Raw genomic sequence first — 57,671 nt, 5'->3', positions numbered from 1 at the left:
TAGCCCATTATTTATAATTTAAATCGATTTATTTTACATGCTTTTGAGCTCGTATAAATTCCGGATTATCTTTTAACTTACGATTCCTTTTGAATTTAGATATTCCCACAAGCAAAGTAAATATGCCAGCAATAATATATACACTATATGAGAGTTTTCCTTCATAAGCGACAAAGGCAAGACCAATAAACAATAAAACTATCGCAGCCACAAACCACGAAATCCACGAACAACCATAAGCAATCTCTGCCTTGCAATCACCACAAACAATCGCACCAAATTTTATGTCATCTTTGCCACAAAATGGACATGTTAAAAATTCTTGTTCTTCCATGTTATCCTTTCAGATTAAAATTTGCAATATCATACCCACCCCCCCCCCTTAAAAATTGCTTAAATTTGCAAATTTTAGCTGGTTTGGCTACCGTTTTTTCATAATACCAATCAGTTTATCAAATTTAGGAATTTGTAATAAATACAGAATTTATTGAAGCAATATTTTTATATCTCTTTTGTTTCAAAATTTTAACGCTTTCAAAAACTCGCTTTTAAAATCAGCCTTTGTTTGAATATCATAAATTTTCCCGTTAAATTCGAAGTGCAAATTCGCTGCATGTAGGCAAAGCCTAGAAGCTCCTGTTAAATTTATCCGCTCACACACGCTTAATTTCTCGTCCAAAATCGCTTCGAAAGTCGCCGTGTCAGTCCCGTAAAGCGGGTCGCCTAAAATTTTGTGTTTCACATGAAACAAATGCAACCGAATTTGATGTTGCCTACCGGTCAGTGGCACAGCCCTAACCAAAGTGGCATTTAAATTTTCAAAAATTTCCACAGGATAAATTTTGGTTATCGCCTTTTTGCCGTTTTCGCAAATTCGCATTTTTATAGCCACTTCGTCAGTTTCTAAACTCTCGCCTATTGGCTCATCGATTACAAATTCTCGCTCCACTCTCCCGCTCACCAAAGCAAAATATGATTTTTTCACCGCCCTATTTTCAAAAAGCGTTTTTAGCGCATTTAAACTAGCCAAATTTTTTGCGACCAGTATCACGCCGCTTGTCTCTTTATCTAGCCTATGCACGACCGCCGCAGAGCGACCATAAAGCGACCAAATTTCATCATAAAGCGAGTATTTGCAATGCCTGCCGTTTGGGTGAGAAAGCACTCCGCTAGGTTTGTCAAAAACAGCGAATTCTTCGCATTCAAAAATCGCGCGCGCTCCCTTCGGCTCACATTTATAATCTATCAAAAAAATCTCCCCATTTGCCACGCTGTTTTTTGCCATTACCGCACCAGAGCTATCTAGCACCCTGCCCTTATCACACAGCCTTTGAGCGCCTTTCATATCATAACCCAAACCCAGCAAAATCTCAAAAATCCGCCGACCTGCAAATTTGCCTAAACTAAATTTCTCATACGCCATATTAACTAACTTTTCAGCCCTTTTTTAATATAATTTCGGATTATATCAAATTTCAAATAAAGGCACAAAAATGGTAGAGCGATACGCACGAAAAATTATGAAAGACAAATGGACGCAGTTTGCCAAATACGACGCTTGGCTAAAAGTGGAATTAGCAGCAGTTAAGGCGTGGAACAAGCTTAGCTTTATCCCAGATAGCGACTGCGAAAAAATCTGCAAAAACGCTAAATTTAGCGTCGAACGCATAGATGAAATCGAAAAAACGACAAAGCACGATGTGATTGCGTTTTTAACCAGCGTGAGCGAGAGCTTGGGCGAAGAGAGCAGATTTGTGCATTATGGTATGACAAGTAGCGATTGTATCGATACGGCTGTGGCGTTGCAGATAAAAGATAGCTTGGATTTGATTATCGCTGACATCGAAGCCCTAAAAACAGCAATCAAAAATCAAGCGATGAAGCACAAAAATACGCTTATGGTAGGCAGAAGCCACGGAATTCACGGCGAACCGATAACTTTTGGCTTAGTTTTGGCGATTTGGCACGATGAGATAAATCGCGCATTGGAGCTGATAAAACACGCTTATGGCGTCATAAGTGTCGGTCAAATCAGCGGTGCAATGGGAAATTTCGCTCACGCTCCATTAGAGCTTGAAGAGCTAGTTTGCGAAAATTTGGGCTTAAAACCAGCCCCGGCATCAAACCAAGTCATACAAAGAGATCGCTACGCACAAGTGATGAACGCACTAGCGATTTTAGCTTCAAGCTGCGAGAAAATCGCCGTTGCGATCCGCCACTACCAAAGAACCGAAGTTTATGAGTGTGAAGAGTATTTCGCTCCCGGACAAAAAGGAAGCTCGGCAATGCCACACAAACGAAATCCGGTGCTTAGCGAAAATGTAACCGGGCTTTGCAGAGTTTTGCGAAGCTATGCGATCCCAGCAATGGAAAATGTGGCACTCTGGCACGAAAGAGACATTAGCCACAGCTCTGTTGAGAGATTTATACTGCCAGATGGCTTTGTAACGGCTGATTTTATGCTAAATCGCCTTGCAAATTTGATCGAAAACCTAGTCGTTTATCCTGAAAATATGATGAAAAATCTAAATTTAACAGGCGGACTAGTATTTTCACAAAGAGTTTTGCTAGAACTTCCTAAAAAGGGGCTATCACGCGAAGAAGCCTACAAAATCGTGCAAAGAAATGCGATGAAAGTTTGGGCGGATCTGCAAGAAGGCAAAAAAGCTATCGATGAAAATGGGCAAAGCCTGTATCTGCAAAATTTACTAGCCGACGACGACCTAAGAAAAGCTTTGAGCGAAGACGAAATAAAAGCGTGTTTTGATTACAGCTATTACACAAAAAATGTGGATAAAATTTTCGCTAGGGTGTTTGGGTAAGCTACAAGAGTAAAATTTAAAGGAGCCAGTATGAACGAGAGCAAACAAAGGGGTTTTTTTAGCGCACTTATAGAAGATGTTTTTTCTTTGATTTATTTGTTTATCATTGCTGCTATCTGCTTTCCGTTGTGGGAGGCGATTGCTATGAAGCATTTTCACGCCCCAAAACTCACTCTTTTGGAGTTTTTTGGGCTCTGCATTTTAGCTCGTTGTATTTTTGGATTAAAATTTTAAAAATTTAGCCCATTTTGGGCTAAATTTTCTGTCATAAAATCAAAAAATACCCAAATTTTCCCATAATAATTTAACTTAAAATTTAGCAAAACTCCAAAGCAAAATTTGGATAAATTTTCTTAAATCATAAGCTTTAAAAAGATACAATCGCACAATTATTTTTTCTTAGAAACGGACGCAAAAATGAAAGTAATTAAACGCAACGGTAGAACCGAAGAACTCGATATTTCAAAAATCAAAAAATTCACTGGGGACGCGGTAGCGGGGCTTGAAAATGTCAGCCTTAGCGAGCTAGAAGTCGATGCAAAAATTCAGTTTCGCGATATGATTACCACGGAGGAAATCCAGCAAACCCTTATCAAAACCGCCGTCGATAAAATCGACATAGACCGCCCAAACTGGACATTTGTGGCAGCGCGACTTTTCCTTTATGATTTGTATCACAAAGTATCGGGCTTCACCGGCTATCAATCGCTTCAAACCTACTTTGAGCGCGGTGAAAGCGAGGGGCGCATCATGCTAGGGCTAAAAGAAAAATACGACCTAGACGACTTAGACGCCTACATTAAGCCAGAGCGCGATTTGCAATTTACCTATCTTGGCATTAAAACGCTTTATGATCGCTATCTTATAAAAGACAGACAAGCAAAGCCGATTGAGCTTCCACAGCACATGTTTATGGCGATTGCTATGTTTTTGGCGCAAAATGAGCTAGACAGCCAAGGCTGGGCGAAAAAATTCTACGATTTAATAAGCAAATTTGAAGTCATGCTTGCCACTCCGACACTCTCAAACGCACGCACTACTCGCCACCAGCTTTCAAGCTGTTATGTAGGAAGCACGCCTGATAATATCGAAGGAATTTTTGATAGCTACAAAGAAATGGCGCTTTTATCAAAATTTGGTGGCGGTATCGGCTGGGACTGGTGCAAAGTCCGCGCAATGGGCGGCAGTATCGACGGACACAAAAACGCCGCAGGTGGCATAATACCTTTCCTAAAAATCACAAACGACATAGCCGTGGCTGTGGATCAACTAGGCACTAGAAAAGGCGCAATCGCCGTGTATATCGAGCCGTGGCACATGGATATAAACGACTTTTTGGATTTGCGTAAAAACTCAGGCGAAGAACGCCGCAGAGCGCATGAAATTTTCCCTGCTTTGTGGATAAACGATTTGTTTATGAAACGCCTAGCAAACAACGAAAAATGGACGCTTTTCGACCCTGTCGATGTGGCTGATTTGTGCGATGTGTGGGGCGAAGAATTTGAGCAAAAATATATCGCTTACGAAAACGACCCAAATATCAGCAAATCAACCGTTCTAGCAAAAGAGCTTTGGAAAAAAATCCTAACTAGCTATTTTGAGACAGGAATGCCGTTTTTGTGCTTCAAAGATAACGCAAACAGGGTTAATCCAAATTCGCACAAAGGCATTATTAGAAGCTCAAATTTATGCACCGAAATTTTCCAAAATACACAGCCAAATCACTACAAAACAAAAGTGATTTACGCTGACGGCACGGAAGAGCTATATGATGAAAATGAAGAAGTGGTCGTAAATGGCAAAATCACCAAAAAAGCCAAAAAGATCACGGCACTTGATACGATAAACGGCAAAGACATTTTCATCGTCGAAAAGGGCGTAGATGAGGGTGCAACGGCAGTTTGCAATCTCGCAAGCGTAAATTTAAGCAAAATTCACACCCAAGAAGACATAAAACGCGTCGTGCCAATCGCCGTGCGAATGCTAGATAATGTAATCGAGCTAAATTTTTACCCACACGCAAAGGTAAAACGCACGAATTTACGCTCTCGCGCCATAGGCTTAGGCGTAATGGGCGAAGCACAAATGCTTGCCGAAAAAGGCATTATTTGGGGAAGTTACGAGCATTTTGAGACAATCGATAAAATCATGGAAAACATAAGCTACAACGCCATTTACGCTTCATCAAATTTAGCCCTTGAAAAGGGCAAATACCCTGAATTTGAGGGCTCAAAATGGTCGCAAGGAATTTTCCCAATCGATTTAGCAAACGAAAATGCTAAAAAATTAGTCGGTCGCGGGGGACTTTTTGAAGATAATTCTTGCGACTGGGACGCACTTAGAGCAAAAGTCAAAAAAGACGGCATGAGAAACGGCTATTTAATGGCGATTGCGCCGACTTCATCGATTTCGATTTTAGTAGGCACAACGCAGACTATCGAGCCTGTGTATAAGCGAAAATGGTTTGAACACAACCTAAGCGGTATGATTCCTGTGGTCGTGCCAAATCTAAGCCCAGATACTTGGCAAGCCTATGTTCCGGCTTATGAGCTAGATCAAAGACTACTTATAAAAGCAGGTGCAATCCGCCAAAAATGGATAGATCAAGGGCAGAGCCTAAATATTTTTATCACGCTTGATAAGGCTAGCGGTAAGGTGCTAAATGACATTTACACCCTTGCGTGGGAGCTTGGCATTAAATCGACATATTATCTAAGAAGCGAAAGCCCATCGACTGATGATTTCAACTCCGATGTCGCAGACAGAAGTATCGAGTGCGAAGGTTGCCAATAACGCACAATTAAATTTATCTTTTGGCGAAATTTTAAAATTTCGCCAAATTTAGCCTAAATTTGCCATTTTTCCTTGAATTTATCTTTGTAAGACTGTCTTTTATCCTTGATTTTATCGTTCGTGTGCTTGGCGAGATTTTCAAGGTAAGCAGAGACGATTTGCAAAAGCATATTTGCTATCATTTTTTTGTCATCTTTTGCAACCGTTTTGTATTTTTGCAAAATTTGAGGCACCGCGAGTGGCAGGTTATGCGGGATTTGCGCGAAGGTATCGAGGCTGGTGGCATTAAATAGTTCAAAAACCGCCTCGATTGCGATTTTGCGCTGAGTGGCGGTAGTATTTTGCATAAAATCACTCAAAGTCTTATCAATAATCTTGCTCGAATTGCTAAGCCTCTCAGCGTAAATAAAATCCTCCCTGCCCACCTCCCAGCTAAAAATATCGTGCGCAAAGACAAGCTTGGCGTTAGATTGCACGATTTTTATGCTCTCTTTGTGGCTTAGCAGATTTCCGATAATGCTCTCATTTGGGATATATGTTTGGATTTTTGATAAAATTTCGCCACTCAAATTTTGCTCGTAAAATTCCGGCAAAAACCCCGGTCCGTCGTAGTTATAGACCTTTATTATGCGACCATGCACGCCGGGATTTGCCCTAAGCGCCGAGTAAATCGCCACATTTCCGCCCTTTGAGTGTCCACCGATTTTAAGGCGCGCATGCGGATATTTTTGCGCGATTTTTTCTAGATATTTAAGCCCTGAGATTTGGCAAGGAAGCTCTTTTAAAAACGCCATGTTAAAGTCCTCTTGCCAGCCCAAAATCGAATTATCCGTGCCGATAAACGATACGAAAATTTCTTCCTCGCCCAAATGAATACACAGCGCGCCAAACTGCCTGATTGCCTCTTTGTCGTTATCTCGCTCTATATCGCTTACGCGCAAATCCCCAAAACGCGCGCTTTGGGCTAAATTTAGCGCGAGTGTTTTATCACCCTCCCACAAAAACTCATCATCGCTTAAATTCGCCAAATTTTCGCAAATTTCACCCAAATTTCCGCCATTAAAAAGCGAAATTTTATGAAATGGCAAATACGAAAATCGCGCCAAAACAAGCGCGTCTAGCTCGTTAAATTTATGCTCGCTAAATTTCAAATCCCCGCGCCAAAAAAGATAGTCGTTGATATTTGCCATTTTACGCCCTAAATTCAGCTTGCAAGGCTAGTTTTGGGTCATAGCCTATGTTTTTCTCAAACTCGCTAAGCCTCATATGGATCGAGCGAAGTTCGGTTATCGTCGTCCAGTTCTCCGTAAATACGCTAAAACTTTGGCGCACTTTGTTAAAGGCATTTGCCGTTTGGATTAGCACGCCAAGCGTGATTACCTTGGTAAAAAGCCCTGGTCCCATGATGAGATATGGCACGATGACAAGGATTTGCGAGTAAGTGTGAAGCCAAGTATCAAAATACAAATAGTGCAAAAAGAGCTTATGGTAGTTAAATTTAAGCTTGTCAAAAAGCAAAATGAGCTTCTCCTCGCTTCCGTAATTCGCCTTGTCCTCCTCGGCAAAAACTAGCTCTTTTCGGAAGGCTGCTTCGACTTTTTGGTTGTTGTATTCTAGGCGTGGCAGGTAGCGTCCCACGAACCACGACACGCCAAGCCCGCCCACGCTCACAGCTAGCGCAATCCAAACAAGAGAGCCCGGAATATCCTTGATAAAGGGCAAATTTATCCCGCTACTTAGCCCCCATAAAATCGGAATAAACGCAAATAGCGTCATAAAGGCATAGACAATTCGCATGCCGACATCTTCGAGCGTTTTGGTGAAACGATAAATATCCTCTTGGATACGCTGCGAGCTACCCTCGATATCGCGCTCTACCCTACGCCAAAAGCCAATGTATGAAAATGTCATCGCCTCGCGCCATTTTAGCACCCATACGCGCGTGATATAGCGCTCAGAAACTGCCGCTGCTATAAACCACATCGCAAGCCACAAAAACAAAAGCATAGCCTCATAAAACTCGTCAATCGTGTGCTTGTCGATCTCGCCACCCATATCGTAAAACGCCCTATACCACTCGTTAAATTTGACATTTAAAATGGTTTGAAAAAGATTAATGCCGAGTATAAAAATTAGTCCGCCCCAAGCCAAAATTCGCCATTTTTTGCTTTTAAAAAACGATGAAAACATTACCTGCCTTTGTGAAATTTAATCCGTGATTTTACTGAAATTTATTAAATTTTGGAATTTTTGTAAAATTTAAATTAAATTTGTAATCTACATTATTAAATTTTAATTAAATTTTCGCTACTCTTTGCGATAAAATATCAAAAAGGAGTAAATCCCCTCCCCGCAAAAGTTGCAAATTTCAATTTGCCAGGCGCAGATTTGCGCAAAACTACAAAAAGGAAATACCATGAAAAAGTTTCTTTTGGCTTTGGCTGTCCTTGCGACAAGCGCATTTTCGTATTCGCTCGATGAGATTAGAGCGCGAGGTGAAATCCGTATCGGCGTGTATGACGCTGAACCGCCATTTGGCGAGCTTGTCAATGGTAAATTCGAGGGGTTCGAGGTCGAGCTTGCCGAAATTTTGGCAAAAAGGATTTTTGGCGAGAAACAAGGTCACATAAGCCTCATGGGCGTTACCAACGATGTGCGTTTTCCGCTTTTGCAAGAAAATAAAGCCGATATGATAGTTGCTGCTGTGTCTGTAACACCAGAGCGCGCCCATTTAGCTGACTTCACGGCTCCGTATTTTACTGTAAATTTGGGTCTTCTCACCAGAAAAGGTAGCGACATCAAATCCGTCTTGGATTTAAAAGGCAAAAAAATCGGCGCATTGCTTAAAACCACAGGCGAAGCATTTTTGAATAAAGAGGGGATTCCTATCACTCACTGCAACGACAGCGTCGATTGCTATAAAAAAGTCAAAAATGGCGAACTTGACGGCTATGTCAATAACAACCTTTTTGTCTATGCTTATCCGATTTTTGACCCCACAATGGAGGTCAAACTCTCAAACCTTGGCAACACCGTTTTTCTATCAATCGCAATCCAAAAAGGAAACACAAGTTTGCTTGAATTTTTAAACGAACAAATCATTGCTCTAAGCAAAGAGGGATTTTTCACAAAAGCCTATAACGAGACTTTCGAGCCGTTTTACAAGGGCACGATTGATAAAAAATACTTCCTACTCGACAATGTTTATAAATCGTTTTTCTAAAATTTTGGGCAAAATTTGCCCAAAATTCTACATTAAATTTTAAAATTTGCAAACCCCTCTAAAATTTCGCTCCATTTATCGCCGAAATCGTCGAACTATCCAGCGGGATATACGATACATTTTCGCTGTGTTTGAGCTCGCCTGCGTCCATTTTGAGGTATGGTTCGACCGCAGAGCCTTCTAGCACTCGCCCGCACAGCCCAGCGCGGTCAATCCGCACCTCCATAACGCTCATGCCATGGAAGATAAACTTCAAACAATCCCGTTTTTTCACGCGAAAAACGCTGTTTTTAAAATCCACGCTCGTCATGTCCTTGATATTGGTCGAATACCGCCCCTGCGTGAGATTATAGGCGATAACATCGCTAAGTGCGGTTTTTAGGTCGTTTTTGGCAGCCACGACCAAGGCATCATCTCTCGAAGCTTGTAAGCGTGGAAGCGCAACGCCAACCAAAATCCCAACAATCACAATCACAAAAACAAGCTCAACCATACTAAATGCTTTTTTCATAGAATTTCCTTTTGTTTTTTCGAGTATAGCATTTAATGATGAAATTTTGTAAATTTAGCTGTCATTGCGAGCCGTAGGCGAAGTCAATCCAGAAAATTTTTTAACCCTTAATTTGTCATTGCAAGGAGCAAAGCGACGAAGCAATCTACGAGTTCAAAATTCCTTACGCTAAATTCGCTGTCATTGCTAGCTTTCGTAGAAAACGAAACAATCCAGGGAAATCCATATAAATTTTGAAAATTTCGAAATCTCTCTAAATTTTACTGGATTGCTTCGCTTCGCTCGCAATGACAAATAGGGCAAATTTCACCAACAATGATAAAATTTACGAAATTTGAAATTCGGCGCAGTATTAAACGAGTGTGAAATTAAAAATAAAATGGTGGAGTTAAGCGGGATCGAACCGCCGACCTCTTGAATGCCATTCAAGCGCTCTCCCAGCTGAGCTATAACCCCAAAAAGCTCTGTAATTTTACACTTTTTAGCTTATAATGAATTTAAAAAAGAGAAATTTTGCAAATAAAATAAAATTTTAAGTTTTAATTTGCTAAAATCAGCTTTCGTTTTTGACGCGGGAATAGCTCAGTGGTAGAGCGCAACCTTGCCATGGTTGATGTCGCGAGTTCGACTCTCGTTTCCCGCTCCATGATTTTGTATGTGTTGAAAATGTGCCCGGATGGCGGAATTGGTAGACGCAAGGGACTTAAAATCCCTCGGAATTTTTTCTTCCGTGCCGGTTCAAGTCCGGCTCCGGGCACCACCAAAAACGGCTTAGTGTGGCGACATAGCCAAGCGGTAAGGCATGGGCCTGCAAAGCCTTGATCCCCGGTTCGAATCCGGGTGTCGCTTCCAAAACAACAAGGAGAGTCTATGAAATATATAGTTACGATACTTTTAGTTTTGGCGTTTAGCGGGTGTTCAAACACATGGCAAGGCGTGAAACAAGACTCAAAAAACGCTGGTCAATGGACGAAGGAAAAAGTTCATAACGGCGCAGAGTGGGTCAGCGAAAAAACAGAATAATTCTATCGGGAGATGGCTGAGCGGTCGAAAGCGGCGGTCTTGAAAACCGTTGAGGGTAACACCTCCTGGGGTTCGAATCCCTATCTCCCGGCCACTTTTTTTAAATCCTTTTAAATTTTTGTTGTGAATTTTGGAGAAATTATAAAATTTTGCAAATTTAGCATGGAATTTTATTTGTATTTCGCGCCATTACGAGCAAAATTTTATTTAATTTGTCATTGCGAGCGAGTGTAACGAGCGTGGCAATCCAGTAAAATTTATAGCGAATTTAAAATTTTAAGAACTGAAATTTATCTGAATTTCTCTGGATTGCTTCGGCGCTATCACGCCTCGCTATGACAGCAAATTTAGCGCAAGGAATTTTAAACTCGTAGATTGCTTCGCTTTCTACGAAAGCTCGCAATGACAGACCCAGCGAATTTCGCCCTAAAACATCTTCTCGCCTCTGCCCCACAGCGGGATTGGGTGAAATGTCACATACACCTCATCAGGGTTTATGCCAAAGCCACGCAACGCCTCGCTCACAAGCCTAACGCAAACCTCGCATTTTGACTTCTCTACGCTAGTTCCTAGCAGCGAGATTGCGATATACGCGCCGTTTGCAACCGTATTTTGTGCGATAAAAAGCGCCTTGTCGCACTCTATCGCGCTCATTATGCTCTCACTTTTTTTACCAAACGCCTCGCTTACAGCCTTGCAAAGCGAACCCGCCAGATTTGCGCGTGTTTTTTCGTCAAATTTCGCACTAAATTTCGCATCGATATACGGCATAAAAACCCCTTAAATTTTAAATTTTCCCGCTTCGTAAATTTCAAATTTTGCGCCGAATTTTAAAATTCGGGCGCAGTATTACAAGCCCACGAAGCGGAATTTTAAATTCCACTATTTTACATTAAATAGCCAGCTTGGCTTAATCCCCTCGCGCAAAACGCCGTCAGTGTCGGTGTATTGCTCCAAAGAGCCTGCTTTGACCTGGATACAAAGGAATCTGATCGCCTCATCGCCAGCGCTGATACAGCGTTCGCCGCTTGGGTCGATTTTGAAAATATCGCCCTTTTTGATTGCGATTTCTTCGCCGTCGATGAAAAGCTTGCCACTGCCTTCCAGCACGATATAAACCTCTTCGTTTTGGACATGCGCATGCACGAAAGGCACGCTAATGCCCGCCGGCAGGGTGTTTAAGCTAATCTCGCAACCGCTTAGACCCAAAAGCTCTTTAAACTCGACGCGCTCGTTGCTATCGAGTCTTGCAAAAGTGTAGTTTTTCATTTTTTCTCCTTAAATAAGATTATTTTAAAATTTCAAGATCGATTAAAAGCCCCGCAAGCCCCTCTCCTGCGACATCGTTTGTGATTTTGCCATTTTCGTCAAAATAGTAAAAATTCATCGTGCTAAACGAAAATTTCGCTCCGTCCGCCTTTTTGCCATAAAATTCGCCCCTCTCGTGTGTGCCGCTACACTCCCACAAAACAGCCACCACAGCGTCGTTTGCGACGATATCTTTGATTTGCCATTTGATATCAGGGAAGCTTTGCCTCATGAAATTTACCACAGAAATATACCCTGCGCCGCCATAAAGCGGGTCTTTGGAAACTGGGGTGAAAAATGTAGCGTTTTGGTTTATTAGCTTCTCTGCCAAGGCGATATCAGCGGTATTTATGGCGGTTTGGAAGTGCGCCATAGCCTCTTTGTTACACTCGGATTTGGCCCTGCTTTGGTAGCAAATTTGGTTAAAATTTGGCTCTAAATTTTGGCTCAAATTTGAATTAGCGCATAAAATTTGACCCACCAAAACAGCAAAAATCGCAAATTTTTTCATAAATTTTCCTTATTTCTAAATTCTAATATCAAATTTAACCCCAAATTTGGGGTTAAATTTTATTTCTCGCCCTCTTTTGGCTTGGTGATTTTATCGACAAGCTGTTTTCCTAGCTCGCTTTGGGCTAGTCCTTCTAGCATGGAGGCGATTTTTGTGCCACCACTCGTGCTTAGCACGCTACCAAGCGAATTTAGCCCCTCGCTTACATTGCCGTTGTTTGCGATGATTTTTAGATCAGCGCTAGTTAGGGCTTTGGCCTGCTCTAAGCCGATGTCGCGGTTAGCCTTGATTTGCTCGATTGAGATTAGATATGTTTGATAGCCCTCGTTTTCGCCGATTTCGCGCGCTAGCTCGATTTGCGCATTGACAGGGGCTAGCTCTTTCAATCTCAAAGCCTCAGCCTCAGCAGAACCGATTTTTGCGATACCTTGGCTCTCTTTGTCTTTGATTTCCAAAAGCGCAGCCGCCTCCAAAAACTGCTTTTCTTTATCGCCTTGCGCGATTAGGATTTGGTTTTCTTTTTGGGCTTCGGCTTCCTTGATTTTGGCTGTTTTCTTAGCCTCTGCGTCGATTTCGATTTTGCGCTGTTCTTGCTCAGCTTGGACGATTTCTACTTGCTTTTTAATCTCTGCTTTTTTGACATCTTGGACGCGCACGACCTCCATTGCCTTTTCTTGGGTGATTTTTTCCTGCTCTTTTACCACTTGTTTGGCTTGTTCTTTGCTGATTGCGACCTCGCGCTCTTGCTCGACGGTTTTAAGGCCTACGAGTTTTAGAGCTTCTTGCTCTTTGATCTCGGTTTCTCTTTTGGCTTCGATTTCAGCGATTTGGGCGCGTTTGCGGTTTTCGGCGACCTCGACACGGCTGTCTTTTTCGATAGCAGATTTTTTCTTTTCCATTATGTTGAAAATGACCTTTTCGCCATCTTTGTCTTTAATATCCATTAATTCGATATTTTTCACAGGCGCAATGCCCCAGTTTTCGAGCTGAGATTGAACCGAAACGGTGAAATCCTCGCCTAGGGCTGAGCGGATTGTGAGAATTTCTTCGAGCTCTCGTTTGGCTAAAATCGAGCGGATTGAGCCTTGGATAATATCTGTGAGTTGCTTTTTGAGATCGTCGAAGTCTTTGACCCTTTGGGCGGCTAAATTCGAATCAGCAATGCGGAAAAACGCCGTGATATCCACGACAAATGGTAGCCTACCCACATCGTAAGCCTCGTAAGCCTCGATTTTGATACTAAATACTGAAACTGGCAAAATTATCTTGCTAACGCCTAAAATCGGCACCCAGCCTGGGAAATTATAATACACATTTCCATTTCCAGTGTCTTTGCCAAAACTTTGCGTTTTGCGCGCACTTTGGACAATATGAACCTCGTTGGTCTCAACCACCGTCCTAAAATACATCGCCGCAAGCACGCAGATAACCACGATAGCGACCAAACCGCCACCAAATCCAATCAAAACAGGCGAAAACATCACCCCTCCTTATAATAAAATTTAAGGCGCAATTATAAGCAAAATTTGATTTAAATAAAATTTATTCTGTAATTTGCATTCTGGCAGACAGGAAGGGATTCGAACCCTCGGAGGCTTGCACCTCACACGCGTTCCAGGCGTGCTCCTTCGACCACTCGGACACCTGTCTAAAAAGGTTTGGATTATAACTAAAATTTTAAATTTGAAGCTGAAATTTGAAAATTTGCGGAATTTTAAAATTCCGCAAATTTTACCTAAATATCCTATCTATCGGCACAGCAGACATATCAGGCGCAGTATCGGCATCAGCTCCTAAAATCTCTTTTAACTCCTCGTCGCTTATGCTAAATCCCCCGCCAAGCGCCTTGTAAGCATTTACGCTAGCTTCTAGCTCTTCTAAATCAGCGCCTACTTTGGCAAGTTCTGTGTTTAAAAGATTGCGTTGCGCGTCTAGGAATTCTAAATGGCTAGAATACCCAGCGTTATAAAGCTCGGTCGCGTCTTTGTAAATTTTGCGTTGCGAGCTTAGCAAATCGCTCATCGCTTTTTTGCGTTCTTTTGCGTTTTTAAGCGTAGTTAGGGCGTCTTTGACATCGCCAAGAGCCGTTTTTAGCGCCTTGTCATAAGCGATAAAAGATGAGTTTTGATCGACATTTGCGATATCGACCCTCTTTTTAGTTCGCCCAAAATCAAGCAAAGGTCCCACGAGTGAGCCACCGATACTCCACGAGCTAGTAGTCGAGCTAATCAATCTATCAAAATCGCTACTTGCATAGCCAAACGCCCCAGTTAGCGAGATAGTCGGGAAATACCCTGCCTTGGCAACGCCGACTAGGAAATTGCTAGCGCGCAAATCCTCCAAAGCCTTTGCCACATCTGGACGATGAAGCAAAACATCGCTTGGCACGCCACTTGGGATTTGTGGAGCATTAGGAAGTTTTGCGGCTGTGAGGATTTGCGGATTTACGACCCCGTCGTAGCTTTTGCCGGCTAAAATCGCAAGCGAGGTTTGCACCTGAGAAATTTGGTTTTGCACGGCGATTAGGCTTGCTTTGGCATTTTGCACAGCCGCACTTGCTTGACTAAGTGTGATTTGATTTATCGCGCCAGCTTCTAGCTCTTTTTTGCGGTAATTTTGCGTCTGCTCGTAGCTTTTAAGCGATTTAGTTAGAATTCTTTCTTGCTCTTTTAGGGATAAAAGCGCGAAATACGAGCTTGCAACAGCGCTAGTGATTGTGTTTTTGGCTGTTTCATAATCGTATTTAGTCCCCATATACTGCGCCGCGCTAGCGCCCACGCTGTTTCGCACCCTACCCCAAAAATCAATCTCATAGCTAAGTGGCGCCGAAATCGCGTAAGAAGCGTGAGAATTTGAATCAGGCATATTAGCATAATTATTCTGGCGCATTGCAGAGCCTGAAATTCCGATATTTGGTAGATATTCAAGCTTGCTTAGACCCAAATTTAGCCTTGCGCGCTCGATATTATTTAAAGCTAGCATTAAATCAGAATTATTCGCCAAAGCACTATCAATTAGCGCATTTAGCTGGGTGTCATTGTAGCTTTTCCACCACATTTGGCTCACATTTGTCGCCTCGTATCCAGATCTATACTCGATATGGCGAGTAGGCATATCAGGCTTAAAGCTGCAACCACTAATCAGTGCGCCAGTTAAAATTCCTAGTAAAATTTTAGTTTTCATCTTTTTCCTCTGATTTTATTTTTCGCTTATCTAGCCACGCATTAAAGCTCTCTAATAGGTAGAAAAATAGTGGCACGAAGAAAATCGCTATCGTCGAAGCAGCCAAAATTCCACCAAGCACGCCAGTTCCTAGCGCGTGACGGCTAGCAGAACCTGCTCCTGTGGCAAGTACCATAGGCAAAACGCCAAGACCAAAAGCCAAAGATGTCATAACAATCGGTCTAAAACGCATTTTTGCAGCACTAATTGCCGCTTCTGCGATACTTTTTCCGCCGTGTTGATACTCTTGCATAGCAAATTCGACGATTAAGATCGCATTTTTTGCCGCAAGTCCGATAAGCAAAATAAGTCCGATTTGAAAATATATATCGTTATTTAATCCCCTAGCCCATGTGAATAAAAGCGCACCAAACACGCTAAATGGCACGGCTGTAAGAACAGCCATTGGCATTAGCCACCTCTCATACTGCGCCGCTAAGATCAAAAATACAAACAAAAGTCCAAACGCAAATGCCTTTGCGCCAGTTCCTGCTGCATTTACCTCTTGATAAGCCGTGCCTGACCAGCCAAGAGTGTATCCAGTAGGGAATTCGCCAAGAATCGTATCTCTAATAGCATCAATCGCCTGACCAGAAGTATATCCAGGGGCAGGATCGCCCATAAGTCTAGCTGCTGGGAAGCCATTGAAACGATCGACGATATCAGGGCCTTTGGCGCGTTCTAAATTTACAACCGAATCAAGCGAAACCAAATTTCCACTAGCTGAGCGCACATAAAGCGTCCTTAAATCATTTGGTGTATCGCGGAAGAGTTGTTCTGCTCTCATATAGACGCGATATGTCTTACCCAAAAGGTTAAAATCGTTTATGTAGTATTGTCCGATAGTCGAATTTATCGTCGTAAAAATATCAGGGATTGAAATTCCAAGCATTTTGATTTTTTCTCTATCTAGACTTAGATTGTATTGCGGGAAATTTACATCTAGCGTAGAGCGGACATTTTGCAAAGCTGGATTTTGCGAAGCTTTGGCGACTATTCGCGCCATATCATCGGCGATTTGTTGATAGTTTTTGCCCGTAGTATTTTCTGCATACACTTCAAATCCACCAGTCATTGATAGACCGTTGATCGGAGGTGGGGTTAGGGCAAAGGTCATCGCGCTTCTATCCATGACAAAAAGCTGTCCAGTTAGCGCGTTTGCGATTGATTGGGCTGATTGGTTTGCCTCAGGGCGGACTTCCCAAGGTTTGAGTTTAGAGAAAAATACGCCTGAATTTTCCCTAGCACCACCTGCCATCATATCAAATCCCGCGATTGTGGTGATTGCTTCGACATTTGGGTTTTGCGAAAGTGCGCCACGCAAGAAATCCATGTGTTTTTCAGTAGCTACCAAAGGTCTAGCTGATGGAAGTGTCGAAAAGCCCATTACATAGCCTTTATCTTCGGCTGGCACAAGTCCGCCAGGAGTAATTTTAAATAACTCTAACATCACAAAAATGATAATTCCCACAAGGCACAAAGACAAAATCACATGGCGCAAAATTTTTGCAACACCTGCTGAGAAAAGGCGGGTTGAAAAATCGAAAAATTCGTTAAATTTACGCACTAACCAAAACGGCTCGGCCTCTTTTTTACGAAGCAAAAGCGCACACAGCGCAGGGGTTAGAGTAAGGGCGACAAATCCGGAGAAAACCACAGATGAGACAAGTGTGAGCGCGAATTGTCTTTGGATAACGCCGACAAAGCCCTCCATAAAAGCAACCGGCACGAAAACCGCCGCCAAAACAAGCACGATTGAAATTACCGGACTTACAATCTCGTCCATTGCCTTAATCGTAGCCTCTTTGACGCTTAAATTTCGCTCTTCGTGCAAAATTCTCTCCACATTTTCGATAACGATAATAGCGTCATCGACGACGATACCGATAGCCAAAACTAGGGCGAAAAGGGTAATTAAATTTATCGAAAATCCAAAAGCGTAAATTCCGATAAACGCTCCACAAATCGATACTGGCACCGCTAGCATTGGAATAATCGTCGCACGGAAATTTCCTAAGAACATATAAATAACCAAAACGACCAAAATCATCGCTTCAATAAAAGTATGAATAACCTCTTCGATAGAGACCTTTACGAATTCTGTCGTGTCGTATCCGTTGCTATAAGTCAACGCGCCTGGGAAATTTTGCTTTAACTGCTCCAAACGCGCAGTTACGGCATCAAGCGTAGCAATGGCGTTTGCGCCGTTTTGTTGATAGATAAAAACTGGCGTCGCGTCGTATCCTTGGTATTTACCATTGATGATAAGGCTCTCAGCCCCAAGCTCGACCCTAGCGACATCTTTTACACGCAAAAATTTACCATCATCACTGGCTCTAATGATTACATTTTCGAACTCTTCGACCGTTTTCAAACGCCCCTCTGGCTGGATTGCATAGACATAAGGGTTACCCAAATCGTTTGGTTGCTCGCCTAGCTTTCCGGCTGGGTATTGGCTGTTTTGCTCTCTAATGGCTGCGATTATGTCAGATGATACGACATTATGTTTAGCCATAAGTCCTGGATTTACCCAAATTCTCATTGAGTAATCCTTCGTGCCAAGAGCCTGTGCGTCGCCCACACCGCTAACGCGTTTTAACTCATCGACGACATTAATGCTGACATAGTTTTGGATATCAAGCGGGCTCATTTGACCTGTTGGGTCATAAAAGAAAAACGCAGAAAGTATAGATGATGAACGCTCCGTAACGCTAACGCCCATTCTTTGCACTTCGGCCGGAAGCGTTGTTAGGGCTGGATTTACTCTGTTATTTACATTTACGAGTGCTTCTTGCGGATCGGTTCCGACCTTGAAAAACACGCTGATATTTGCCCTACCTGACGAGCTAGACGATGAACTCATATAAATCATATCATCGACGCCGTTGATTGCGTTTTCTAGTGGCGAAGCGACGGTATCTGAGATAGTCTGCGCGTCTGCGCCACTATATGTGGCTGTAACTGAAATTTGAGGCGGGGTGAGTTGCGGGTATTCCTCCACAGGGGCGATAAATAGGCAAATCGTTCCAGCAATAACGATAATAATCGAAATAACGCTTGCGAAAACTGGGCGATTGATAAAAAATTTAGAAAACATACTTGCCTACCTAGCCTTTGTCGCGTCTGTTTCTGGCGGAAGCGGGGTTACCTTGGCGCCGACTTGAATTTTTGAAAAATTATCCAAAACAATCAAATCGCCCTCGCTCAAACCCTCTGAAATGGTCATCGTCGTAGAATCCTGCGCTATAACTTTTACGATTTTTTTAGCCACGGTATTGTTTGCATCTACGACATAAACGATAGAGTTGCTTAAATCTTGCAAAACTGCGATTTGCGGAATCTGAAAGCCATCTTTTTGCACGAAACCATCGACTGAAATTCTAGTGTAAATTCCTGGTTGAATTTCATAATTTAGGTTATTAAATTGCGCTTTGGCACTCACGCTCGCAGTCGCGCTATCTACGACGCTATCGATGAAAACCACATTTCCTTCATAAATTTTGTCATTAAAAGAAATTGTAGCCTTTGTGTTTTTCATATACCAATCGCTGCTGGCTAAATTTCTATCAATTTTCATCTTATCGGTATCAGAAATCCCAAATTTCACATAAATTGGATTTAGTTTTGTAAGCCTGACTAGATTTTCGCCTACGCCCACAAACGAGCCAGTATCTTTTTGCGTATCGCCTACAATGCCGTCAAATGGGGCTTTGACAAGGGCATTATCAAGGTCGATTTTCGCACTTTCGAAATTTGCCTTAGCCACTTCGTAAGCTGATTTTGCGCCGTCAAATTCGCGCGCTGAAATGGTATTGCTCGCCTTTAATTTCCTAGCGCGCTCGTAATCTGCGCTGGCGTTGTTTAGGCTAGCTTTCGCGCTATTAAAAATCGCTTGGTAGCGAGATTTGTCGATTTCATAGAGCCCCTCGCCCTTTTCTACGCGCACACCAGGGGTGAAAAGCTGTTTTTCTATCGTGCCAGAAACCTGCGATTTTAGCGTTACATCTAAATCGCTCGCGGTTTCGCCGTTAAATTTTAGTGCGATTGGAACATCGGATTTTTGGGCTTTAAAAACAGCTACTTGAAGCGGTGGCATACCGCCAGCGCCCTTGGCGCCTGCTCCTGCGCCCTCTTCTTTTTTTTCGAAATACGAACATCCGCTAAGCAGTGCTAGCGTCGCAATTAGTGAGAAAATTTTCTTCATACAAACCTCGGTTATTAAATTTTAATAATTAAAGTAAAAAGCTGTCGATTTTATCCAAATTCTGCATAACAAATTATTAACACAAAAGTAAATGAAAATTTAATATTTCTAAATTTTTCACATTTTTTGTGACAAAATCACGGAAAATTTTAATCTAACTTATAAAATTTCGATAAATTTTTAATTTAATATTACTAAATTTTGTTACAATTTTTTTTTGCAACAATTTCATTTTTAAGGAGATATCATGAAATTACTTACTTCATCATTACTAGCGGCTGCTTGCACATGCGCATTTGCCCTAGATTTACCACAAAACAAGGTCGTAGATGTCGAGTGGCTAAAAGCAAATTTGGCTGATAAAGACCTAGTTTTAATCGACCTTCAAGAAGGCGAAGGATACGGCGCAGGTCATATCAAAGGTGCAGTTGCTTGGAAAGAGGCTGATTTTAGAGAGGCAAGAGGCGAAATGCCAGGATTTATCGCTTCTCCGACTACGGTTGAGAGATTATTTCAAAAAAGCGGTATCAAAGATACTAGCGCGGTAGTTTTCTACAACGACGCAAAAGCCGCTCCTGATTATACACTTTCAACTTTGGCTCTATTCGTATCTGAATACTACGGCCTTACAAACACAGCGATTTTAAACGGCGGAATTGATGCTTGGAAAAAAGCTGGTGGCGAGCTAAGCACAGAGGCCGCCACACCAGAAAAAAGCGATTTTAAAATCACTAAATTTAACAAAGACATCGTTGCGACTGCTTACGATATCGACGAGGCTGTGGTTACAAACAGCGTAGCGCTAATTGACGGCAGAATCGAAGCTCAATACTCTGGCGAAAAAGCTCACCCAAAAGCAGCCAAAGCAGGACACTTAGAGGGCGTTGATGGAAATATCTTTATCGGCAAACTTGCCAAAGAAAATGACGGCGTTTTTTATATCAACACCGATAAAGAAGCTGTTGGCGAGCTATTTAAAACAGCTGGTCTAGATCCAAACGCACCACAAATTTGGTATTGCAACACAGGCTGGCATGCAAGCGGCGGCTGGTTTGCGACAAAATACATCATGGGAAATGACAAAGTCAAAAACTACGAAGCAAGCATGGTCGAGTATTCGAACTTGCCAAAAAGAAAAGTGCTAAAAGGCGATGAAAAATAATCAAATTTCGATTGATTGCCTAGACTTATGCGCCGACCTGCTCGCCTTTCCAGCGGAGGGTTGGCGCGAGAAATACTGCGCGCTTGGCGAATTTGCAAACGGCGGATTCGCCAAGCGCTTCAATAAATTTTCAAATTTCAAATTTAACGATTTAAAAACGCCAAATTTAGACGAAATTATCAGCAATTACATTTTTTATTTTGATTTAAACTCAGCCAAATTCGGCACTTCGCTTCTAGCCGGGGTTTGGTTAGATAAAAAAATGTTTGGCGAGAGTTACAATGAAATTTGCAAATTTTATGAAATTTGTGGTTTTGTGGTGGAAAAAAACTGCGACCACGCCTCAAATTTACTCGCATTTTGCGCGATTTTAGCAGAGCAGGGCGAGTGGGAGAAATTTTTGAAATTTACTAAATTTTTGGACTTTTTAGAGCCTTTGAGTAAAAATTTAGCAAATTTTAAAAATTTAAAAGAATTTGAGTTTATTTTAAATTTTGCCAAATTTTTAATATCAAATTTAAAGGAGCAAAGATGACAAAAGTCGCCAAAACCCCGAAATTTGGGCTTCTTTTTCTATCGCTTGCGCTGTGCGCAGTGGGGCTCGTGGGGATTTGTAGCGTGTTTTTAAATGGCCAAGAGGCTAGCTACAATGTCAGCCGTGAGGTTCCGCTTGGGCTTTTGCTTATGGGATATGCCTTTTTTGTGGGCATTAGCGTGGGAGTTGCCACAATCGCTACGGCTGATCATCTCTTTGGATTTCACGCATTTTCTAAAATTTCACGCCACTTACAGCTTTTGGCTATTAGTGCGCTTTTAGCGGCATTTTGGCTGATTTTTTGGGAGCTTGGAAGCCCTTTTAAACTGCAAGTTTTGCGCTTCGTGCGATATTACTTTAATTTCGCGGTAGAAAGCCCGATTTGGTGGATGAGTACTTTTTATCTCATCGAAACTCCGCTTTTGATAATCGAGCTAATTTTAATGCTAAAAGGCGACGAAAAATCAAGTTTCCTAGCAGGAATCGTCGCATTTATAATGGGAATAGTCGCTTTTAGCACACTTTCAATGGTCTTTGCCGTAAATTCAGCCAGACCGATTTGGAATACGCCAAGCTTTACTATTTCATTTATTTTTGGAGCTTTGATTTGTGGTATAAGCGTGATTTTTGTCTTTGTAAATTTAAGCAAAAAAGCCCTAAACGAGCGAATTTTGAGAAATTTGAATATTTTTATGTTTTTGCTACTTTTGGCTGTTTTATTTATAAATTTTTGGAACGCGGTAATTTCAAGCTATGGCGCAGGAAGTTATTTGGCAAAAAATTTCGAAGTTTTTACAAACGGAAATTTGTCATTTAATTTCTATTTTTTTGAAATTTGCATTGGAATTTTGCTTCCGATGATTTTGCTTATTTTGTCTAAATTTAACAATCTCAAATTTAGCGTAATTGCTGGAATTTTAGCCATTATCGGCGTATTTTTTGCTAGGTTTGACGGCATTATTGGCGGTCAGCTTGTGAGAGTAGAGAGCGAATTTTTAGGCAAAATCGAGTTTGGCTCATACTGCCCAAGCGTGGCAGAAATCACGATTTTTATATCAGGCATTGGCGTAATGCTCTTTATTTACGCACTTGGAAAAACATTTTTAAATTTGGAGAGTGAAAAATGAGAGAGCTTAAAATAACAAGACGAAATTTCCTAAAAATGGCTTCTAGTGTCGCAGTTGCCAGCACAGCAGGTATCACAGGGCTTCCAAATCCACTTCTGGCTGGGACGCACAAAAACTCGCCCGAGCTTTCAAATTTATTAGAATACGATGAGGGCGTAAAAACTCCAAATTACTGCGAAATGTGCTTTTGGAATTGTGGCGTAAATGTTTTTACAAGGGACGGCAAAATCCACAAAATCGAAGGAAACAAACTAAATCCATACAATTACGGCACGATTTGCGCTAAGGGAAATGCAGGGGTTTATTCTACTTACGATCCAGATCGCTTAAAATACCCGATGATTAGAGTCGGCAAACGGGGCGAAGGCAAATGGAAAAAGGTCAGCTGGGACGAAGCGTTTGATTTCGTGCATGAAAATTTAGAAAAAATCATCGACAAATACGGCGCAAAAAGCATTGCAGCTTTTGCTCATGGAAGCTGTTCGAGCTATTTTCATAAATTTGCTAGCTTGCTTGGCACTCCAAATGTAAGCTACGCTTCATTTTCTGAGTGTCGTGGCAGTAGAGCGATTGGCTGGTCTTTGACATTTGGCGGTGGCGGTATCGGGGGTCATGAAAACTACGACATGGCAAACACCAAATATATGATTTTATTTGGCAGAAATATGGCAGGAGCGATTCAGGTTAGAGAAGCAAGGGATTTTATGGAAGGCCTAGCAAATGGCGCAAAACTCGTCTATGTAGATCCACGCCAGAGCGAAAGTGCGATTAGAGCGCACAAATGGCTTCGCATAAAACCGGGGTGCGATATGGCACTAGCACTAGCGCTAATCCATGTCATAATTAGAGATAATCTAGCAAATATGGAATTTATCAATAAATACTGCTACGGCTTTGATAAACTAGCCCGCCATGTCAAACAATACACGCCAAAATGGGCAGAAGAAATTTGCGGTATAAAAGCCGAAGAGATAGAAGAAGTAGCGTGGGAATTTGCCAAATTTGCCCCGCATGTCCTAGCTATCGCACCGCGTAGATTTTCAAGATACGCAAACGACACGCAAACAGCAAGAGCGATTGCGATATTAAATGCGATTATGGGAAATTACGGCGTAAAGGGTGGCACTTGGGTAAATCAAAGTATAAATTTAGCCAAGCTCCCAAAAGATGATGACGCACCGGCTGTAAAAGAGCCAAGGGCTGACGGCGTTGGCACAAGGTGGCCGTTTAATCCGCCAAATTTAGGGCTAAGTGGCGAAATTTATCGCGCGACTTTAAGCGAACAGCCATATCCGATAAAAGCGTGGCTGACTTACGATACAAATCCGCTAGGACATACGGCAGTCGAAGCAAACGGCGTTATGAAATCAATCGAAAAGCTAGATTTTATTATGTCGATAGATACGCAGATGAACGATTTTTGCGCATATTGCGATATAGTTTTGCCTGAAAGCACATATTTAGAAAAAGACGACGGGCCATATATCCAAAAATACGATGTGCCGTTTGTGGCCGTAAGAAAGGCAGCGATTAAGCCGCTACACGATACTAAGCATGTTTTTGACATAGTGCGTGGGATTTGCAAACGCTTTGATATGGACGAGTATTTTACCATTTCGCCAAGCGATGCGATAAATAATTTCGTAAATTCACTCAGCCCCGAAGATAAAGCTAAATTTGAAAAAGACGGCATTTTGTGCGATTATTTAGCCGATGCGTATCCGCAAAGTAGCGGTAAGCCACTAAGTTTCCCGACAAGCACAGGCAAAATTCATCTATACAACCCAGATATGGAAAAAATGTATGAAAAATACGGCGATGTTTGTGCGCCACTGCCTACTTGGGTAGCCCCGCCACAGCCAAAAGAAGGCGAGCTTAGACTGCTTTTTGGTAGGGGTCCAGCACACTCGCATGCAAGAAGCCAAAATAACAAGCTCTTACTCGAACTTGAAGATGATAGCCCGATTTGGATAAATCCTAATGATGCTGCAAATTTAGGTTTAAAAACTAGCGATAAAGTCATAATGATAAATGCTAAAACAGGGCTTAAATCAAAACCGCAAAATATAAAAATCACAAAGCGAATAACTGAGGGAAATGTCTTTATTCACCACGGCTTTGGGCATGTTAGCAAAGAGTGGAGCAACGGATTTGACAAGGGCATTAGCGATGTTTATTTTTGTAGTAATAGCGTCGATCCTGTTAGTGGTTGTAGCGGCTTAAACAACGGCTTTGTTAGACTTGAAAGGGCGTAAGATGAACTCACTAATAAATAAAAATCACAAAAAAGAAAAAAACCTAGCTATGGTGATTATCGGCGATCGCTGTATCGGGTGCGATGCGTGTTATGTAGCGTGTAAAACCGAGTGGGAAGTGCCGCTTTTCAAAGAAGCGTATCGCACAAGGGTTTTTGAAGTCGAAAACGAAGACAACGCAGGAAATCCGATTTTAAATTTCTTGCCTGTGCTTTGTAATCACTGCGAAAATTCCCCGTGCGTGGCAGTTTGCCCGACAGAAGCTAGTTTCAAGCGTGAAAAAGACGGCATCGTCATCGTCGATCCATCCCTTTGCATAGGTTGCAAGGCGTGTATGGTAGCCTGTCCGTATAATGCCAGATATTACGATGAACACAAACAAAGTGTCGATAAATGCACATTTTGCGCCCCAAGAGTGGATAAAGGTTTGCTTCCGGCTTGCGTAACCACCTGCGTGGGAAAATCGCGAAATTTTGGCGATTTAAATGACCCTAATAGTGATGTTTCGCAAATTTTGGCTAAGGCCACAAGTATAACTCGCTTAAAAGAGAGCGACGGACTTGAACCAAATGTCTATTATGTAACGATAAATTCATAGGAGAAAATGATGAAAAAGATAATTTTAAGCATGGTTTTACTTTGCAGTTTTGGTTTTGCGGAGAATTTGCAAAGCTACAATACTTCAAAAGCGCAGGCGGAACATTTTGTAAATTTATCACGCGAAGCTGTGGCAAAAAATAATCTCACACTTGCTAGGGCTTACGCAAAAAAGGCGATTCAAGCAGACGCTTACAACAAAAAAGCATGGGAAAGCTATGATGATGTTATTCAGCGCCTAGCCGATGAAGGTATGATAGACGAATTTGGCGCCAAAGCCGATGAAAGCGAAGCCGCCGCACCAAAAGCAAGTGGCGCACCAGCGCAGTTTGAGGGTTGCTAGTGAGAAGAATTTGCGAAATTTTAAAAGGGCTAAATTTTAAAATTTTCGCAAATTTTGCCATTTTGTTTTTTTCGCTAAGTGCATTTTCGCAGATAAACTCATGCACCGCTTGCCACGAAAATTACGGCTCACTAAGCCCCTCACACGATGAGGTTGCCTGTCAGAGCTGCCATGGGGGCAACGAGATTGCTAGCGAAAAATCGCTCGCTCACATCGCCCTAATCCCAAATCCCGCCACACTAGAAAACGCCAAAAGCCGTTGCGCGCGCTGTCACAAGGATCAAATCGCCCGCGTCAGCACCACAGTAATGCAAACCCAAAATCCAATCAAGCAAAATTTGATAGGCGAGTGGGCGAAGCAGGGCGCAAGCTCTGATTTTAGCGCAGAGCAAATCGAAAAATTCGCCAAGGACCACTACGCCAAAGCCTGCGCTAGTTGCCATATCTCGCAAGAAAAAGAGGTTTTTATAAATCAAAATATCGCCAAAGGTGGCGGGTGTGGGGCGTGTCATAAGGCTTCGAATTTAGATGAAAATTTCTTGCTCGCGCCGTTTTTTGCTAGCAAAAATGCAAATTCTGCGCCAAATTTAAGCGTAAATTCCAGCGTAAATTCCAGCGCGCACGCAACCTCCCCAAACACTGCACCCAAAACCCACACGCGATTTTCCACCGCAATCCCTAGCCAAAACTGCCTAGCCTGCCACAACCGCTCGGCTCGCATTGGTTTTGCATATTATGGAAAATTCGAAAGCGAGGGAAGCAAGGCGCCTTTCGAGCAGAGCCATACGCTCTCTGACGGGCGCCATTTCCACGATTTGCGCGCCGATATTCACTACGAAAGAGCAGGGTTAGAGTGCGTGGATTGCCACACTAGCCTTGGCGTCATGGGCGATAAGAAAAACCACGCAAATATGAGAGAGGTCGTGATTATCGCATGCGAGGACTGCCACGCGCCAAATTTTGCCCCACCAAACGAGATAGCGCGAAATTTAGCCAAAACGAATCCAAATATCCCAGATAGCGCGCTCATCGCCTACACGAAAAAGGGAAATTTCCCGCTTTACAATGTCGCCAAAGTGGGCGAAAAAGCAGTCCTTACGCGCAAAAAAGACGGGGCTAAATTTGAAATTTCAGCGCTAAAACACCCAGCACACGAGCCTTTGCACGCAAATTTATCCTGCCAAGCCTGCCACGAAAAAAGCGTAGCAAGCTGTTTTGGTTGCCACGAGCAAAGATTTGCGGGCGCAAAGCAGTTTGAGTGGCAAAAGGGCGAATACAGCGAGGGTGCGTGGAGTGAAATGCGCAGTTTTTTGCGCTTCGAAGACCCCGCTTTGGGCGTGAGAAATGACGGCAAAATCGCAAACCTAGCCCCTGGTTGTCAAGTCGTGGCTAGTATCTACGAAAATGGCTCCACGAAGCACTTTGACGCCCTTAGCCTAGCTAGCTGGGCGCAACACAGCGTTGGCAAGAGCAAAACCTGCGCCGCTTGCCACTTCTCGCCGTCTTCGCTTGGTCTTGGACGCGGAGTTTTACGCTATAAAAACGGCGAAATTTCGTTTAGCCCAAATTTGGCAAATTTTGGCGAGTTAAATTTCGCCCTTGACGCCTTTGCTAGCCCCGCAGGAGCGCAAAATCAAATCATTTCTAAAAACGATTCCACGCTAAGCTTAGCTCAAATGAAAAAAATCCTTGACGCCTATGCCTGCGCTATCTGCCACGATCGCTACGATGATAAAATTTATGCCGATTTTAACGCCTCAAAAGCGAAATTTAGGGCAGGGGAGACGAAATGTTTAGAGTGATAAATTTGATATTTTTTGCGCTTTTAAATTTTGCTTTTGCCCAAAATTTATCCTGCCAAACCTGCCACAGCGTGGAAAAATTTGACGCGCAAAATCACAATTTTTCATGCGAAAGTTGTCATAAAAGTAAAATTTCGCCCTCAGATTTCCCACAAAATTTAGCCAAATTTGGCGGATTTTCGCACGAAAATATCATCGCTCACCCAGCAAGCCCCGCGCATTATGGCGAGTTTTGCGGCAGCTGTCATGCAGATAAAATCGCCCAGTTTGAAAAAAGCAACCACTTCACGCACAAAAACGAGATAAAAACGATTTTTAGCGCATTTAATGTGGATTTAAATTTAAGCTTACAAGATTTTTTAAGCCAAAATTTGCCAAATTTAAGCGAGAAAGAGCGCGTGGTAGCGGACTTCGTGGAGCGCAAATGCCTAAAATGCCACGCCTATGATAATGGCGAGAATTCCCTATTTTCCGCTCACGGAAAGGGTTGCATGGCATGCCACGCTAGCTACGCCAAGGACGCGCAATACAGCGGCAGCGACGCGAATACTAGCGTGCGCCCACACTCGCGCACTCACACGCTCTCGCGCGCAGATAATGAAGTTTGCGCCTCTTGCCACAACAAATACTTCATCGGCACCGATTTTATGGGGCTTTTCCCACAAAACACGCACAAAGACTACCGCACGCCGTTGCAAAAAAATGGAAATTTCCCAGAGCTACGACATGGCGTGACATACGCAAATTTGCGCCCTGACGCACATTTTAGCGCGGGGCTAGTGTGCGCGGATTGCCACAAAATGAGCGAAACCAAAAGCTGTGAGGCTTGCCACGAAACCGCCACGCAAAATAACACCTCGCACAAATTCCACCAAAATTTGGAGTGCGCCACCTGCCACAGCGCATGGGGCGGGAGTTTTTACGAACTAAATGCTATGCTTGATTTTAGCAAGGATTACGAAAACTGGCAAAATTTAATCGAATTTGACGCGAGCGCAAAGCGATTTAACGCACGCGCCCTGCGCCAAAATACGCGCCCTGCGCCGTTTTCGCGCACGCTTGGAGGCGAGAGAAAACCTGGCATTTGGCATAGCGCATTTAGTTTAGAACGCTTCGAAAATGTCCTTTTGGTGCGCAAAAATAACGGCAAAATCGCCCTTGCGCGTCCTGTGTTTGGCTATAATCTTGGCATAAAAGATGAAAATGCTAGCGTGGCTAAATTTGGCGAGAGTGGCGAGAGATTCGAGGTTTGGAAGCCGTTTTCGCCTCATAGCGTGCAAAAAATCGGCAAATCCTGCGAAGCCTGCCACGAAAATCCGCTCCAAAGCGGAGAAACTCACGGCGGTATTGGCGAGCTTTTCGCGCCTAAATTTTGCGAAAATCCTAGTCAAAAAAACTGCGCCAAACTGCTTGACGCTAGCCCTTTAAACGAGCGTGAAATGCAGAATTTGAAGTCGATTTTATACAAAAAAACAAGAGCGAAGGAAATTTTAAATCTAAATTAGAAATTCCGCAAATTTTGCGGAATTTCGCTGTATTTTTAAGGGGAAAGCTAAAAATTTATGCGTTTTTTGCAGCTTCTAAAACTGCTTCATAGTTCGGCTCTTCGGTGATTTCAGCCATGATGTCTTTGTATGCGATTACGCCGCCACTGATGACGAAAACCGCTCTTGCATTTAGCCCAGCTAGCGCGCTATCTTCGATTAAAATTCCATAGTTTTTGGCGAATTTTTTCGCTCTAAAATCGCTTGCTGTGCGCAAGTTTTCGATACCCTCTGTCGTGCAAAATCTGCCCATCGCAAACGGCAAATCCATTGAAACCACGATTACTTCGGTGTTTGGTAGGCTTGCTGCTTTTTCGTTGAATTTGCGAGCCTCGCTAGCGCAAACTGGCGTATCTAACGACGGAACGGCTACGATGATTTGCTTTTTCTCGCTTTTTCCGATTACGATATCTTCTAAATCTTTCCCAGCGACTACGACTTCTGGCGCAGCCTCGCCGACTTTTACTTCATTTCCGCCCAAATTTACGGGATTTCCTAAAAATTTTACTTGCATTTTCTCTCCTTGTAAAAAATAAAACACATTTTATCTCATAAAATTTAATAGATTATTTTTTTGCGCAAAATTTTAAAATTTGGCTATAATTTCGCCCAAATTTAAAAAAAGGAAATCCATGCAAACCCTCCCGCAAAACGCGCCTAAATTTCACCTCAACACCGCCTACACGCTATATTTGACGCTAGGGGTTTTTAGCGCGCACAGGTTTTATCTGAAAAAAAATGTAAGCGCGATTTTCCAGCTTCTTGGCGGATTTGGGTTTATCATCTTTGTCTGCTTTTTGGTGGCGTATGCTTTGATATCAAACGATAGCGCGCTCGAAATTTTGCGCTCAATAAGGCCAAGCCTCGAATTTGACGACCAAGATACACTTAGGGCTAGGGAAAATTTAATAAAACCGATTATGGTCTTTGCACTGCCGAATTTAGCCTATTTGGCGTGGATTATTTATGATTTTTTTAATTTAGAAAAAATGGTAGATAGCGCAAATCTTAGCGCAGGGTGCGAGATCGAAAATATGAGCGATAATCCCAGCGAAAATCCCAGCCAAAGCCTAAATTTTGAAGAAAAAAGCGCGAATTTAGCCTCGGCTAGACAGCTAGCTTACATTGGGTGCGGACTTTTGATTTTAATGGCAGTTTTAAACATTTTTGGCACCAAGATTAACGGCGCCGAACTCGCCTCAACAGCGGGGCAAATCTGCCTAGCAATGAGCGCGTATTTCATCGCTAGCACAATTTGTTCAAAGACGCTTTTGCGAAATTTAACCCTTTTTGTCGTATTTGACAGCCTTGCGCTAATCCCGTTTTTGATGATGATGTTTGGGGATAAAAGCCTGGTTGTATTTGCTTTCGGCGCAGTATTTACGGGGCTTGGCGCATGCTTTGCTCTGCTGATTTACAAAGAGCTTTTCCAGACGAGCGGGTGCGAAATTTTCGTTAAGGCGTTTTTTATATATGCGCTCTCGTGCGTGATTGGGCTAGTTTTAGTCTATTTTAATCCGATTTTAGCGATAATCGCGGTGCAAATTTGCTCGATTATAAATTCGCTTTTTATCATTGCTTGTGCCAAAGATAGCCGAAATTTCGAAATTTCGAAAAACAACTATTATTTTACGAATTTGAAATTTCACATTAGCGAATTTAACAAAATCAAATCATAAGGAGAAAAAATGATGAGTTTTGGCGAGGCGATTAGCGTTTGCCTCAAACAAAAATACGCCACATTTTCTGGCAGGGCTAGCAGAAGCGAATATTGGTGGTTTTACCTTTTTAGCGTTTTGGTCAATATCGCAACTGCCGTAATCGACGCTGTGCTTGGCACAAATATCGTTTTGGGCTTTGACAAAAACGGCACCCCACAAGTCATCGGTATCGTAGCCAGCGTGGTTGCTTTGGGCTTGCTTGTGCCCTCATTTGCGGTTTTGTGGAGAAGACTGCATGATAGAGATATCAGCGGGTGGTATTTTGGCGCAATTTTTCTTTTGTGCGTGCTTGGGATAATGTTTGCTGATGGAATTAGAATTTTAGCTATGCTGTTTTTATTTGTTGCCATAGGACTTATAATTTACCTTTTTATCTCTACGATTTTAAAGGGCACCGACGGAGCTAACAAATACGGCGACGATCCGCTAAATCCGCGCGCCGGCGGGAATATTTTCGTTCCGTGAATTTCTCAAATTCACGGAAACACTGCACCGAAAATTTTACTTACTTCGCAAAGAAATGCGAAGCATTTCCGTAAAAATAAAACCAGCTAAATTTAGAAAAACGCAGTTTTTCTAAATTTAGCCACCTTGTAAAGCGTCGTCGGGGGAAATTCGCACGATGCAAAAGGCGCGAACAGCGCTTTTGCGTGCGAATTAAATGCAGGGGAAGGGGAGCGACCTCGCAAAATGAGCGTAGCGACGGCGACAGCCGGCATTTCTTGCGAGCGAAGCGAAGCAGAGTAATTCAAGCCCCCTTCCCCCTTACGAGAAAAGCACAGCGCAGGTTAAATTCACAAAATCGTTCAATGCTAAATTTAGGTAGAATTTTGAATTTAAATTTTACTGGATTGCTTCGAATTTACTTTGTAAATTCTCGCAATGACAGCAAATTTAGTGCAAGGAATTTTTTACTCGTAGATTGCCACGAAACTGCTACACAGTTTCTCGCAATGACAAATCAAACATAGATTTAAAAAAGTAAAAATTTAGCCAGATTTCTCTGGCTAAATTTGGGTTATTTAGCGCCTTTTGGCGGCATAAACGCAGTTAGCGTAATGTCTTCGCCGTCTTTTGGTTTGTAAGGTTCGATATTTACAAGGCAAGTGTGAGAGATATTTCCGTTGGCTAGTTTGCTTGTCGGAATATCGATAGTAAGCACATTTGCCGAGCCGTTTTTGCAAAGTCCGTTTTCGTTTGGATCATACCAAGCACCTTCGCATAGTTTTACGACATTTCTTGGCGTGTCATCATTTACAACCGCACCTGCTAAAATTTGACCCCTAGCGTTGAAAACTCTTACCAAATCGCCGCCCTTTATACCTAGCTCTTTTGCGTCTTCTTCGTTGATGAAAATCGGCTCACGACCTGCTACTGCATAGCTATCTCTTAGCTTAGTTTGGTTTTGTTGTGAGTGTAAGCGATCATTTGGGTGTGGGCTTATCATGTGGAATCTGGCTGGTTTATCCTTCATACCTAGCCACTCGATTGGCTCAAACCATGTCGGGTGAGCCTTGCAGTCATCATAGCCCATTTTTTCGATTGTTTCAGAGTAAATTTCGATTAGTCCTGACGGCGTTCCGAGTGCATTTAAAATCGGATCTTCTCTAAAATCTGCAAAAGTTACATAGCTTTCGCTTTCCATTGTAGGGAAAAATTCAGTCGGTTCGTTTTTGTTCCACCACTCTTCAAAGCTTGGCATTTTTATTCCCAAAGCTTCGTTTGCATTTACTTGATTTGCCGCTGTTTCATAGAACTCTTTTATCCAGTCCATTTCAGTTTTGCCGCCTTCTGTGTAGGCTTCTGCAAGACCGTCTGCATAAGCTTTACACAAATCAACGAAAACTTGATAATCATCTTTTGCGCCAAATTGTTTTTCTACGACCTGTTTTTGTGGGACGATATGCATATTTGTGTAGTCCCCTGTCATAGAAATGTCGTTTCTCTCATAAGAACTAGTAACCGGGAAAACTATATCAGCCATTTTCGCTGTCGGTGTCCAGTAAATTTCATTTACGACGATAGTTCGTGGTTTTCGCCAAGCTTTGACATTTTTATTTGTATCTTGTTGTTGAGTTAGTGGATTTCCGCCGACCCAGTAGATAAAATCCATATCAGGATATGTGATTTTATTTCCGTTATCATCAAGCGTTGCGCCCGGATTTAGCAAAGCGTCTGCGTTCCTTGCGACAGGATATGACATCAAAGCAGTATTTGATAGCCAAGATTGCGCTGCATTTTCTTTTGCGCCGTCAGCATTAGCAGGACCCATATATTTGCCGTCTTTGATGACGCCTACGCTTCCTGCGTTGATTGTTTTAATTACGCCACCAACGCAACTTGGCGTTCCGCCGTTTGCATAGTGGTAGCTAAAACCAAATCCACCACCAGGAAGCCCTATTTGACCAAGCATACTAGCAAGAGTTACTATCATCCAATGGACTTGTTCGCCGTGGTGCGCTCTTTGCATACCCCAACCAGCCATAATCATAGTGCGATTATCAAAGAATTTTTCAGCTAATTCTTTTATAACTTTTGCTTCGATTCCGCAAATTTTCTCTGCCCACTCAGGTGTTTTTTCTACGCCGTCTTCTTTGCCTAGTAAATACTGCTCAAATTTATCAAAACCAACGGTGTAAGTGCTTAAAAATTCTTTATCATATTTACCTGATTTTAGTAGGTGATTTGCCATAGCTAACATCATGGCTACATCGGTATTTGGAGTAGGTCTGATATGAGTAGCTTTGCCTTCGAAAAATTTAGTTGTGATTGTTTTAAGTGGATCAATTATAATGATTTCTTTACCGCTATCACGCAATTTTTCAAAATATTTAAACGAGCCTTCATCAGAAACCGTAAATGACAAACGCAAAGTGCCGATTGGATTCATACCCCAAAGCACGACGACTTTTGAGTTTTCTAAAACCACAGGCCAAACGGTTTGTTGCTCATAAACTTGGCTAGATCCCACGACATGTGGCAAAATCACTTGCGCAGCTCCGGTTGAAAAATCCCCGGTAACGCCCACAAAACCACCTGTCATATTCATAAATCTATGAAGAAGCGTTCTTGCCATGCCAAGTGCGCCTGAGCTTTGCCAAGCGTAACTTCCTGCGCAAATGCTATTCATACCCTTTTGTTCGCGTGTTTTTTTAAGCTCTTTTGCGACAAGTTTAATAGCCTCTTCATAAGGCACTTCTACCCACTCGTCCTTACCGCGAAGCTCAGGTTTTGGGCTATCTGGGTTTTCAAGGTAGCTTTTGCGAACCATCGGGGCTTTGATTCTTGCTTTATAAACCAAATCGTCCATCGCAGTTTGCAAAGGATTTGGCACATTTGAAGTTTTTTTCCAAGCTTCCGATTTTACGATTTTGCCGTCTTTTACGGTAGCTTTTAAAATTCCCCAGTGCGCTCCTGTGATAACTTCGCCGTTTTTTACCAAAGCGGTATTTGCCTCTGCCCCAAGGGCAAAATTTGGAATTGCGCTAGCAGCACCCAGAGCGACGCTGCCTTTTAAGAAACTTCGTCTTTTCATCTTTTCTCCTTTAATCGACATTAATGTCTTTTGAATGTTTTTGTAAATACTGAGTGATAACCCAAATTTCATCTTGGGTTAATGGCGTGCGTGATTGCATTGATTTAATCAGCGCAGGCCATCTATTTGCGACCTGAGTTTCGCCTCTGTGAAGCGGGTGGCAGGTACCGCAGTTTTCTTCGTGGTTTTTCTTCGCTGTGCTAAAAATCGCTTTCAAATCCGTTTCTAGCGCGTCTGGCGAAGTATAGGCTGTGATTTTTACCTTGTTGTATTCGCCTAAATTCTCCAAAACCTCAGCGTCGAATTTCGCCTGCTTTGAAAAGGCAACAGAGATAATTCTCGCCTTAGGGGTAAAATAAATGATATTTTGCGCCTTTGCGCTTTGGTAGCCTTCAAGGCTAAATTTGACCTTTTTATCATCTGCTTCGATGATTTTGATCTCATTTGTCGGCATTAATCTTCCGACACTTTCGCTTAAATCCGCGCTTAGGCTGATATTTTTAACAGCGACGCTATACGCGCTATCGCCCACGCTAAGGGCGTTTGCGGCGCAGGTTAAAAGACCTAAGCAAAGAGCTAAATTTAGAATTTTCAAATTTTCTCCTTTTTTAAAATTTGCGAAATTTTATAAAAAACAAAAATAAAAATTTGTCATTTTTATGACAAATTTAGTTTTTATTATCGATACTTAACCTTTTTGTGAGATAATAAAAATAAAAAGGCATTTTATGGGGACTAGGACGACAGGGGTTTTTGAGGGCGAGGAGCTATCGTTTTTCGGCAAAGAGGATTTGGATAAATTCAGACGCATTTCCTATCAAAAAGGCTCGATGATTTACGCCCAAAAAAAGCTTTTTATGATAATCCTAAAAGGCGAGGGCAAACTAAATACCTACCACGAAAGCGGCAGGGAGTATGTGCTAAGCTACTTTGGGGCGGGTTCTTTCGTGCTAGTCGATACCTTTTCGTCATTTGAAATCACAAAAGACGCTGAAATTTTAGAGGCAAATTTATCCACTGTGATTGATCTGTTTGAGTTCAACCAAGACTTTGCGATTTATCTTTTTAACTCGTTTTTGAAAAATATGACAATGCAAAAAAATGTGATAAAAGAGCTAGTTTTTGATAGCGTCGAAACCCGAACTTATAAATTTTTGCTCCAAATCTCACAAAAGGGCGTCGCGCATGTAAATGGCGGTGTCAGCGAAATCGCAAGCTTCGTCGGAGCCCCACGCCAAAATGTCTCCGTGGCTGTAAATAAGCTAATCAAAAATAAAAAAATCCAAAAATTAGATCATCAAAATTTTAAAATTTTGCCCTAAATTTTCTTTGAAAACATAGCGTAAATTTGCGCACTCATCATCACAAATAAAACCGCTAAAATCACGCCAAAGGCTAAAATCATGCACTCAGCCATTGTGCCAAATTTCGCGCCCGGGATCAAATACCAGCCATTAGAATACAAATCCACAAAAAAGCTTTGAATAGGATCTAGGCTCGTTCCTAGCGGGACTATGGGCGCGTCTAAGCCACAATCGCCAGTTGGCTTAAAAAAGCTAGCAAACCACTCATCAAGGGGCAAATTTAGCGGGAAATTTGGCTTAAACGAGCAACCATGCACGCCAAAAGGCAGTTTATCTAAAATCGCGCTATGCACCTTGTATAGGTGGATTGAGCGAGCAATTCCATAAAATGCGCCCACAAAACACACGCCATAAGCGCAAAATTTAAGTAGCAAATTTCCTCCGCAAATCGTGCCTAAAATCGCGCCAAAAAATATCACAAAAAATGCTAGTCTGATATACACACACTGCTCGCAAGGCGCCATAAATAGGTATTCTTGGAAAAAATAGTGCGCGATAATGATTAAAAGCGCGCAGACAAAAATCAGATAAATCCAAGGCTTGGCGCTGTTTTGCCACGCGCAAATTTTAAACAGCACTCTACTCATTTTTGCTCGCCAAATAATCAATTAATTTCGCAAATTCGGCAGTAGAGGCGATTTTTTCGGTTTTTATGAGATATTTTCCACTCACTACAAAAGCTGGCACGCCTTGGATAAGTGCGACATCATAGCCCTCGTCCCAAAGCCCAAGCAAATCCAAAACTTCACTATTTTGCAATTCGCTCTCGTAAATTTCGCGTGTAATCCCGCCTGCTTCAAAGCCCGTTTGCAAAAATTTCATCTCGTCTGCTTCCGCGCTAGGGCGCTCTTTTTTGTCGTGATAGCTTTCAAAATATGCAAATAAAATTTTCTTAAATTTCGAATTTGGCGAGTTTGGAGCGATATTTTCTCTTTTATCCAAAACTCTCGCCACAGCCAAAATTTTACTCACACTCACGCCAAATTCGCCCATAGCGTGCATGTGAAACGGCTCGTAAGTGGCAGAAATTTCGCCTAAAATTTCAGGCAGGACATTTTGATAATATTTATAGCAAAACGGACAAGCATAGCTAGAAATCGCCACGAAACTGCCCTTATCTACGCTTAGTGGTTTATCCAAAACCAAATAATGCTCGCCTGCGCTAAATTCGCCATTTCCGCCGTCCCCATGAGTATTAGTCCCACCCATCATATACACACCAACGCCCAAACCAACGAGCAGAGCGAGGATAAAAACTAATAGATTTTTTTTCATAAATTTTCCTTTTTTACTCAATTATAATGAAATTTTAAAAATTTTGGCTAAAATTTGGCGAATTTAAATTTTCAAATTTCAAAGGAGAAAAGATGAAAAAACTTTCCTTAATTTTGGCGATTTTCGCCACGATTTTTTTGGGCGGTTGTGCTAGCACGACCCAAGGCGGGGCAGTAGGGGTAAATCGCACCCAGCTACTCACGGTCAGTGAAGCCGAGCTTGACAAGGCTGCGGCAAGCTCATACACGCAAGTAATCAGCCAAGCAAAAAGCCAAAAAAAGCTAAACACCAACGCCAAACAAACCAAAAGGGTCAAAACAATCTCAAATAGATTGATTAACCAAGTAGGCGTTTTCAGACCAGATGCGCGCAACTGGAATTGGCAGGTAAATGTCATCGAAGATCCGACCGTAAATGCGTGGTGCATGCCAGGCGGTCGCATTGCCGTTTATACAGGCATTATCAATAAGCTTAGCCTAACTGACGGCGAGTTAGCAGCTGTCGTAGGACACGAGATTGCTCATGCTCTTCGCGAACACTCACGAGAGCGAGCCAGCACAGAGTCTGTAAAAAATCTAGGCATTTCAATCGGCGCGCAAGCCGCTGGGCTAGGGGATTTGGGCGCGACTGGATTAGCGATTTTAGGTCAGTATGGATTTAGTCTGCCGTTTTCTCGTTCGCACGAAACAGAGGCCGATATCATGGGCTTAGAGCTTATGGCGCGCGCTGGATACAATCCAAACGAAGCCCCAAATGTATGGCGCAAAATGGCGAAACTAGAAAGTGGCAGTAAAACGCCTGAGTTTTTCTCAACTCACCCAGGCGATGAAACCCGTATCAAAAACCTAGAAAAAACAATCCCGCTCGTCATGCCACTATACGAACAAGCTAAAAAAGGTAAAAAATAGCTTCGTAAGCTTCATCGGTGCGAAATTTGTGAAATTTCGCACCAGCTAAATTTCAAAATTCCGCACTTTTAAAATTTAAAAAAATTTGTGAAAATTAGTTTAATTTTGCTATAATCTGCATTTTATTTTAAATTTAAAGGATTAAATTTTGGACACGGATCGTTCGGTCTTTATGTTACTTCTCGCTTTTGTTTTAATTTTTTTAAATGCTTTTTTTGTTTTATCTGAATTTGCCCTTGTTAAAGTTCGACGCTCAAAACTCGAAGAATTCGTCAAAGACAAGGTCGCAAACGCCTCACTCGCTCTAAAAATGACAAACTCAATCGATACCTACCTAAGCGCCTGCCAAATAGGCATTACGCTGGCTTCCCTCGCCCTTGGTTGGATAGGCGAGCCAGCCGTAGCTAGTCTAATCCGCAAGCCACTTGCTAGCCTAAATTTGGGCGAGGCTAGCGTGCATACCGTGGCTGTGATTATCGCGTTTAGTATCATTACGACACTGCATATCGTCCTAGGCGAGCAAGCCCCGAAACTTATCGCAATCGCAAAATCCGAAAAAATCGTGCTTTGGATAGCTAGACCGCTTTATTGTTTTTGGGTTTTGTGTCTGCCTGCGATTAAGGCGTTTGATTTCGTCGCATCAAGCGTGGTTAGGCTATTTGGAATCCGCGCGGTCAAAGATAGCGAGGTCGCCCACTCCGAAGAAGAGATCAAAATCATCGCTAGCGAAAGCCTAAAAGGCGGTGTGCTAGATAGCGTGGAGACCGAAATCATCAAAAACGCCGTGGATTTTGGCGATACTGTGGCAAAGGAGATTATGACTCCGCGCAAGGATATGGTCTGCCTGGATAAAAACGAAAGCTACGAAGATAATTACCGCGTAGTTTTGGAGTCGAAATTTACCCGCTTCCCATACATCGACGGGGGCAAAGACACGGTGCTAGGACTAATTCATATCCGCGATATCATGCAGCAAAACGGCGAGAAAAATTTCGATAAAATCGTGCGCAAACTTATCATCGTGCCAGAAAACTCCCCGATAACAAAAATTTTATCAATGATGAATAAAGAGCGCATTTTCGCCGCCCTTGTCATCGACGAATACGGTGGAACGGCTGGGTTTTTGACCATGGAGGACATAATCGAGGAAATTTTTGGCGAGATCGAGGACGAATACGACGATATAGAGCAAAATTTCACCCGCATTGACGATAATACTTACGAATTTAAAGGTCGCTTCGAGATCGAAAATGTCGAGGAGATAATGGAAATCGCCTTTGACGATGAGACCGAGCAGCTCACGATCGGCGGATATGTCTTTAATCTCTTTGGTCGTTTGCCAGAAAATGGCGATGAGATAAGCGACGAAAACTGCGATTACACCGTGCTTGCGATGGACGGCACCTCAATAGCCTCGCTTAGGGTCAAGAAAAAAGAAAATTAAAAGGGCGAAAATGGATAATGTAATCAGATTTAGCGTTTCACTGCCAGAGGAGCTATTTGACGAGCTAAACTCGCGTGTGCAGAGTAGGGGCTATCCTAGCAGGAGCGAGTATATCAGGGACCTAATCCGCGAAAAAATCGTCAGCGACAAATGGAGCGAGGAAAACAGCAATAAAGAGGGGCTTGGCGTGATTTGTATAGCGTATTCGCACCACCAAAGCGACCTGCTCGAAAACCTAATCGAGCTCGAACACCACGCTAAAATCGATGTTGTCTGCACGAACCATATCCATGTCGATCACGACAACTGCTTAGAGACCATAAATGTGCGTGGCAAAATGGGCGAAATCAAGAAATTTAGCGCCAAAATTGGCGGACTTAAAGGTGTGAAATTTTCGCAACTTGTCAAAATTGCAATTACGAAAGCGTGAAATTTTGAAATTTTAAATTTGAAATTTGGCGCGGAATTTTTAAATTTTGCTTTTTAGTGTCATTGCGAGAATTTTGCTTTGCAAAATTCGAAGTAATCGCCAAATTCAAAAATCCCGCGCCAGTATCTAGGTTTGCGAAGCGAAATTTTTCTAAGTTACTCCACAGCGTTTAAGAAAATATAGTAAAAATTACTAGATTTTTTCGTGACATCAAATGTCCAAATATCGCTTTTTTCGCTATTTTCTTTGCGCGAAAACGCACTATTTTGCCCGAAATTTTTCTCAAATTCGCTAGCAAGCCCTTTGCAAATTTCGTCATTTTTGTCTATTGCGATTTCTACTTCGTGGGAGCCAATGGTAGCGTATTTGGCGCAGTTTTTACCAGCTACGGCGATAGGGTTTGGGATATTTGTCATTTGCTCAGCTTGGTTTTCAAATTTTCCCATAGCAGTGTGGTATGCGTAAAAATCATCAAGCAAGACCGAAATCGTTCTTAAACCATTTAAAATTTCTACTCTTTCGCGTGGGAGCTTTGCCATAATTTTTTCGTTCGCTTCGCTTACGGCGTTGCTAGCATTATTGCACTCGACCGCGTCTATATAAGCCACAGAGGCCGTTTTCGCGCACTCTTGCACCCTTGCCTTAGCGATTTGCAAGTTTGCCGCGAAGTATTCATAGCTTCTTGGCCCTTCATCCGCATACCCACACACAAAACCCATAGCCACAAGGCTTGGGATTAAAATTTTTTTCATTTTTTCTCCTTTGTTAGATTTTCGACGCAGTATCCCAAATTTGCACTAGCAAAATTTCACTCAAACGCCCTAAAATGCGCCTCATCTGCGAATTCTAACATCTCTTTATCGCCCCTGCTATCGCCATAAGCGATGATTTTTTCAAATTCGCTCAAATCATAAGCTTCTTTGATACGCGCCACCTTTTGCGCCCCATAGCAGTTTAGACCCTCGATTTCGCCGGTGATTACGCCACCTTTTTTCTCAATTTTTGTGCCCAAAAGTTCTAGCCCATTTTCTTTGCACCAAGGGGCTAGCCAATCCTCCAAGGAAGCCGTTACGATGACGACCTTATCGCCATTTGCGATGTATTCTTTGATTTTTGCCATGGCTTCAAATTTGATAATATCTTCAATGTGCGTGGTGGAGTATTTTTTGCAAATTTTGGCGAATTTATCCACACTCATACCGCCGAAAAAATGCACCATTAGCCGCCTGCGTGTGAAATTATTCGAACACAGCCCAAGCTTGTAGCCCAGCAAAATAGGGCTAAGCCTAAAAATCCCGCGGAAAAATTTCTTAAACCCCACGACATAGGCGATAAATTCGAGCAACGAATCATCTCTGGTAATCGTCCCGTCGAAGTCAAAACAAACTAATTTCATAAAAATCCTTTTGGCTAAATTTTACAAAACTAGGATAAAAATTCGGAAATTTTATGGAGTGTTAATAGCCGAATTTACGGGAAATTTACCAAATTTTGCAGGCAAAATTTAGCTATCGCAAATTTGGAATACCTGCGCCGAAATTTTGTTTTCGTTGAATTTTGCTTTTAAGTGTCATTGCGAGCCCGCTTTGCGGGCGTGGCAATCTACAAAATTTAAAATTCTAACCGCGCAAATGGCAGAATTTTAAAAGTCAAATTCAATGAAATTCAAAATTCTGCCATTTGTCCTGCCGTTAATTTCGACTTTGTAGATTGCCACGCTGAGCTTTCGCACGGCTCACAATGACACTTAAAAGCGAATTTGACTAAATTTTGAATTTCAAAATTCAACGGAATTTCTCTGGATTGCTTCGCTTCGCTCGCAATGACAGCAAAAAGAAAATTTTAGGGGCAGTATTTCAAGGTCGCGATAGCGGAATTTAAGAAGTAAAATTTAGAAAAATTTGAGCAAAATTCGTGCAAAATTTAGCCAAATTTCGCACGAATTTTAAAATTTATGAATTAGTTTTCGACATGCGTCTGCGCGTGGTCGGGTCTAGGTAGCGTTTGCGCACGCGGATATTTATCGGAGTAACCTCGACTAGCTCGTCTTCTTCGATCCACTCTAATGCGCGCTCCAAATTTAGGCTTCTTGGCGGAACTAGTTTGATCGCGTCATCGCTACCGCTAGCGCGGACATTTGTTAGGTTTTTGCCTTTGATTGGATTGACATCTAGGTCGTTTGGACGGCTGTGTTCGCCGATAATCATACCTACATAAACCTTGGCTTGTGGTGCGATAAATAGCACTCCACGATCTTGGAGATTCCATAGGCTATATCCCAGCGCGACGCCATTTTCCATGCTAGTTAGCGCGCCATTTTGGCGTTTTTCGACTGCGCCTGAAAACGGCCTAAACTCCAAAAAGCTGTGATTCATAACGCCCTCGCCACGAGTATCGGTCAAAAACTGGCTTCTAAATCCGATTAAGCCACGAGCAGGGATTTCAAACTCGATTCTAGTTTGGCCATCGCCTGTTGGGTTCATCACCTTCATTTCGGCTTTTTTGCGACCGAGTTTTTCGATAACTGTGCCTGTGCAATCATCAGGAGCGTCGATTACTAGGTGCTCGAACGGCTCACATTTTACGCCGTCGATTTCTTTGATGATGACCTCTGGGCGACCTAAGCAAAACTCAAATCCCTCACGGCGCATGTTTTCAGCCAAAATCGTGATTTGAAGCTCACCACGACCGCTAACCTTAAATTTACCCTCGCCGACATTTTCATATCGCATAGCGATATTTGTTTTCATTTCAGCGGCTAATCGTTCGTCGATTTTATTTGAAGTTACAAATTTGCCCTCAGTTCCTGCTAGTGGGCCGTCATTTACGCTAAAAATTACGCTTAGAGTTGGCTCTTCGATATGAAGCGCATCTAGTGGCATAGGGTTTGCAGGATCTACCACGCTATCGCCTACATCAAGCGCGTCAAATCCAGCAATAGCGACGATGTCGCCAGTGCCAGCGTTGTCGATATCGATACGCTCCAAGCCGTTAAATCCGATAAGCTTCGAAATTCTACCAGTTACCTTTGTGCCATCAGCCTTGGCAAGCATTACGCTTTGATTTTTTGAAATTCTACCATTGAAAATTCTAGCAATTCCGATTTTACCGACATAGTTGTCGTAATCAAGGGTGAAGACTTGAAGTTGCAAAGAATTTTCATCGCTACCGCTTGGGCTTGGCACATGAGATAAAATTGTCTCGAAAAGTGGCTTCATATCGACATTTTCATCGCTTAGATTGTGTTTAGCATAGCCGTTTTTTGCCGCAGCATATACGACTGGAAATTCGAGCTGTTCGTCGTTGGCATCAAGTGCGACAAAAAGGTCAAAAATCTCATTTACCACACGATCTGGATCTGCGGCTGGTTTGTCGATTTTATTTACCACGACAATTGGGCGAAGTCCCAAAGATAGGGCCTTTTTAACGACAAATTTGGTTTGAGGCATTACGCCTTCTTGCGCATCGACGAGCAATAAAACGCCATCGACCATTTTTAGCACGCGCTCGACCTCGCCACCGAAATCCGCGTGGCCTGGGGTGTCGATGATATTAATCTTCGTATCGCCGTAGCGAATAGCTGTGTTTTTCGATAAAATCGTGATTCCACGCTCTTTTTCGATATCGTTGCTGTCCATTACGCGCTCGCCGACCTCTTGGTGCTCGCTAAATGTGCCTGATTGTTTCAAAAGTTCATCTACGATAGTGGTTTTTCCGTGATCGACATGGGCGATAACTGCGATATTTCTAATATTTTCCAAATTTTACTCCAAAATTTTATGTTTAAAAACTGATGATTATACACTAAAAATTCTTAAATTCTAAGAATACTCTTTGACCTCATTTACCAAATACTCATACACTCTTTGCTGGATTAAAGCGTCGTTTTCATCATCGCTAATGAGGCGTCTAAGGTGCGAGAAATCGATCTTTTTGACATAGCGAGGCGCATTTTTTATCTCTTTGTCGATTTCTACTAAAAGCGAGTCTAAATTTAGACTTTTGTAGGTGTGGGCCTTTTGGATATATTCGCTCACAATCGATACCAAAACCCCCACTCTGCGCGAATCGTCGCTGTAAATTTCGCTTGCGATTTCGCGCAGGTTTTCGTAATCCTCATCGGTTTGCTTTTTTTTAGCAAGCAACATTGCAGCGAAAATTTTCGCTCTAAATTCGATAGAGCGGTGGTGAGAAATCGAAATTTCACGAAAAACCGAAAAAATATAATCTTTTAAATTCATTTATAACCTTATTTTAAGAAACTTTTAATTATAATCTAGTTTGCCCTTTCTTAGACCTGTGCAACGGTTTTTAAAAACACCGCTTCAGGGTGGGAACACAGCAGAGCACTTTTACCTATCGTGTGCCGCAGTCATCTGGGAAGGGGTTTTAAAACTCAACCCTATCCAATCCAAAATTTTCTATAAAATCATCACAAACGCTGTGAAAATCGACGCCTTCTATGCTTTTATTTCGTCTGAAATTTTCGAGCATTGAGTTATATCCGCTGACTAATTCTTTGCTTTTCACACCATAGCTTATCGAAATTCCAGCCTCGAAAAACGCGGCTAGTTTATCGCAAAATTTAAGCGCTCTGCCGTCAATCGCGCGAAATTTATCCTCGTTATACGCACCAAGCGAGCCGTCTGCGAAATTTGGCTTACCGCCAAGCTCGTAAATTCTGTTTTCAAACTCATCTTTTATAAATTTTTCGCCGTCGTTTCTAATACCCAAAATATAGCTAAACTCATCTCTGATATGCTCTGGCACAAAGGGCAAAATTTTATCATCTATTAGGCGCATTTCGTATTCGCTGATAATGTCACTAAGTCCAGCCACGCCGTATTTTACGGGGCTGATGATATCGCGGGTAAGGCTTTCAGGTAGATCGTGAAAAAGCGCGCAGTAAAAATTATAAAAAATTCTACTCTTGCACGCGCCGACTTTTAGCGAGTAAAAGTAGCTTAAAATCGCCACGATTAGCATGTGGCCTAGCACGCTAGTTTCTGGTATGCGTGGGGTTTGCGCCCAGCGCTTTTGAAACCTTAGCCTGCCGCTAAGATCTACAATTCGGGCTAGTTTTTTATTCATTACGATTTTTCGCACGCCAATTAGCTCGTAATAATCCTCTAATTCCTCTTCGACCTTAAATTTAAGCTCTTCGATATCGTTTAAAAACTGGCTAGTTTGATAAACGATATTAAATTCCCACCTCGTAGCCAGATAACTTGCCGCCTTTAAAATGAGCTTTTCTTTTTCGTGCGAGTAGCCGTTTTGATAGGCTATAAATCGTTTTAAAAATTCGCCATCTTGCACGCTAGAAAGGTCGTTTTCAAGCTGTGAGAGAACCCATTTGTTAATTTGATCTTTTTTACTTTTTTGAATTTGGTGAAAGACATCTGGGCGGATATCGGTTACTACGATGCGTGAGAGAAAATCAAAAATCCCAGCCTCGATGACATAGCTCATATCTATATCGCGCTCGAAACTAGCGATAAAATAGGCAATGATAAATTTGTGCGCTTGTTTGTCAAGCTCGACTAAATTTACCATTTTTGGGTAGTCGTTCCAGCGCGAAATACTCGCACTTTTAAAGATTTTTTCTACTAAATTTGAACTTATCATTTGTAAATTTTATCCGAATTTATTTCAATCACGGTATGCACATTTCCGCGCGGGTTAAAGTCAGCCACGATTTTTAGGTATTTTGGCTGCAATTTTTCTTGCAAGGTAGCGTAAATTTCGTTCGCGCTGTCCTCGTGAGAGATGTAGCGATCCATAAATGAGTTAATGTAGAGTTTGATTGCTTTGAGCTCTACGACAAATTTATTCGGTATGTATTCTAAATATATCGTCGCAAAGTCAGGGTATCCTGAGCGCGGACAGCGACAACAAAACTCCGGAAGCGTGATTTTGATCAAATAATCATTTTCGTGTTTATTTGGCCAAATTTCCATTTTTTCTATGTCAAATTCTTTTATCTCTTTTTCGCCATAACGCATTTTATTTCCTTAAATTTATAATATCTTCTGGTTTGCCTACGCAAAAACCCTGCACGAAATCGACCCCAAGCTCGTAGAGTTCGTCTTGGAATTTCGGCTTATCTACGAAGCGAATAATGCTTTTAATGCCCGATTTCTGGCACATTTCGTTTAGTTTCATAAAAACATTTTTTATTTTTTCGTTGCCTAAATTTTTATTATACTCGATATCATAAATCACAAAATCAATATCGAAAAATTTAAAATACTCGAAACTCGCGTTCGCACCGCCAAACTGGCTAAGTCCAAAGCTAAATCCAAGCTCTTTAAATTTAAGCAAAATTTCGGCAAATCGCTTTGTTTCGGAGTAAATTTCTTCCTCGTTAAACTCCAAAACAATCTTACTTGGATCGATTAAATTATTGTCAATTAGCTTTAAAATTTCGTTGCGAAACTCGGCATTTCGCAGTGTCTGAGGCATGATTTCGATGAAAATTTTATGCTCGATATCCTTAAAATAGATAATGCGCGAAATTTGCTTAATCATCGCAATATCGTATTTGATATCGTAATTATTAAAGTGCAAAATATCAATAATTCGGCTTTTTGTAACCTTATCGCCGGTTCTGAGATCTAGTTTTGGGATTAAGTTTATATGCGATTTGACGCCATTTTTATCGGCGACATATTGAAATTTAAAACTAAAACTCTCATTATCAATCGCATCAACGACATCTTTGTTAAAATCATCGAGCAAAATTTTATTTAGATCGATATTTTCGCTGGATTTTTCCTCTTCGACCTCTTTGCGATTTATCTTAAAAAACAGCGCGTTTGTGATATTGCTGAGATTTTTGTCATACGAAGTAGGCATGATTTCAAATTCGGTTTTAATCTCGATATTGTTTATGCTTTGGTTTGAAATTTTATGCTCGAACATCTTCAAAATGTGCGTTAAATTCGCCATTTTGCCGTTAAGCCCAAAGATAAAGTGGCCGTTGATAAAACGCCCAATATGCAAATTTTTAAAGCCCTGATTTGCCATAAATTTCGCAAATTCTTTGCAAAAATTATACAAAATATCGTCGCCGTTTTGATAACCATATCTATCGTTGATATCGGCGATATTTTTGATACGAAGCAAAACCACATGGTTGATTTTGTTTTTTTTCATCTGTTTTTTTAAAATTCGCTCGATCTCATCACGCACGAATACATGGCTGACTGGATCGATTAGCGTCTTTTTAAAACCAAAGTAAATTTGATAAATTACATAATACACATAACATATCAAAAGTAGCGAAAAAAGTATCACATCATCGCTATTAAACTCACCGTTTTTGAACATCGTATATCCAAAAGCAATAAGCAGGAGTGTAAAAGGCACTGAAATTTTAAGTGCCGTTATAAATCTGGTTTCGCGCTCTTTTTGCTCTGAGACTAAAATTACTTCGTTTTCAATAAATTTACCCATTAAATGTCCAAATTCTTAACATCTTTTGCGTGGTCTTGGATATAGTTTCGCCTAGGCTCAACTTCATCGCCCATAAAAAGGTTAAATGTATCACTAGCGCTTTGCGCATCAGCTATACCCACGCGAAGCAAACGACGATTTTCCTTGCTCATCGTGGTCTCTCTAAGCTGATCTGGGTTCATCTCGCCAAGACCTTTGTAGCGTTGAATATACGCACCTTTTTTCGAATTTCGCTCTATCTCGTCCAAAACCTCGATATAATCCCTACCAAAATCAACCTCACGCTCTTTGATTAGCCCATACACGCGAATCGCTTCGGCAAAAATATGATTTGTAAGCAAGGCTTCGTTGATGTTGAGTTGCTCCAAACCATTTGGAGTTTGGACATAGATACGAATTTCACTCTCGCTGACATTTGAATTTAAAATATTAAATCCCTCGCTCTCTAAGCGCGTTTTAATCACTTCAAAAAGCGCAGAATATTCCATAGAGCGCGCTTCGTCGTTTTCGATTAGATATCTAATCGCAGAAATGACGCTAAAACGCTTTTTAAGCTCGTTTAAAAGTGAGCGATAGTTTGAAACGATTTTTAGAAAATCGATTAAATCTTGGTTGCCGATTCCCTCAAATTCGCCCATATCGATACCAGTTTCGATCAAAAATTCACTCAGTGCGCGCTCATCTTTTAGATAAATTTCTTTTTTGCCCTTTTTGTATTTGAAAAGTGGCGGTTGAGCGATATAAACATAGCCGTTTTCGATAATCGGACGCAAATAGCGGAAGAAAAATGTCAAAAGCAGGGTCTGGATATGGCTACCATCGACATCGGCATCTGTCATAATGATGATTTTGTGATAGCGAAGTTTATCGGCGTTAAATTCCTCACCCACACCGCAACCAAAGGCGGTTATCATGTTTTTGATCTCTTCGGATTGTAAAATTTTATCCAAGCGCGCTTTTTCGACATTTAAAATTTTACCGCGCAAAGGCAAAATCGCTTGAAATTCCCTATCTCTACCACCTTTGGCAGATCCGCCCGCACTATCGCCCTCGACAAGGAAAATTTCACTCATACTAGCATCTTTGCTGGTGCAATCAGCGAGTTTTCCTGGAAGTGTGCCGACTGAGTTGATATTATCTTTTTTTCTCGTTAAATCACGCGCCTTTTTCGCTGCTTCGCGACCACGGGCTGCTAAAAGAGCCTTTTCCATAATCGCTCGCGCTTCATTTGGGTTTTCTTCGAAATATTTGCAAAGCACCTCAAAGGTCATTTTTTGCACAATTGGTTTGACATAGCTCGAACCAAGTTTGCCCTTAGTTTGACCCTCGAATTGCGGTTCAGGCACTTTGACACTTACGACTGCGATTAGGCCTTCTCTGACATCATCGCCGGTGATTTTAGTATCTTTTTCGCGTGCGGCTGCATTTGCTGCGATATAGTTTGTGATAGCGCGAGTTAGTCCCGCTCTAAATCCAGCTTCGTGCGTTCCGCCGTCTGGGGTTTTGATATTATTAACAAAACTTAATAATTTTTCATCGTAGGTTGAATTATACATTAACGCGATATCCACAGCGACATCTTCGACACTATCGCTAAATGAAACCGCCTTGCTAACAGGTGAGGCTTTGTTCATATCAGTTACGAAGCTCTCTAATCCGCCCTCGAAATGAAAGCTCTCATTTCTGCCGTCTCTTTGGTCTTTAAAATTTATGGTGATTTTTGGGTTTAAATATGCTAATTCTCTAAATCTTTTTGACAAAGTATCGGCATTAAATTCTAAAATTTCAAAAATTTCGCCATCTGGCCAAAATTCCACAGTCGTTCCAGTGCGATTTGTGGATTTTATGATTTCTAAATCGGTAGTTGGTTTGCCTTGGGCGAATTCTTGGCGATAAACATTGCCTTGGCGTTTGATTGTAAGCACAAGCTTTGATGAGAGTGCATTTACGACGCTCACACCTACGCCGTGAAGTCCGCCACTGACCTTGTAAGTGTCTTTGTCAAATTTACCACCAGCGTGCAAAACGGTCAAAACCACAGTCGCTGCTGGCAAATGCTCTGTGGGGTGCATATCTACTGGGATTCCACGGCCATTATCTGTAACGATACAGCTGCCCTCGCGCGTGATTTCTACATCGATAGTATCACAATACCCAGCCATAGCTTCATCGATAGAGTTATCCACAACCTCATAAATCATGTGGTGTAGTCCGCCGATATTTGTATCGCCGATATACATTCCTGGGCGTTTTCTAACCGCTTCAAGACCTTTTAAAACTTTAATATTTCCTGCACCGTAATTTTGTTGTTCCATTAAATTTTCCCTTAAATTTCTTAAATTTTATTAATCGGCATTACGACCGTTTTTAGCTCGCCTGAACTTAGCACAAATGCTGTTTCTGAGTTGTTAAAATCTAGCTCAAACATATCGTCCTCGACACTGTTTAGAAAATCGAGTAAAAATCTGTTTTTAACGCCAAAAATCAAATTTGATGAAACTGCGATATTTGCCTCGATTTCGGCTTTTGCCTCAGAATTATCCTCGTTAATACTCTCAAAAATAATGCCATCAGGTTTAATTGTAACCTTCATTTCCTCGCACATTGCGTTGATTGCTTTTACGCCGCCGACAAATTTATCTCGTGGTAAAATTACTTTAAAATTTGTCTCAGTTGGGATTACGCGCTCATAATTTGGGAATTTTCCGTTGATTAGTTTTGTGAAAAATTCGAAATTTTCGCTTACTGCTAAAAGGACATTTTCGTCATAATAAATTTCGATTTTATCTGAAAATAGCTTTTGAATTTCGCCAATTGCCTTTTTAGGGATTAAAATTTGAGTATCTTTTTTGGCAAATTCGCCCATATTTGTATTTAGCACGAAAACACTAAGGCGTTTAGTATCGGTTCCAACTAAATTTAAATACCCGTCTTTTACATCAATCAAAGCTCCATTTAGCTCGTATTTTGGGTTGTTTGTATCGATTGAAGAGTATATTTTTTTAAGACTTCTACCAAGCACCAAAGCATTTACATTGAAGCTGTTTTTGCCCTCGATAGTAGGGAAATTTGGGAAATCTTTTGAGTCAAACATAGGGAGTTTGTATTTTAATTTTTTTTGTTTTACAAAAAGCGCTCCGTTCATTGTCTCTAATGTGACATTTTCGTCGCCTAAACCCTTGATTACGCTAAGAAGTTTTGAGCCATTGGCTGTGGCTTCGCCCTCTTCTTCAATCATAGCATAAGGCAAAACATAGCTAAGACCGATTTCGTGATCTGTGGCCTTGATACTAAGCTCGCCATTTCTAGCTCTGATTAAAATGTGAGAAGTAATCGAGCTTAAATCCTTTTTGTCAAGGTAAGGATTGGTGTTTGAAACAATGTCTTCTAAAACCTTTTTTGCAATTATGACTTTCATAGCTGTCCTTTAAATTTTAAATTTTTGTTTTTGTTATAGTAGAGTGTGGGATTTAGTGAATACCCCGTGCAAATGCTGAATTTAGCGAAATTTACTTTGTGAATTAAATTTGCCATTTTATTCACCATTATTCACAAATTTTGATTTTATTTCATATTTTTTCATTATTTTCCTTTTGGGTTATTTTGTTTTTTAACTCTTCGATTTTGATTTTAAAAAATTCATCTTTCTCAATCGTTTCGTTGATTTTTTTGATATTTTTGCTAATCGCGCTGTGATCTTTGAGATTGAAATACGACGCGATTTTTGGCATTGAATTTTTGGTTAAAATTTTGGCTAAATATATGCAAATTTGGCGCGCTTCGATGACATTTTTGGCCCTTGTTTTGCTTTTTAGCTCGCTTGGTTTGACATTTAGCTCTTTTGAAATCACGCTTATAATCTGCTCCAAATCGACATTTTGGTAGTGTTCTTTGATCTGATCTTGAAGCGTGGTTTTGGCAAATGCTAAATCTATTTTGGCATTTACAAGCGATGAAAATGCGTTTAGTTTGTTTAGTGCGCCCTCGATTTCGCGGATGTTATCGCCCATATTCGCGGCGATGTATTGTATGACATCGTTTGGGACATAAAAATTATTTTCTTCGCTTTTGCGCTTGATGATTGCGATTTTGGTCTCTAACTCTGGCGGCATGATATCAGCGATTAGTCCGTCGCTAAATCTCGAAATCATACGCTCCTCAAAGCCTTTTAGGTATTTTGGCGCGATATCGCTGGTTAGGACGATTTGGCATTTTTTTTCTCTTAGTTCGTTGAAAGTGAAGAAAAACTCCTCAATCGTCGAGCTTTTGCCTACCAAAAACTGAATATCATCGATTAGCAAAATATCGCAGTTGCGGTATTTGTGCTTGAATTTATCCATTGTTTGATTTTCCAAATTTGAGATAAATTCATTTACAAACTGCTCGCTGGTTACGCAAATGACGCTTAGATTTTTTTTGATACAATAATTTGCGATTGATTGGAGCAAATGGGTCTTGCCAAGCCCACTCGGTCCGTATAAAAACAGCGGATTATACATTTTGTTGCCAGGGTTTTTGGCGGCACTGACTGCGCTAGAAAATGCGAGTTTGTTCGAATCAGCCACGATGAAATTTTCAAATGTGTAATTGTCATTGACAATCGTGCTTTTTGGCTTGTCTTGCGGGATCATTTTTGAAATTTCTTTTGGGGAAATTTTGGCTTTTGAAGTGATTTTGACCGTGATATTGCTAACGCCAAATTTTTTAACTAGCGCGTTTTTAATCCTCTCAGCGTATTTAGTCTGTATGTATCTAGCCACAAGCTCGTTACTTGCGTGATAAACAAAGAATTCAAAGGTAGAGTTTTTTTCATTAAATTTTAAATTTTTGATATATCTTTCATAATCAAGCGGTGGAATTTCGCCCGCTAAACTTAATAAAATTTCTTGTGGTTGAGTTTCTGCCATAAATTTTCCTTTGTTTAATCCTTAATTTTAGCAAAATTTCGCTAAATTTGTGTTAAATTTATAAAGTAATTCACAAGTGAATAAGGCGTGAATTAAAGTGAAAGATTGTGATGAAAATTTTAGGAATTGATCCGGGGACTAGAAATTTAGGCTATGCGATTTTAGAAAAAAATGTGAATAAAATTTCGCTCGTCGAAGCAGGTTTAGTGAAAATGAAGGCCGAAAATGTGCAGTTTCAGATGACGCAAATGGCGGAGGCGATTGATCTTATATTTTCGCAGCACAAAATCGACGAGGTCGCAATCGAGAGTATGTTTTACGCCTACAATCCTCAATCCGTGCTAAAACTAGCGCAGTTTCGCGGGGCTTTGAGCCTAAAAATTTTGCAAGTTTATGGCAACTTCGCCGAATACACGCCACTTCAAATCAAAAAATCCGTAACCGGCAAGGCAAAGGCCGCAAAAGAGCAGGTCGCCTTCATGGTCAAGCGAATACTAGGGCTCAAAGGTGAGATCAAACCGCTCGATATAACCGATGCTATCGCGGTTGCGCTCACGCACGCAAACGCTATGAGAGGGCTGGAAAAATAAAAGGGGTAAAAAAGTGAAAATCGCACTAGCGCAGATTAAAAGCGAAATTTTAAAATTCAAGCAAAATTTATCCAATGCGCGAAATTTGGCTTCGCAGGCGAGGGATTGCGATATTATCGTGCTTCCTGAGACATTTTTAAGCGGATTTGCGCCTGAAATTTTTAGCGAAATTCCAGCAAAGCAAAACGAAAAAGCGCAGGAATTTTTACGCGAAATTTCAGCGCAAAAAGTCGCAATCGCTGGGCTAGCACTGAACGAAAATGGCGAAATTTACAACCGCGCCTTGGTGTATCAAAACGGAGGCCAAATTTATCATTACGATAAAATTTTTCTTTTTTCAAATTCAGGTGAAAATAAATTTGTCCGCGCTGGCGATAAATTTGGGCTTTGTGAAATTTCGCATGATGAAAAACCCCTAAAAATCGGACTTGCGATTTGCTATGACTTGCGATTTGGCGAAATTTTCCGCTACCTTGCCAAAAATGGCGCGCAAATTATCTTTGTCATCGCGCAGTTTCCGCACTCTCGCATAGAGCATTTCCGCACTCTTTCTCGGGCTAGGGCGATTGAGGCGCAGTGTTTTTTAGTAGCCCTAAATAGCGCCTCTGGCGGGCATTCGTGCGTGATTAGCCCTGAGGGAGAGATTTTGTGCGAGCTTGGAGTGGGGCAAAAAAGTGAGATTTGCGAGATAAATTTGGCGCAAATTTCGCTAGCACGGGCTAAAATGGATATTTTAAAAGATGAGCGAAAAGAGATTTTAAAGGAGATTTTATGAAGGATTTAGTTTTTGTAATCGATATGGTAAATGGTTTTGCGAAATTTGGCGCAATGGCGGATCCAAACATCGCTAAAATCGCACCCGCAATCGCTTCGCAAATCCGCAGAAGCGCAGGCGTGCATTTCATTTGCGACGCGCACGGCGAGCGGGATTTGGAGATGAAGCGCTACCCAGCGCACTGCATCGAGGGCTCGCCAGAGGCCGAAATAATCGAGGAACTTGCCGAATTTGCCACCCTCAAAAACACTACCAAAAAACGCTCGACAAACGGCTTTTACGCCCTTGATAAGGGGCTTTTGGCCGAATTTGATAGATTTGTGATTACGGGGTGCTGCACGGATATTTGCGTTTTGCAATTTGCCCTTGCGCTTCGCACATATTTCAACGAAAATGACATTAATAAGGACATTGTCGTGCCTAGCGAGTGTGTGGCGACATACGACGCACCAAATCATGAGCGCGAGTATTATGAAAAGTGCGCGTTAAATTTAATGAGAAATGCTGGAATTTTGGTGATTTAAGTTAAATTTGGCGCGAATTCGCGCCAAATTTGCTAAATTTATTTCAAATTTGCTTTAAAAAACTCTTCAAATTTATCAAACGGAATTTTTTTATCGTATAAATCCGTATGATTTGCGCCTGGAACTATAAAAAGCTCTTTATTTTTGCTTCCAAGCTCCTTAAATGCGTCTTCACTAAAATAGCGCGAATGAGCAATCTCGCCGTGAGCTACCAAAACAGGGGCTCGAAGCTCATTTGCGTAGGTTAAAATTTTATCGCTCATACGCGCTAACGCGTCTGTGTTGCTCCACGCATTTTGCGAATTTATCGAGCGTTTGTGATAGCCACGATCTGTGCGGTAATAATCTCTATATTCACGCAAAAATAGCGCGTCGCTATCTTTTACGCCTGAAAGTCCGTTTGCCCCATAACTTGTTTTGCCGTTTTCAAAGTCCGTCCAGCGTTGCAAATTTAGGGCTTTTTTGGCTTCATATCGCTCGTTTTCACCCACGCTATCGTTGTATCCTTTTGCCGTAACGCGCGTCATATCATACATCGTTGTGGTCGCAACTGCCTTTATGCGAGTATCGCTGATAGCAGCATTTAGCGCAAATCCAGCCCAGCCACAAATTCCGATAATGCCGATTTTTTCTCTATCGACGAAGTCTTGCACGCCCAGATAATCCACGGCTGCGCTAAAATCTTCTGTGTTTATATCAGGGCTTGAAATATCTCTTACTTCGCCGCCACTTTCGCCTGTGAAGCTTGGATCAAACGCTAGGGTTACAAATCCCCGCTCGGCTAGGGTTTGTGCGTGAAGTCCGCTAGATTGTTCTTTGACTGCACCATAAGGGCCAGAAATGGCGATTGCAGGGAGTTTGCCACTCATATTTTTTGGAGTGTATAAATCCGCAACGATTACAATTCCATAGCGGTTTTTGAAGGCTACTTTTTTGTGATTTACTTTGTCGCTTTTTGCAAAGGTTTTATCCCATGCGCTCACTACATTTTTTGGCATATCCGCCTCGCCTTTGGCACTTGCAGTGGTGGCTAAAATGGCTCCGAGAGCTAGCGAGATTAGGACTTTTTTCATATTTTCTCCTTGATTGAAATTTAGTGAGAAAATTTTAGCAAATTTAAGAAATTTTAGTTAGAAAGATTATCCAAATTTATTGCCTAATTCTGCAAATTTCAAAATTTATCTAGGGTTAAATTTTTGAAATTTAACCCTAAAAATTTATAAAATTATCGCAAAAATTACGCCAAAGATGATTAGCGGGATATTGAAAAATATAAATGTCGGCACGCAAGTATCCCAGATATGGTTATGCTCGCCGTCGATGTTTAGCCCAGCAGTAGGGGCTAGCGTGCTATCGCTGGCTGGACTTCCAGCGTCCCCCAGACCTGCTGCCACACCGATGATAAAAATCGTCGCAGCCACGCTAAAACCAAGCTCGGCTGCCAAAGGACAATAAATCGTTGCGATAATCGGAATCGTGCCAAAGCTAGATCCAATTCCCATTGTTACAAGAAGTCCTATGCCTATCATTAGCACCGCACCGCCGATTTTGCCGCCACTTAGGCTAGCTACTGCGCTTACTAGCTCGCCCACACCGCCTGTTTCTTTGATAATCGTGCCAAATCCGCCAGCTACAAGCATCAAAAACGCGATGTATCCTAGCATATGCACGCCTTGGTCGAAAATGCTATCTAGCTCGCCCCATGGAATACCGCCTAAAAGTAGCATTGTAAGGATTCCAGCCAGAGCGGCAAAGGGCATTGAACCAGCGTCGATTTGGATTACCATGCTAAGGACAAGTTGAGCGATGAAGCACACTATAATCCCAGCTAGCACGCCCCACTCTCGTTTTTGCATTTTAAACTCCTCAAAATGCGCCTCAATGCTCTCTTTGGTTTGAGTATAGCTTCGTGGTTTGCGGTAGTAAAGCATGGCCAAAACAAGACCAATTACCATAGGTATGGCACTCATCCACATGACCCCAGCGATATCGCTGATACCTACATCCATGCCGTTTTTGCTCATCTCTTTTTGGATAATTCCCATAAAAATCAGACCAAATCCCACAGGAAACGCCATATACGGGGTTTGCAAACCAAATGTCAGCGCGCAGGCTATGGCGCGGCGGTCGAGTTTTAGTGAGTTCATAATCTTTACAAGTGGCGGGATTAGAATCGGGATAAATGCGATATGAACAGGGATTAAATTTTGCGATAAACACGAAATAAAGGCAATCATAGCGATGAAAATAAATTTTTTATCGCTGATAAATCCAGCCACGCTTCGCACCAAAATCGCCGTCAAATTTGTCCGTGCTACGGCACTTGCGATGACGCCAAGTAGGATATACGATAGCGCAGTTTCCAAGTTTCCGCCCATGCCGACACTGCCAGTTTGCGGGTTGCCGTTGATGAAATAGCCTATGGCGTCCATTAGCGGGATATGGCTAGTCAGCACCGCGCAAATCGCGCTGATTAGGATAGCTAGCATGACATTACAGCGAAGCAAACACAAAATACTCATCAAAAGTATGCTTAAAAACACTGGGTTGCTTAACATTTTTTGCCTTTGTGTGAAATTTGGGCAAATTATATTAAATTCAAGGCAAATTTACGCTAAAATCGCACAAAAAAAGGAAAAATTTGCGTTATTTTTATTCATCATTTTTTATATTATTTATAGCTGTTTTGGTAGGATTTTGGTTAGGTGGATTTGCTGGGGCGTATATTTGCGCGCTTTTATCGATTTTAGAAATCAGCCTTAGCTTCGATAATGCCGTGGTAAATGCCAAGGTCTTAACGGATATGAACGCGATTTGGCGCAAAAGGTTTATTGTGTGGGGCATACCTGTGGCGGTTTTTGGTATGAGGTTCGCATTTCCGATTATCATCGTAAGCGCTGCTTCGCATTTAGGGCTTTTTGAGAGCCTAAATTTGGCACTAAACAATCCTGCGCGGTATAGTGAAATTTTAGAAGAAAACAAAGACGGTATTTACATTTTTGGCGGGGCGTTTTTGATGATGGTGTTTTTGAGCTTTTTCTTCGACAATGAGGACAGAGAGCCTTGGATACGGGTTTTAGAAGAAAACGCTTTGGTAAGAAGGCTTAAAAATTTCCCAAAATTTGAAATTTTACTCGCTGTGATTTTAGGCGCAGTTTTGGCTGTTTTAATCCCCTCAAAAACGGCGATTATTGCTTATTTTAGCGCGATAATTTTGTTTATTTTGATAAAGTCGTTTGATAAAATTTTCAGTTGCAATGGCGTTAGAAACGGCCTAAACGGCTTTATTTACCTCGAAATGCTGGACGCTAGTTTTAGTTTTGACGGCGTGATTGGGGCGTTTGCGCTAAGCAACAATATCTTTATCATCATGCTAGGACTTGGGGCTGGGGCGATGTTTGTGCGCTCACTCACGATATATTTGGTCGAGCGTGGCACGCTGGCGAAGTTTATTTTTTTAGAACACGGCGCGCATTATGCGATTGGCACGCTTGCAGCGATTATGTTTATCAAGCTCGAATTTGAAATCAGCGAGGTGATAACCGGCACGCTGGGGATAATTTTTATTTTTTCTGCCTTTGTTTGCTCGATTTTGTATAACAGAAAAAATGGGTAAATTCGCTACAATTGCGAGAAATGCGAAGCATTTCCGTAAAAATAAAACCAGCTAAATTTTAAAAAGCAACGCTTTTTAAAATTTAGCCACTTCTAAGGTTTTACAGGGGTGGGGGTTGGTAAGGGGGAGGGTAGCGTCTCCTAAA

Annotated in this window: 52 protein-coding genes, 6 tRNA genes and 1 other RNA gene; 28 read left to right on the top strand and 31 right to left on the bottom strand. The window is 41.8% G+C overall.

Annotated elements, in window-relative coordinates:
* Positions 1-28 precede the first annotated feature (28 nt).
* Together OFO00_RS01975 and OFO00_RS01970 are read right to left on the bottom strand one after the other, a co-directional pair.
* Positions 29-334, bottom strand: coding sequence for a hypothetical protein (locus OFO00_RS01975; RefSeq protein ID WP_270864677.1), 306 nt, complete (start codon positions 332-334; stop codon positions 29-31).
* A gap of 183 nt (positions 335-517) precedes the next feature.
* Positions 518-1,423: an RluA family pseudouridine synthase gene (locus OFO00_RS01970; RefSeq protein WP_270864676.1), complete on the bottom strand. Its 906-nt coding sequence runs from the start codon at positions 1,421-1,423 to the stop codon at positions 518-520.
* A gap of 70 nt (positions 1,424-1,493) precedes the next feature.
* Here OFO00_RS01970 and purB point away from each other — a divergent pair, with 70 nt between their 5' ends.
* From purB to OFO00_RS01955, 3 genes are all read left to right on the top strand, one after another.
* Positions 1,494-2,822: an adenylosuccinate lyase gene (gene purB / locus OFO00_RS01965; RefSeq protein ID WP_270864675.1), complete on the top strand. Its 1,329-nt coding sequence runs from the start codon at positions 1,494-1,496 to the stop codon at positions 2,820-2,822.
* Positions 2,823-2,852: 30 nt separating this feature from the next.
* Positions 2,853-3,056, top strand: coding sequence for a hypothetical protein (locus OFO00_RS01960; RefSeq protein WP_270864674.1), 204 nt, complete (start codon positions 2,853-2,855; stop codon positions 3,054-3,056).
* A 183-nt stretch (positions 3,057-3,239) separates the two neighbouring features.
* A complete protein-coding gene (locus OFO00_RS01955) occupies positions 3,240-5,615 on the top strand; it encodes a ribonucleoside-diphosphate reductase subunit alpha (protein ID WP_270864673.1) in 2,376 nt (791 codons plus the stop codon).
* A gap of 53 nt (positions 5,616-5,668) precedes the next feature.
* Here the strand turns inward: OFO00_RS01955 and OFO00_RS01950 are convergent, their stop codons facing one another.
* Both OFO00_RS01950 and OFO00_RS01945 read right to left on the bottom strand, forming a co-directional pair.
* A complete protein-coding gene (locus OFO00_RS01950; RefSeq protein WP_270864672.1) occupies positions 5,669-6,805 on the bottom strand; it encodes an Mbeg1-like protein in 1,137 nt (378 codons plus the stop codon).
* 1 nt (position 6,806) lies between these two features.
* Positions 6,807-7,805 carry a putative transporter gene (locus OFO00_RS01945; RefSeq protein WP_270864671.1) on the bottom strand — a complete coding sequence of 333 codons (999 nt, stop codon included), beginning with the start codon at positions 7,803-7,805 and terminating at the stop codon, positions 6,807-6,809.
* A 226-nt stretch (positions 7,806-8,031) separates the two neighbouring features.
* Between OFO00_RS01945 and OFO00_RS01940 the strand changes: the two genes are divergently transcribed.
* The gene (locus OFO00_RS01940) at positions 8,032-8,838 is read left to right on the top strand and encodes a transporter substrate-binding domain-containing protein (protein WP_270864670.1); all 807 of its coding nucleotides are present in this window, start codon (positions 8,032-8,034) and stop codon (positions 8,836-8,838) included.
* A 58-nt stretch (positions 8,839-8,896) separates the two neighbouring features.
* Here OFO00_RS01940 and OFO00_RS01935 read toward each other — a convergent pair whose 3' ends face one another.
* Positions 8,897-9,349, bottom strand: coding sequence for a type II secretion system protein (locus OFO00_RS01935; RefSeq protein ID WP_270864669.1), 453 nt, complete (start codon positions 9,347-9,349; stop codon positions 8,897-8,899).
* A 380-nt stretch (positions 9,350-9,729) separates the two neighbouring features.
* Positions 9,730-9,805 (bottom strand) — tRNA-Ala (locus tag OFO00_RS01930).
* Between the two features lie 115 nt (positions 9,806-9,920).
* On the opposite strand from OFO00_RS01930, the gene OFO00_RS01925 reads away from it, so the two are divergent.
* From OFO00_RS01925 to OFO00_RS01905, 5 genes are all read left to right on the top strand, one after another.
* Positions 9,921-9,995: transfer RNA gene (locus OFO00_RS01925), tRNA-Gly, on the top strand.
* 24 nt (positions 9,996-10,019) lie between these two features.
* Positions 10,020-10,109 (top strand) — tRNA-Leu (locus OFO00_RS01920).
* A gap of 18 nt (positions 10,110-10,127) precedes the next feature.
* Positions 10,128-10,201, top strand: a tRNA-Cys gene (locus tag OFO00_RS01915).
* Positions 10,202-10,219: 18 nt separating this feature from the next.
* Positions 10,220-10,372 carry a hypothetical protein gene (locus OFO00_RS01910; protein WP_270858610.1) on the top strand — a complete coding sequence of 51 codons (153 nt, stop codon included), beginning with the start codon at positions 10,220-10,222 and terminating at the stop codon, positions 10,370-10,372.
* 6 nt (positions 10,373-10,378) lie between these two features.
* Positions 10,379-10,466, top strand: a tRNA-Ser gene (locus OFO00_RS01905).
* A gap of 332 nt (positions 10,467-10,798) precedes the next feature.
* Here OFO00_RS01905 and OFO00_RS01900 read toward each other — a convergent pair.
* The 8 genes from OFO00_RS01900 to OFO00_RS01865 form a co-directional block, all read right to left on the bottom strand.
* On the bottom strand, positions 10,799-11,143 hold the full coding sequence (locus tag OFO00_RS01900) for a phenylpyruvate tautomerase MIF-related protein (RefSeq protein WP_270864668.1): 345 nt from the start codon (positions 11,141-11,143) through the stop codon (positions 10,799-10,801).
* Positions 11,144-11,254: 111 nt separating this feature from the next.
* Positions 11,255-11,641: a cupin domain-containing protein gene (locus OFO00_RS01895; protein WP_270864667.1), complete on the bottom strand. Its 387-nt coding sequence runs from the start codon at positions 11,639-11,641 to the stop codon at positions 11,255-11,257.
* 19 nt (positions 11,642-11,660) lie between these two features.
* Positions 11,661-12,191, bottom strand: a complete 531-nt coding sequence (locus OFO00_RS01890; protein ID WP_270864666.1) for an ester cyclase — start codon at positions 12,189-12,191, stop codon at positions 11,661-11,663.
* A 59-nt stretch (positions 12,192-12,250) separates the two neighbouring features.
* A complete protein-coding gene (locus OFO00_RS01885) occupies positions 12,251-13,672 on the bottom strand; it encodes an SPFH domain-containing protein (protein WP_270864665.1) in 1,422 nt (473 codons plus the stop codon).
* 81 nt (positions 13,673-13,753) lie between these two features.
* Positions 13,754-13,841: transfer RNA gene (locus tag OFO00_RS01880), tRNA-Ser, on the bottom strand.
* A gap of 81 nt (positions 13,842-13,922) precedes the next feature.
* Positions 13,923-15,374: an efflux transporter outer membrane subunit gene (locus tag OFO00_RS01875; protein WP_270864664.1), complete on the bottom strand. Its 1,452-nt coding sequence runs from the start codon at positions 15,372-15,374 to the stop codon at positions 13,923-13,925.
* Entirely contained in the window at positions 15,364-18,510 is a 3,147-nt protein-coding gene (locus OFO00_RS01870) for an efflux RND transporter permease subunit (RefSeq protein WP_270864663.1), read from the bottom strand. The genes OFO00_RS01875 and OFO00_RS01870 overlap by 11 nt, the downstream gene beginning before the upstream one ends.
* 6 nt (positions 18,511-18,516) lie before the next feature.
* A complete protein-coding gene (locus OFO00_RS01865; RefSeq protein WP_270864662.1) occupies positions 18,517-19,617 on the bottom strand; it encodes an efflux RND transporter periplasmic adaptor subunit in 1,101 nt (366 codons plus the stop codon).
* A 247-nt stretch (positions 19,618-19,864) separates the two neighbouring features.
* Between OFO00_RS01865 and OFO00_RS01860 the strand changes: the two genes are divergently transcribed.
* From OFO00_RS01860 to OFO00_RS01825, 8 genes are read left to right on the top strand one after another with little or no spacing between them, the layout of a single operon-like run.
* Positions 19,865-20,779, top strand: a complete 915-nt coding sequence (locus tag OFO00_RS01860) for a sulfurtransferase (RefSeq protein WP_270862659.1) — start codon at positions 19,865-19,867, stop codon at positions 20,777-20,779.
* Positions 20,769-21,314 (top strand): molecular chaperone TorD family protein, encoded by a 546-nt coding sequence (locus OFO00_RS01855; protein ID WP_270864661.1) that lies wholly within the window; start codon positions 20,769-20,771, stop codon positions 21,312-21,314. Before OFO00_RS01860 ends, OFO00_RS01855 begins: the two co-directional genes overlap by 11 nt.
* Positions 21,311-22,441, top strand: coding sequence for an NrfD/PsrC family molybdoenzyme membrane anchor subunit (gene nrfD / locus OFO00_RS01850; RefSeq protein WP_270864660.1), 1,131 nt, complete (start codon positions 21,311-21,313; stop codon positions 22,439-22,441). Before OFO00_RS01855 ends, nrfD begins: the two co-directional genes overlap by 4 nt.
* A complete protein-coding gene (locus OFO00_RS01845) occupies positions 22,438-24,696 on the top strand; it encodes a molybdopterin-containing oxidoreductase family protein (RefSeq protein ID WP_270864659.1) in 2,259 nt (752 codons plus the stop codon). The genes nrfD and OFO00_RS01845 overlap by 4 nt, the downstream gene beginning before the upstream one ends.
* 1 nt (position 24,697) lies before the next feature.
* Positions 24,698-25,294, top strand: coding sequence for a 4Fe-4S dicluster domain-containing protein (locus tag OFO00_RS01840; protein WP_270858623.1), 597 nt, complete (start codon positions 24,698-24,700; stop codon positions 25,292-25,294).
* A gap of 9 nt (positions 25,295-25,303) precedes the next feature.
* Entirely contained in the window at positions 25,304-25,636 is a 333-nt protein-coding gene (locus OFO00_RS01835; protein ID WP_270864658.1) for a hypothetical protein, read from the top strand.
* Complete coding sequence (locus OFO00_RS01830; protein ID WP_270864657.1) at positions 25,636-27,438, top strand: hypothetical protein; 1,803 nt, start codon at positions 25,636-25,638, stop codon at positions 27,436-27,438. Before OFO00_RS01835 ends, OFO00_RS01830 begins: the two co-directional genes overlap by 1 nt.
* A complete protein-coding gene (locus OFO00_RS01825) occupies positions 27,426-28,943 on the top strand; it encodes a hypothetical protein (protein ID WP_270864656.1) in 1,518 nt (505 codons plus the stop codon). Before OFO00_RS01830 ends, OFO00_RS01825 begins: the two co-directional genes overlap by 13 nt.
* Positions 28,944-28,998: 55 nt before the next feature.
* Here OFO00_RS01825 and tpx read toward each other — a convergent pair whose 3' ends face one another.
* Positions 28,999-29,496, bottom strand: a complete 498-nt coding sequence (tpx, locus tag OFO00_RS01820; protein ID WP_270864655.1) for a thiol peroxidase — start codon at positions 29,494-29,496, stop codon at positions 28,999-29,001.
* A 118-nt stretch (positions 29,497-29,614) separates the two neighbouring features.
* On the opposite strand from tpx, the gene OFO00_RS01815 reads away from it, so the two are divergent.
* Positions 29,615-30,661, top strand: coding sequence for a TM2 domain-containing protein (locus OFO00_RS01815; RefSeq protein ID WP_270864654.1), 1,047 nt, complete (start codon positions 29,615-29,617; stop codon positions 30,659-30,661).
* A 9-nt stretch (positions 30,662-30,670) separates the two neighbouring features.
* Positions 30,671-31,168, top strand: a complete 498-nt coding sequence (locus tag OFO00_RS01810) for a DUF805 domain-containing protein (RefSeq protein WP_270864653.1) — start codon at positions 30,671-30,673, stop codon at positions 31,166-31,168.
* A gap of 553 nt (positions 31,169-31,721) precedes the next feature.
* Here OFO00_RS01810 and OFO00_RS01805 read toward each other — a convergent pair.
* Together OFO00_RS01805 and OFO00_RS01800 are read right to left on the bottom strand one after the other, a co-directional pair.
* Positions 31,722-34,238: a molybdopterin guanine dinucleotide-containing S/N-oxide reductase gene (locus tag OFO00_RS01805; protein WP_270864652.1), complete on the bottom strand. Its 2,517-nt coding sequence runs from the start codon at positions 34,236-34,238 to the stop codon at positions 31,722-31,724.
* Positions 34,239-34,248: 10 nt separating this feature from the next.
* Positions 34,249-34,833, bottom strand: coding sequence for a cytochrome C (locus OFO00_RS01800; protein ID WP_270864651.1), 585 nt, complete (start codon positions 34,831-34,833; stop codon positions 34,249-34,251).
* 133 nt (positions 34,834-34,966) lie between these two features.
* On the opposite strand from OFO00_RS01800, the gene OFO00_RS01795 reads away from it, so the two are divergent.
* Positions 34,967-35,560 (top strand): Crp/Fnr family transcriptional regulator, encoded by a 594-nt coding sequence (locus tag OFO00_RS01795; RefSeq protein ID WP_270864650.1) that lies wholly within the window; start codon positions 34,967-34,969, stop codon positions 35,558-35,560.
* Here OFO00_RS01795 and dsbI read toward each other — a convergent pair.
* Positions 35,557-36,189, bottom strand: coding sequence for a protein-disulfide oxidoreductase DsbI (dsbI, locus tag OFO00_RS01790; RefSeq protein ID WP_270864649.1), 633 nt, complete (start codon positions 36,187-36,189; stop codon positions 35,557-35,559). The two genes, OFO00_RS01795 and dsbI, sit on opposite strands and share 4 nt — an antisense overlap.
* Positions 36,182-36,877 (bottom strand): thiol:disulfide interchange protein, encoded by a 696-nt coding sequence (locus OFO00_RS01785; RefSeq protein WP_270864648.1) that lies wholly within the window; start codon positions 36,875-36,877, stop codon positions 36,182-36,184. The genes dsbI and OFO00_RS01785 overlap by 8 nt, the downstream gene beginning before the upstream one ends.
* Positions 36,878-36,969: 92 nt before the next feature.
* Here OFO00_RS01785 and OFO00_RS01780 point away from each other — a divergent pair, with 92 nt between their 5' ends.
* From OFO00_RS01780 to nikR, 3 genes are all read left to right on the top strand, one after another.
* Entirely contained in the window at positions 36,970-37,785 is an 816-nt protein-coding gene (locus OFO00_RS01780; RefSeq protein ID WP_270864647.1) for a M48 family metallopeptidase, read from the top strand.
* A gap of 172 nt (positions 37,786-37,957) precedes the next feature.
* The gene (locus tag OFO00_RS01775; RefSeq protein WP_270864646.1) at positions 37,958-39,229 is read left to right on the top strand and encodes a hemolysin family protein; all 1,272 of its coding nucleotides are present in this window, start codon (positions 37,958-37,960) and stop codon (positions 39,227-39,229) included.
* Positions 39,230-39,239: 10 nt separating this feature from the next.
* Positions 39,240-39,659, top strand: a complete 420-nt coding sequence (gene nikR, locus OFO00_RS01770) for a nickel-responsive transcriptional regulator NikR (protein ID WP_270864645.1) — start codon at positions 39,240-39,242, stop codon at positions 39,657-39,659.
* A 155-nt stretch (positions 39,660-39,814) separates the two neighbouring features.
* Here the strand turns inward: nikR and OFO00_RS01765 are convergent, their stop codons facing one another.
* The 4 genes from OFO00_RS01765 to OFO00_RS01750 form a co-directional block, all read right to left on the bottom strand.
* On the bottom strand, positions 39,815-40,411 hold the full coding sequence (locus OFO00_RS01765) for a hypothetical protein (protein WP_270864644.1): 597 nt from the start codon (positions 40,409-40,411) through the stop codon (positions 39,815-39,817).
* 56 nt (positions 40,412-40,467) lie between these two features.
* On the bottom strand, positions 40,468-41,055 hold the full coding sequence (locus tag OFO00_RS01760; RefSeq protein ID WP_270862638.1) for an HAD-IB family hydrolase: 588 nt from the start codon (positions 41,053-41,055) through the stop codon (positions 40,468-40,470).
* A 556-nt stretch (positions 41,056-41,611) separates the two neighbouring features.
* A complete protein-coding gene (gene typA, locus OFO00_RS01755) occupies positions 41,612-43,420 on the bottom strand; it encodes a translational GTPase TypA (RefSeq protein WP_270858640.1) in 1,809 nt (602 codons plus the stop codon).
* Positions 43,421-43,480: 60 nt separating this feature from the next.
* On the bottom strand, positions 43,481-43,900 hold the full coding sequence (locus OFO00_RS01750; RefSeq protein WP_270858641.1) for a hypothetical protein: 420 nt from the start codon (positions 43,898-43,900) through the stop codon (positions 43,481-43,483).
* A gap of 47 nt (positions 43,901-43,947) precedes the next feature.
* On the opposite strand from OFO00_RS01750, the gene ffs reads away from it, so the two are divergent.
* Positions 43,948-44,045, top strand: an RNA gene (gene ffs / locus OFO00_RS01745) — signal recognition particle sRNA small type.
* Between the two features lie 3 nt (positions 44,046-44,048).
* Here the strand turns inward: ffs and OFO00_RS01740 are convergent.
* The 6 genes from OFO00_RS01740 to dnaA form a co-directional block, all read right to left on the bottom strand.
* Entirely contained in the window at positions 44,049-45,284 is a 1,236-nt protein-coding gene (locus OFO00_RS01740; RefSeq protein WP_270864643.1) for an HD domain-containing protein, read from the bottom strand.
* Positions 45,281-45,661, bottom strand: a complete 381-nt coding sequence (queF, locus tag OFO00_RS01735; RefSeq protein WP_270858643.1) for a preQ(1) synthase — start codon at positions 45,659-45,661, stop codon at positions 45,281-45,283. Before queF ends, OFO00_RS01740 begins: the two co-directional genes overlap by 4 nt.
* A 1-nt stretch (position 45,662) precedes the next feature.
* The gene (locus OFO00_RS01730; protein WP_270862634.1) at positions 45,663-47,114 is read right to left on the bottom strand and encodes an EAL domain-containing protein; all 1,452 of its coding nucleotides are present in this window, start codon (positions 47,112-47,114) and stop codon (positions 45,663-45,665) included.
* Complete coding sequence (gene gyrB / locus OFO00_RS01725; protein ID WP_270862633.1) at positions 47,114-49,429, bottom strand: DNA topoisomerase (ATP-hydrolyzing) subunit B; 2,316 nt, start codon at positions 49,427-49,429, stop codon at positions 47,114-47,116. The genes OFO00_RS01730 and gyrB overlap by 1 nt, the downstream gene beginning before the upstream one ends.
* Positions 49,430-49,449: 20 nt before the next feature.
* Positions 49,450-50,532 carry a DNA polymerase III subunit beta gene (gene dnaN / locus OFO00_RS01720; RefSeq protein ID WP_270862632.1) on the bottom strand — a complete coding sequence of 361 codons (1,083 nt, stop codon included), beginning with the start codon at positions 50,530-50,532 and terminating at the stop codon, positions 49,450-49,452.
* A 151-nt stretch (positions 50,533-50,683) separates the two neighbouring features.
* Positions 50,684-52,021 carry a chromosomal replication initiator protein DnaA gene (gene dnaA, locus OFO00_RS01715; RefSeq protein WP_270864642.1) on the bottom strand — a complete coding sequence of 446 codons (1,338 nt, stop codon included), beginning with the start codon at positions 52,019-52,021 and terminating at the stop codon, positions 50,684-50,686.
* A gap of 110 nt (positions 52,022-52,131) precedes the next feature.
* On the opposite strand from dnaA, the gene ruvC reads away from it, so the two are divergent.
* Genes ruvC through OFO00_RS01700 form a run of 3 tightly spaced genes read left to right on the top strand, consistent with a single transcriptional unit; the run spans position 52,132 to position 53,910 of the window.
* Entirely contained in the window at positions 52,132-52,611 is a 480-nt protein-coding gene (gene ruvC, locus OFO00_RS01710; protein ID WP_270864641.1) for a crossover junction endodeoxyribonuclease RuvC, read from the top strand.
* Positions 52,612-52,624: 13 nt separating this feature from the next.
* Positions 52,625-53,386, top strand: a complete 762-nt coding sequence (locus tag OFO00_RS01705; RefSeq protein ID WP_270864640.1) for a nitrilase-related carbon-nitrogen hydrolase — start codon at positions 52,625-52,627, stop codon at positions 53,384-53,386.
* The gene (locus OFO00_RS01700) at positions 53,383-53,910 is read left to right on the top strand and encodes a cysteine hydrolase family protein (RefSeq protein ID WP_270864639.1); all 528 of its coding nucleotides are present in this window, start codon (positions 53,383-53,385) and stop codon (positions 53,908-53,910) included. The genes OFO00_RS01705 and OFO00_RS01700 overlap by 4 nt, the downstream gene beginning before the upstream one ends.
* A gap of 38 nt (positions 53,911-53,948) precedes the next feature.
* On the opposite strand, the gene OFO00_RS01695 is transcribed toward OFO00_RS01700, so the two are convergent.
* Both OFO00_RS01695 and OFO00_RS01690 read right to left on the bottom strand, forming a co-directional pair.
* Positions 53,949-54,908, bottom strand: coding sequence for an alpha/beta hydrolase (locus OFO00_RS01695; RefSeq protein ID WP_270864861.1), 960 nt, complete (start codon positions 54,906-54,908; stop codon positions 53,949-53,951).
* Positions 54,909-55,127: 219 nt separating this feature from the next.
* Positions 55,128-56,468, bottom strand: a complete 1,341-nt coding sequence (locus tag OFO00_RS01690; protein WP_270858651.1) for a Na+/H+ antiporter family protein — start codon at positions 56,466-56,468, stop codon at positions 55,128-55,130.
* 83 nt (positions 56,469-56,551) lie between these two features.
* Here OFO00_RS01690 and OFO00_RS01685 point away from each other — a divergent pair, with 83 nt between their 5' ends.
* Positions 56,552-57,526, top strand: a complete 975-nt coding sequence (locus OFO00_RS01685) for a DUF475 domain-containing protein (RefSeq protein ID WP_270864638.1) — start codon at positions 56,552-56,554, stop codon at positions 57,524-57,526.
* Positions 57,527-57,671: the final 145 nt, after the last annotated feature.

This window comes from Campylobacter sp. VBCF_04 NA7 (assembly GCF_027737405.1).
Taxonomy (GTDB): Bacteria; Campylobacterota; Campylobacteria; order Campylobacterales; family Campylobacteraceae; genus Campylobacter_B.
This window is presented reverse-complemented; position numbering and strand designations above follow the sequence as displayed.

Coding starts and splice junctions, on each gene's coding strand:
- gyrB (WP_270862633.1), bottom strand. CDS start 49,429: ATGGAACAACAAAATTACGGTGCAGGAAATATTAAAGTTTTAAAAGGT.
- purB (WP_270864675.1), top strand. CDS start 1,494: ATGGTAGAGCGATACGCACGAAAAATTATGAAAGACAAATGGACGCAG.
- OFO00_RS01955 (WP_270864673.1), top strand. CDS start 3,240: ATGAAAGTAATTAAACGCAACGGTAGAACCGAAGAACTCGATATTTCA.
- OFO00_RS01935 (WP_270864669.1), bottom strand. CDS start 9,349: ATGAAAAAAGCATTTAGTATGGTTGAGCTTGTTTTTGTGATTGTGATT.
- OFO00_RS01765 (WP_270864644.1), bottom strand. CDS start 40,411: ATGAAAAAAATTTTAATCCCAAGCCTTGTGGCTATGGGTTTTGTGTGT.
- dnaN (WP_270862632.1), bottom strand. CDS start 50,532: ATGAAAGTCATAATTGCAAAAAAGGTTTTAGAAGACATTGTTTCAAAC.
- OFO00_RS01900 (WP_270864668.1), bottom strand. CDS start 11,143: ATGCCGTATATCGATGCGAAATTTAGTGCGAAATTTGACGAAAAAACA.
- tpx (WP_270864655.1), bottom strand. CDS start 29,496: ATGCAAGTAAAATTTTTAGGAAATCCCGTAAATTTGGGCGGAAATGAA.
- OFO00_RS01775 (WP_270864646.1), top strand. CDS start 37,958: ATGTTACTTCTCGCTTTTGTTTTAATTTTTTTAAATGCTTTTTTTGTT.
- OFO00_RS01940 (WP_270864670.1), top strand. CDS start 8,032: ATGAAAAAGTTTCTTTTGGCTTTGGCTGTCCTTGCGACAAGCGCATTT.
- OFO00_RS01860 (WP_270862659.1), top strand. CDS start 19,865: ATGAAATTACTTACTTCATCATTACTAGCGGCTGCTTGCACATGCGCA.
- OFO00_RS01855 (WP_270864661.1), top strand. CDS start 20,769: ATGAAAAATAATCAAATTTCGATTGATTGCCTAGACTTATGCGCCGAC.
- OFO00_RS01810 (WP_270864653.1), top strand. CDS start 30,671: ATGATGAGTTTTGGCGAGGCGATTAGCGTTTGCCTCAAACAAAAATAC.
- OFO00_RS01795 (WP_270864650.1), top strand. CDS start 34,967: ATGGGGACTAGGACGACAGGGGTTTTTGAGGGCGAGGAGCTATCGTTT.
- OFO00_RS01785 (WP_270864648.1), bottom strand. CDS start 36,877: ATGAAAAAAAATCTATTAGTTTTTATCCTCGCTCTGCTCGTTGGTTTG.
- OFO00_RS01870 (WP_270864663.1), bottom strand. CDS start 18,510: ATGTTTTCTAAATTTTTTATCAATCGCCCAGTTTTCGCAAGCGTTATT.
- OFO00_RS01910 (WP_270858610.1), top strand. CDS start 10,220: ATGAAATATATAGTTACGATACTTTTAGTTTTGGCGTTTAGCGGGTGT.
- OFO00_RS01945 (WP_270864671.1), bottom strand. CDS start 7,805: ATGTTTTCATCGTTTTTTAAAAGCAAAAAATGGCGAATTTTGGCTTGG.
- OFO00_RS01700 (WP_270864639.1), top strand. CDS start 53,383: ATGAAGGATTTAGTTTTTGTAATCGATATGGTAAATGGTTTTGCGAAA.
- OFO00_RS01760 (WP_270862638.1), bottom strand. CDS start 41,055: ATGAAATTAGTTTGTTTTGACTTCGACGGGACGATTACCAGAGATGAT.
- OFO00_RS01835 (WP_270864658.1), top strand. CDS start 25,304: ATGAAAAAGATAATTTTAAGCATGGTTTTACTTTGCAGTTTTGGTTTT.
- OFO00_RS01815 (WP_270864654.1), top strand. CDS start 29,615: ATGCAAACCCTCCCGCAAAACGCGCCTAAATTTCACCTCAACACCGCC.
- OFO00_RS01750 (WP_270858641.1), bottom strand. CDS start 43,900: ATGAATTTAAAAGATTATATTTTTTCGGTTTTTCGTGAAATTTCGATT.
- OFO00_RS01695 (WP_270864861.1), bottom strand. CDS start 54,908: ATGCCAAAAAATGTAGTGAGCGCATGGGATAAAACCTTTGCAAAAAGC.
- OFO00_RS01825 (WP_270864656.1), top strand. CDS start 27,426: ATGTTTAGAGTGATAAATTTGATATTTTTTGCGCTTTTAAATTTTGCT.
- queF (WP_270858643.1), bottom strand. CDS start 45,661: ATGCGTTATGGCGAAAAAGAGATAAAAGAATTTGACATAGAAAAAATG.
- OFO00_RS01895 (WP_270864667.1), bottom strand. CDS start 11,641: ATGAAAAACTACACTTTTGCAAGACTCGATAGCAACGAGCGCGTCGAG.
- nikR (WP_270864645.1), top strand. CDS start 39,240: ATGGATAATGTAATCAGATTTAGCGTTTCACTGCCAGAGGAGCTATTT.
- OFO00_RS01890 (WP_270864666.1), bottom strand. CDS start 12,191: ATGAAAAAATTTGCGATTTTTGCTGTTTTGGTGGGTCAAATTTTATGC.
- OFO00_RS01805 (WP_270864652.1), bottom strand. CDS start 34,238: ATGAAAAGACGAAGTTTCTTAAAAGGCAGCGTCGCTCTGGGTGCTGCT.
- OFO00_RS01970 (WP_270864676.1), bottom strand. CDS start 1,423: ATGGCGTATGAGAAATTTAGTTTAGGCAAATTTGCAGGTCGGCGGATT.
- dsbI (WP_270864649.1), bottom strand. CDS start 36,189: ATGAGTAGAGTGCTGTTTAAAATTTGCGCGTGGCAAAACAGCGCCAAG.
- OFO00_RS01840 (WP_270858623.1), top strand. CDS start 24,698: ATGAACTCACTAATAAATAAAAATCACAAAAAAGAAAAAAACCTAGCT.
- OFO00_RS01865 (WP_270864662.1), bottom strand. CDS start 19,617: ATGAAGAAAATTTTCTCACTAATTGCGACGCTAGCACTGCTTAGCGGA.
- OFO00_RS01875 (WP_270864664.1), bottom strand. CDS start 15,374: ATGAAAACTAAAATTTTACTAGGAATTTTAACTGGCGCACTGATTAGT.
- OFO00_RS01975 (WP_270864677.1), bottom strand. CDS start 334: ATGGAAGAACAAGAATTTTTAACATGTCCATTTTGTGGCAAAGATGAC.
- nrfD (WP_270864660.1), top strand. CDS start 21,311: ATGACAAAAGTCGCCAAAACCCCGAAATTTGGGCTTCTTTTTCTATCG.
- OFO00_RS01730 (WP_270862634.1), bottom strand. CDS start 47,114: ATGGGTAAATTTATTGAAAACGAAGTAATTTTAGTCTCAGAGCAAAAA.
- OFO00_RS01780 (WP_270864647.1), top strand. CDS start 36,970: ATGAAAAAACTTTCCTTAATTTTGGCGATTTTCGCCACGATTTTTTTG.
- ruvC (WP_270864641.1), top strand. CDS start 52,132: ATGAAAATTTTAGGAATTGATCCGGGGACTAGAAATTTAGGCTATGCG.
- OFO00_RS01960 (WP_270864674.1), top strand. CDS start 2,853: ATGAACGAGAGCAAACAAAGGGGTTTTTTTAGCGCACTTATAGAAGAT.
- OFO00_RS01885 (WP_270864665.1), bottom strand. CDS start 13,672: ATGTTTTCGCCTGTTTTGATTGGATTTGGTGGCGGTTTGGTCGCTATC.
- OFO00_RS01845 (WP_270864659.1), top strand. CDS start 22,438: ATGAGAGAGCTTAAAATAACAAGACGAAATTTCCTAAAAATGGCTTCT.
- OFO00_RS01690 (WP_270858651.1), bottom strand. CDS start 56,468: ATGTTAAGCAACCCAGTGTTTTTAAGCATACTTTTGATGAGTATTTTG.
- dnaA (WP_270864642.1), bottom strand. CDS start 52,021: ATGGCAGAAACTCAACCACAAGAAATTTTATTAAGTTTAGCGGGCGAA.
- OFO00_RS01950 (WP_270864672.1), bottom strand. CDS start 6,805: ATGGCAAATATCAACGACTATCTTTTTTGGCGCGGGGATTTGAAATTT.
- OFO00_RS01740 (WP_270864643.1), bottom strand. CDS start 45,284: ATGATAAGTTCAAATTTAGTAGAAAAAATCTTTAAAAGTGCGAGTATT.